The organism is Nocardioides sp., assembly GCF_035503875.1.
GTDB lineage: Bacteria > Actinomycetota > Actinomycetes > Propionibacteriales > Nocardioidaceae > Nocardioides.
Window position 1 is genome coordinate 1 of sequence record NZ_DATJTA010000068.1, and the last position, 57,671, is coordinate 57,671.

A 57,671-nucleotide genomic window follows, 5' to 3' on the forward strand; every position below is an offset into this window, starting at 1 on the left:
CGGGTGGGGGGCGGTGGATGCCACCGTGGCATCCACCGCCCCCGGTCCGGAGAGCTCGTCCACAGGCCCGCGCGGACCCGTCCCGACTAGGCCTTGATCTTGAGCTTGACCTTGCCCTTGGCGACGTTCGGGCCGCCGCCGTAGCTGACGGTCAGCTTGTGCGTGCCCTTCTTCAGCTTCTTCAGCTTGATGACGGCCTTGCCCTTGCTCCTGGCCTTCAGCGTGGCCTTGCCGACCTTCTTCCGCCCGTCGAGTACGACGATGGAGCCGGTCGGCTTCTTCAGTCCCGCGACCTTGACCACGACCGTGAGCTTGCCCTTCTTGTAGCTCGCGACGAGCTTGGGCTTGGCCTTCGGGATGCTGACCGGCTTGCTGGTGTAGACGGCGGGCGCGTAGTAGCCGTCCTCGGACGGGTCGTCGATGGTGATCCGGTAGCTCAGCTTCCGGCCGCCGGCCGCGGCGGGGATCGTGTACTTCTCGTACATGCTGCCGTAGCTGTCGTCGTCCGCCGGCCGGCCGTCGATGAACCACTCGATGTTCACCGAGTCGCGCCACTCCGGGTACTGCTCGACGTTCGGGCTCCAGCGGCCGATCGTGGTCGAGATCTTCTGCCCGACCTGGAGTTTGCCGCTCAGCCGGGGCGCCGTGACCAGCACCCGCGGCAGCAGCAGCTGGACGTCCTCGATGACGCCCGCCTCGAACGTCACGCCCGGTGCGGAGATCGCGCCACCGGGGGCGACGGTCAGGATCGCGGGCTCGTCGTACTCGGCCTCGGAGTCGGCGTTGAGCAGCCAGGCGGTGACCTTGCCGGCCTTCTCGAAGCGCAGGGAGTACCGGCCGACCGGGACCTCGACGGCGTACCTGCCCTCGGCGTCGCTGCCGGCCGCCGCGACCTGGCTCGCCGTACCGGCGCGGAAGGCCCGGACGGTCGCGCCCGCGAGCGGCTCGCCCCGCTCGTCGCTCACGGTGCCGCGGAGCAGGTAGCGCCCGGTGCCCGCCTTCAGGCTGACGTCGGCGAGCCTGGCGACCGACTCGGTGCTGCCGTCGACGTACAGGCGGCCGCCGGTGGCGACCTTGATCACCGACGGGGCGTCGGCAGGGCCGTAGAACGTGCCGTCCCAGATCGTGCCGCCGACCGAGCGGCCGACGATCTCGACCTGGTAGAGGCCGACGAGCGCCGGGAGCGAGTAGCCGCCGTCGGCACCGGTGGTCGTCGAGATGGCCGGGAGGTCGGTGTCCTGCGGGATCGCCCTGACCGTGACGCCGGCGAGGGGCGCGCTGCCGCCGAGGACCTTGCCCGCCAGCGGGTGCGTGGCGGTGCTGCGCAGCGTGAACGCCTCGAGGGTGCGGTCCACGGGGTGCTCGGTCTCGCCCTGGATGGTGACGCCGGTCGGGCTCACGACGACCTGGGCCCGGGTCTCGAGCGAGTTGAGGTAGTAGCCGGTCGTCCAGCCTGTCCGGCCGAACTCGACCTCGTACACACCGGCCTTCAACTGGAGTGTGTACGCGCCCTCGCCGTCGGTGGTCGTGTCCGCGGTGGCCGCACTCGCGCTCCTGGCGATCGCCTTCACCGTGACGCCGGGGAGCGGGTCGCCGGCGGCGTCCTCGACCTCGCCCTTCAGCGGGTAGAGGGTGTCCTGGGTCGCCTTCGGCATCGGGGTGGTCCCGAGGGCGCCGCCGGCCACCTGGGACTCGCCGGCGTAGACCTTGACGCCCTGGCGGACCGCGACCGGCGTGGACTGCGCCAGCTCGGTCGCGCCGCCGAGGTAGGTCTGGACGTGGGCTCCGGTGCCGTCGGTGAACCGCACGGTGTACTCGCCGATCCGCAGCCCGCTGATGGACCACGTGCCGGTGCCGGAGGTCGACGTGCTCGTGACCCGGCTGCCCGGGTCGAGGTCGCCCTCCGGGAAGACCTCCACGCTGACGCCGTTGAGGCCCGTGCCGTTGTCCCCCGAGGTGACCTTCCCCGAGACGGTCGCGCGCCCGGTGGTCTCGGCGAGCGTCACCGCGTCGAGCGGGCTCGGCGTGACGACGCCGCCCGGTGCGACGACGACCGGGACCGGGGTCTCGCCGGCGCCCGGGTAGCTCACGCCTGGAGCGAACCCGGAGGCAACGTAGTCGAGCCGGTAGGTCCCGGGCTTCAGCTTCAGCACGTAGCGGCCGTCGGTGCCCGTGCCCGCGGTCGCCAGGGTGCCCGACCCCTGCGGTACGGCGGTGACCGTGGCGCCAGTGATCGGGTCGTCGGCCTCGTCGAGCAGCACTCCGGCGACGTCGTACGTCGTCGTGTCGTCGGCCTTCGCGATCGTGGTGGTGCCCAGGGCGCCGTTCGGGGCGGTGGGCGTGGTGTCGAGCCAGACCCGATCGCCCTGGGCGACCCTGACCGGCGTCGCGGTCGCGAGCTCGCTCCCGCCGACGTACGTCTGGATGTAGGTCGTGGCGTCGTTGGCGTTGTCGGTGAACCGGACGACGTACGTGCCGATCCGCAGGCCGCCGACGGACCAGGCGCCGGTGCCGGCGGTCGTGGCGGTGCCGGCGCGGGCCTCCTCGGTGAGGTCGCCGCCCGCGGGGAAGACCTCGACGGTGATCCCGCCGACGCCGTCGCTGTCGTGGGCGAGCACGCCGGAGATCGTCGCGTCGCCGGTGGCGTCGACGAGCGAGACCTGCTCCAGCTCCTCGACCGGACCTGCGCCGCCGACCCGGACCGTGCCGTCGAGGTCGACGACGACGTCGACCTCGCTCAGCCCGGTGCCGGGGTAGGTCGCGGGGGTGAAGCCGGCGAGCGCGAAGGTGACCCGGTAGGTCCCCGCCCGGAGCATCAGCCGGTAGCGGCCGTCGGCACCGGTGGTGGCGGTGCCGTCCGGCCCGCTGCCCTGGTGGTCGCCGGTGACCTCGACGCCGGCGATCGGCTCGTCGTTGGCGTCGACGACCTGGCCGACGACCGGGTGGGTCTTGGTCGCTGACGACTCGCTCATGACGACGGCCGGGGTGAGCGTGTTGCCGGGCACGAGCGTGCCGCCGACCCGGACCGTGCCGCCCTGGGCCATCTCGACCGGGGTGGCGGTGGCGCCGCCGACGAAGGTCCGGTCGTAGGTCTTGCCGTTCGACGTCCCGGTGAGCTCGACGACGTAGGAGCCGACCACGAGCCCGTTCGGGTCGGTCAGCGTCCAGGCGCCGCCGGCGCCCGCGGTGGTGGTCGCGACCGGGGCCGTCAGGTCGTCGTCGGCGTACGCCTTGACGGTGATGCCGGGCAGGCCGGTCGTGCCGTCGGTCACGGTGCCGCTCAGCGGGTACTCCGTGCTGCCCAGCACCTCGGTGTCGCCCAGGTCGCGTCCGACGATGCCGGTGCCGTTGACCGCGAGCGAGCCGTTCGGGGCCACGGTGACCAGCGCGGTGCCGGCCCCACCGTTGGTGAAGGTCGCGTCCTTCCAGTCGGCGCCGCCGGCCACGCTGATGGTGTAGTCGCCGGGCCGGAGCATCAGCCGGTAGCGGCCGTGCGCGCCGGGTACGCCGTCGGAGCCCGTCACGGTGTTGTCACCACCGGTGCCGGAGGCCGGCTGCGCCGTGACGGTGAGCCCGTCGACGTCGGCGCCGTTGACGTCGACGACCGAGCCGAGGACGGAGTGCAGGGTGTCGCCACCGGAGGTCGACATGGTGACCGTGGCCAGCTCCGCGACGGGCTCCCCGCCCACCCGCAGGGAGCCGCCCTGGAGGACCTGGACGTCCGCGAGCGTGGTCGAGGCGTACGTCGGCGCGGCCGGGTCGTCGTCGACGAACTCGAGGTCGTAGCCGCCCACCGGCAGGTTGAGCGTGTACGACCCGGCGCCGCCGGTCGTGGCGGTGTCGACGATCTCCGTCGGGTCGGTGGAGCTCTCCGGGAACGCGCGGACGGTGATGCCGGGGATCGCGGCGCCGCCGGCGGTCTGGACCTCGGCGGTCACGGCGTACGGGTCGCTGGCCAGGACGTGGTCGCCGAGCCGGTTGCCGGAGAGCGGCTCGGCCGGGGCGACGGTGAGGGTGCCCGCGTTGCCGACGGTGACGGTCGCGGTGGTCGCGCCGCCGTACGTCGAGGTGACCCAGCCGGTCCTGGCGAAGCTCAGCTGGTAGGTGCCGGGCTCCACCTCGACGCTGTAGAGGCCGCCGTCCTCGCCGACGGTCTCGGTCAGGTCGGTGCCGGAGTCAGTGCTGCCGCCCACGCCCGTCACGGTGACCTGCACGCCGTCGACCGGGTCGCCGTTCGCGTCCTCGACCCGCCCGGCGATCGGGAACTCCTGGCCCGCGGTCGGCTCGCTCAGCTGCACCGTCTCGAGGGCGGCGTCGTCCACCACCGTGACGGTCACGGTCTCGGTGCCGTCGTACCAGGTGGTGACGTAGGTCTGGGTCGGGTCGGTGTAGCGGAGGTCGTAGCGGCCCAGGGGCAGGTCGAGCGCGTACGCGCCGGCGCCGTCGGTGGTGGCCGAGGACACGGGCGACTCGTCGTCGCCCGCGACGAAGGCGTCCACGGCGATCCCGGACACCGGGGTGCTCCCGCTGCGCACCAGGCCGGTGAGCCGGTGCAGGTCGGTGCTGCTCAGCGTCACCTCGTCGAGCTCGTTGTCCTCGACGACCACGTCGTCGACCAGGACCCGACCCTCGGCGTCGACGACGACCTCGACCGGGGTGCCGCCGCCGTAGAAGGTCGTCTGGTGGGCCGCCTCGGCGAACTGGATCCGGTAGCTGCCCGCGGACGCGGGCAGGGTCAGCGCGTAGCCGCCACCCGCCTCGGTCGTGACCTCGTCGGCCTCCTCGGTCCACGCCGCGCCGGTCAGCGCGGTGACCGTCACCCCGTCCAGGCCGTCGCCGAGACCGTCGACCACGGTGCCGGTCACGGTGATCTCGGGAGCGGCGTACGCGGGCGCGGCGACCGTCAGGGCCGTCGCGGGGATCGCGAGGACGATCGCCAGCAACAGCAGGAGGGGGCGGAGGGCGCGGGGCGACGCGGGCATGGGTTCTCCAGGAGGGGGGAGGCACGGGCATGGGCCATGCTGGGGGCGTGGGCGAGCGCCCGAGACCATCCTCGGAGACTTGGACGGCGAGGTCTAGACCGTTGCCGAACCGGCTGGCGGAATGGTCCGGGGGCGGCACGCGCTACCGTGACTGGCCGTGAGCCCCCTGCGACGGGGGTCCGAGGACGTACGAGGAAAGAGCAGCAGTGGCACACAAGTTGGTGATCGTCGAGTCTCCGGCGAAGGCCCGCACGATCGGCGGGTACCTCGGCCAGGGGTACGTCGTCGAGTCCTCCATCGGCCACATCCGTGACCTTCCGCAGAGTGCGGCGGACACGCCGGCGAAGATCAAGGACAAGCCGTGGGGTCGACTCGGGGTCGACGTCGACAACGGCTTCGAGCCCTACTACGTCGTGCCGCGGGACAAGAAGTCCCACATCTCCAAGCTGAAGACCCTGCTCAAGGACGCCGACGAGCTCTACCTCGCCACCGATGAGGACCGTGAGGGCGAGGCGATCGCCTGGCACCTGCTCGACGAGCTGAAGCCGAAGAAGGGCGTCCCGGTCCACCGGATGGTCTTCCACGAGATCACCAAGCCGGCGATCCTCGCCGCGGTCGAGAGCCCGCGCCAGATCAACGACGACCTCGTCGAGGCCCAGGAGGCGCGCCGCATCCTCGACCGCCTCTACGGCTACGAGGTCTCACCGGTGCTGTGGAAGAAGGTCATGTCCGGCCTCTCCGCCGGCCGCGTGCAGTCCGTCGCGACCCGCCTCGTCGTCGACAAGGAGCGCGAGCGGATGGCGTTCCGCGTCGCGTCGTACTGGGACCTCGAGGGCACCTTCGACGCCGGCAGCAAGCACGAGCAGCGGATGTTCCCGGCCAAGCTGTACTCCGTCGACGCCGTGCGCGTGGCCCGCGGCTCCGACTTCGGCCAGGACGGGCAGCTCAAGGCCGGCGCGAACGTCGTCCACCTCGACCGCGCCCGCGCCGAGGCGCTCGCCGAGGGTCTCGCCGACACGACGTACGACGTCCGCTCGGTCGAGTCGAAGCCCTACAAGCGCTCGCCGTACGCGCCGTTCCGCACCACCACGCTGCAGCAGGAGGCCGGCCGCAAGCTCGGCATGAGCGCCTCCGTGGCGATGTCGGTGGCGCAGCGGCTGTACGAGAACGGCTTCATCACCTACATGCGTACCGACTCCACCACGCTGTCGGACGCAGCCGTGGGGGCGGCGCGCGCCCAGGTGCAGGAGCTGTACGGCGCCGAGTACCTCCCCGACAGCCCGCGCGTCTACGCCTCGAAGGTCAAGAACGCCCAGGAGGCGCACGAGGCGATCCGCCCGGCGGGCGACTCGTTCCGCACGCCGGCGCAGACCGGCCTGACCGGTGACCAGTTCCGGCTCTACGAGCTGATCTGGATGCGCACCGTCGCCTCGCAGATGAAGGACGCGGTCGGCCAGTCGGTCACGATCCGCCTCGGCGGTGCCGCGGCCAGCGGCGAGGACGTCGTGTTCTCGGCCAGCGGCCGCGTGATCACCTTCCACGGGTTCCTGAAGGCGTACGTCGAGGGCACCGACGACGCCGCCGACGCCAAGGACGACGCCCAGACCCGGCTGCCGAACCTCGACGAGGGCGACGCCGTCTCGGCCGCCACCGTGTCGGCCTCCGGCCACGAGACGAAGCCGCCGGCGCGCTACACCGAGGCCACGCTGATCAAGGAGCTCGAGGAGCGCGAGATCGGCCGCCCCTCGACGTACGCCTCGATCATCGGGACGATCCTCAACCGCGGCTACGTCTACAAGAAGGGCACGGCGCTGGTCCCGGCGTGGCTGGCCTTCTCGGTGACGCGGCTGCTCGAGGAGCACTTCCCGCGGCAGATCTCCTACGAGTTCACCGCGGAGATGGAGGACGTCCTCGACGAGATCGCCGCCGGCCGCAAGACGCGCTCGGAGGAGCTGGCGGAGTTCTACTTCGGCTCCGGAGACGTCGACGGGCTCAAGAAGCTGGTCGACGGCCTGGGCGACATCGACGCCCGCGAGCTGGCGACGTTCCCGATCGGCGGCCCCGACTCCGGCATCAACCTCCGCGTCGGGCGCTACGGCCCCTACCTCGAGGGCCCGGACGACGACGGCAACCCCACCGGCAAGCGGGCCAACGTGCCCGACGACCTGCCGCCCGACGAGCTGACCCTGGAGAAGGCGACCGAGCTGTTCGCCAACCCCGCGGGCGAGGAGATCGAGCTCGGCGTGCACCCGGACACCGGCCTGCACGTCGTCGCGAAGAACGGCCGCTTCGGGCCGTACGTCACCGAGGTGCTGCCCGACGACGCGCCCAAGTCCGCGAAGCCGCGGACCGGCTCGCTGTTCAAGTCGATGACGCTCGACACGGTCTCGCTCGAGGACGCCGTCAAGCTGCTGTCGCTGCCCCGCGTGGTCGGTGTCGCCGAGGACGGCGAGGAGATCACCGCCCAGAACGGCCGCTACGGGCCGTACCTCAAGAAGGGCACCGACTCGCGCTCGCTCACCGCCGAGGACCAGCTCCTGACGATCACCCTCGACGAGGCGCTGAAGATCTACGCCCAGCCCAAGCAGCGCGGGCGGGCCGCGGCCGCCGCGCCGCTGAAGGAGCTCGGCAACGACCCGGTCTCCGGGCAGCCCGTCGTGGTGAAGGCCGGGCGCTTCGGCGAGTACGTCACCGACGGCGAGTACAACGCCACCCTCCGCAAGGAGGACACCGTCGAGTCCATCACCATCGAGCGGGCCGCCGAGCTCCTCGAGGAGCGGCGCGCCAAGGGGCCGGCGAAGAAGGCGGCCAAGAAGGGCGCGAAGAAGACGGCCAAGAAGGCGACGACCAAGAAGGCCGCCGCCAAGAAGACGACGGCCAAGAAGACCACGACGAAGGCCGCGGCCAAGAAGAGCTGACCGGGCCGCCGGGGAGGATGCTCCCCGGCGACCCACGGTCGGCGGAGGACGACGTGCGCGCGGTGCCGCGAGTGGTGGCCGTTCTGGCCGTGATGGCATGGACGCTGGCCGCGTCGGTCGTCGGGACCGGCGTGTTCGAGTCCACCTACTGCTTCGGGACCAGCGGCGAGCCGTTCTGGCTCGACTGGGCCGGAGGACGCCGCGTGTGCGGCGTCGAGGGCCCGGCCCTCTACGAAGGCGCCATGTGGGGGTCGCTTCTCCTGGCCCTCGCGGTCCTGGTGCTGGCGCGGCGCCACACGGACCGGCGGTTCTGGGTGCGGTGCGTGATCGCCGCGCTGCTCCCGCTCGCGGCGTACGGCGTCCTGCGGGTCACGGTCGCCGTCGGTCGAGGCTCGTCAGTCCCCAGCCTCGTCCGCGAGCAGGTCGCGCAGCTCGGCCGCGGAGACGCCCGGGCTGGCCACGGCCAGCCACTTCTCGCCCGCCCGCCCGCCGTCCCGCAGGTAGAGCGCGCCGTCGCCGGAGCTGTCGTCGGTGCCGATCCACGCACTCCTCCTCGGCTCGCCGGGAAGGTCGATCGGCCGAGCGTCGTCGGGCAGTGCCTCCCGGCGGAAGACGTGGAGCGTCATCGGCCCCTGATCGGCCGGGCGTCGGTAGGCGATCGTGAACCCGGCGACCTCGAACCGCTCGGTGACCAGCTCGAGGGGCGGCTCCGTGGCCGGAGGTGCTGCGGAGGTCGTCGGAGCGGTCGGCGTACCGCTCGGCGGGTCGGCGACCGTGCCCACGCCGGCCTGGGGACCGGTGGCCACGACGGCGACCGCCGCGGTCGCCGCCACCGCGGGCAGCGCGAGCCAGCCGCGCGAGGCCCAGGCGGGGGTACGGCGCACGGTGGGCGCCAGGGCGTCGTACGTCAGGTCGTCAGTGGCGTCGCTGAAGGCAGCGCGCAGGTCGCGGGTCAGGTCATCGTCGGTCAGCATCGGCGTTCTCCAGCTTCGTGGGGGTGGGGACGAGGGCCGACCGGAGCCGGTCCAGCGCGCGGGCGGTCTGTGACTTGACGGTCCCCTCGGAGCAGCCGAGGGCCGCGGCGGTCTCGGCGACGCTGAGGTCGTCGAAGTAGCGCAGCACCAGCACCGCCCGCTGCCCGGCGGGCAGCTGTCGAGCGGCGCGGAGCAGCTGGTCGCGGTCGGCGACGCCGTCGGTCACCGGCACCGCCACATCGATCTCCAGCGCCGTCTCCCCGGGCCGTCGGCGCAGGTCGCGCCACCGGTCCTTGGCGAGGTTCACCAGGACCCTGCGGGTGTACGCCGCCGGCTCCTGCCGTGCCGTCGACCAGCGCCGGGCGGTCCGCAGCAGCGCGGTCTGCACCAGGTCCTCGGCGTGCCCGCGGTCGCCGGTCAGCAGGTACGCCGTGCGCAGCAGCCGGTCGGACGTCTCGCGCACGAACGCGTCGAACGCCAGCTGGTCGGCTCGGGTGATCACGTGGGGTTCCGTCTCGTCACGTCCCCCAGAACTCCGGGACACCCGGGCAGGTTGTCACGACCTCGACGATTTCCCGGCGCTTCGCCGTCCGTCGTGGCTAGCGTCGCCCCATGCGCCTTCGCTCCCTCGTTGCCGCGACCGCTCTGGCCGTCGCCCTCCCCGCCCTCACCGTGACCACCGCCTCCGCGTCGACCCCCACCCACCGGGCCGCCGCCAAGGTGACGCTGAAGGACCTGCCGGCCTCCGCCGAGGTCGGGCAGAAGCTCCAGGTCGCCGGGACGGCCAAGCTGGTCGGGAAGGGCAAGCGCGCGAAGCGGGTCAAGGTCACCGTGCAGCGCCGGTACGGCGCCGGTGGCTGGCAGAACGTCGCCACCACCCGGACCAGCAAGTCGGGCAGGTACGCCGTCAAGGTCGCGCTCACCCAGGGCGGCACGACCTCGTTCCGGGTGAAGCGTGCCGGCGGCGGGACGACGGCGGCCGACTCGCTCTCGGTCTACCAGTGGCTGAACCTGGTCGACGTGCCCTTCCTCGTCGGCGGCAACGTGGCCGAGGTGCGCCGGGTGGCGCGGATCGGCGGCCGCGCCTTCCCCGGGAGCATCCAGATCCCGAACGGCGGCGGCGGCCTGGCCCTGAAGCCGAACGGCCTGTGCACCGCCTTCGAGTTCTGGACCGGCTTCCTCGACAGCCAGCGGGCCGGACTGCCGGCCACGGCCCGGCAGAACGGCGGCCTCGGGGCGTACGGCGCGCCGACCCAGGCCCAGACGAGCTTCTCCACGCCGGTCGGCCCGGCGGTCCGGGTCTCGCTCAACGTGACCGGGCAGCGCTACGTCTTCGGCGAGATGATGGTCACCGACGCCCCGGGCGCTGACCTGGTCGTGGCCAGCCCCCGGGTGCGGTGCAACGCCACCACCATCCCCGAGATGGACTGGAACGAGCTCTCCCTCTGAGGCCGTCTTGGTCGGTGTCGGCGGCCCCCCGTAGGTTCAGTGCGTGAGCTTCCCGGGTGTGTACGCCGACACCGGCGTCTTCGTGTGCTTCGAGGGCGGCGACGGGTCGGGCAAGTCCACCCAGTCCCGGCGGCTGCGGGAGGCGCTGGAGGCGGAGGGACACCCCGTCCTGCTGACCTTCGAGCCGGGGGACACCCCGGTCGGCCGCACGTTGCGCGAGATCGTGCTCAGCCCCGAGACCGGCGAGCTCTCCGACCGCACGGAGACACTGGTCTACGCCGCCGACAAGGCCGAGCACGTCGACACCGTCGTCTGGCCGGCGCTGCGCCGCGGCGAGGTCGTGGTCACCGACCGCTACGTCGACTCCACGCTGGCCTACCAGGGTGCCGGCCGGGTGCTCGACCTCGCCGGGCTGGAGCAGGTCGCCCGGTGGGCCACCGGCGACCTGCGGCCGCACCTCACTGTCGTCCTCGACCTGGAGCCCGTCGCCGGGCTGGGCCGCTTCGAGGGCCGGGACCGGATCGAGGGCGAGTCGCTGGAGTTCCACCAGCGGGTCCGGGCGGCCTTCCTGCGGCTGGCGGCCGACGACCCCGACCACTACCTCGTGGTCGACGCCCGGCTGCCCGTCGAGGAGATCGCCGCGCAGGTGCTCGACCGGGTCCGGCCGCTGCTGGACCGCGCGGCGGTGGCCACGTGACCGTCTGGGACGACCTCGTCGGCCAGCACCGCGCCACCGAGGCCCTGCGGGAGGCCGCGGCCGGGCGGGGCATGAGCCACGCCTGGCTGTTCACGGGTCCGCCGGGATCGGGCCGTTCCAATGCCGCCGTCGCGTTCGCGGCCGCCCTGCAGTGCGAGGGGGGCGGGGAGCCAGGCTGTGGCACCTGCCATCCGTGCCACACCGTTCTCGCGGGCTCGCACGCCGACGTGAAGCGGGTCAGCACCGAGGGCCTCTCGCTCGGCGTCGACTTCATCCGCGACCTGGTCCGCGCCTCCGCGCTGACCCCGGTCGGCCGCGGTTGGCAGGTGATCGTCGTCGAGGACGCCGACCGGCTCACCGAGCGCGCGGTCAATGCGCTGCTGAAGGCGATCGAGGAGCCGGCCGAGCGCACGGTGTGGATGCTGTGCACGCCGACCGTCGAGGACGTGCTGCCCACGATCCGGTCCCGGTGCCGGCTGGTCACCCTCACGACGCCCACCGCCGCCGACGTCGCGGCGTTCCTGGTCCGGTCCGACGGCGTGCCCGACGCGCTGGCGTCGTACGCCGCCCGCGCCAGCCAGGGCCACATCGGCCGGGCGCGGGCGCTCGCGCGCGACGAGGGCACCCGCAACCGTCGTCGCGACGTCGTCTCGATCCCGGCCGGGCTCACGACCCTGGGGCGCTGCATGAAGGCCGCGCAGCGCCTGGCCGAGGTCACCAAGGAGGAGGCCGACCTCGTCACCGGCGACCTCGACGCGCGCGAGAAGGCCGACCTCGACGCGGCGTACGGCGTGGTCGAGCGCGGGCGCCGGCCGCGGGAGTACGCCCCCGCCCTGGCCGCCCTGCTCAAGGAGCAGAAGTCCCGGGCCAAGCGTCGTCACCTCGACGTCGTCGACCGGAGCCTGATGGACCTGGTGTCGGTCTACCGCGACGCGATCGCCCTGGCCACCGGCGCGCCCGGCGAGCTGGTGAACGCCGAGATCCGGGCCGACGTCGAGAAGGTCGTGGCCGCCTCCACCCCCGAGCTCAACCTGCGCCGGATCGGCTGGATCTTCGAGGCCCGTGAGCAGATGCTGGAGTTCAACGTGCAGCCCGCCCTCGCCCTGGAGTCGATGATGGTCGCGCTGCAGGCCCCCGACGGAGCCCACTGATGATGAGTCCGCGGGCGGTCCGGATCATCGTCCTGGTGCTCGTGGTGGTGCTCTGCCTCGGTGGGCTCAGCGCCGCCCTCGTCGGCCTGGCCAGCGACGACGGCCGCCGGAGCGACGCCCCGGTGCGGGCGAACCCGCCCACGCCGCCTCCGCCGGGCGCGACCGACGCCCCGGATCCGGCGCTCACGCCGTACTACTCCCAGCGGCTGAGCTGGGAGCCCTGCCGGGATCGCTACGACTGCTCGACGCTCACGGTGCCGCTCGACTACACGCAGCCGGGGGGCGAGACCATCGACCTGGCACTGCTGCGCGTCCCCGCCGGGGTCCCGGACGCGCGCGTGGGTTCCCTGGTCGTCAACCCGGGCGGGCCGGGCTCGCCCGGCACGGACTACGCGGCCTCGGGGCAGTTCGGGCCGCGGCTCACCGACCACTTCGACATCGTCGGGTTCGACCCCCGCGGCACCGGTCAGAGCTCCCCGGTCGACTGCCTGTCCGACGAGGAGCTGGACGCCTACCTCGCCGGCGACCCCTCGCCCGACGACGCCGCCGAGGCCGAGGCTGCTGTCGCGGCGACCAGCGCCCTGCTGCGCGGATGCACCGAGCTGTCCGGCGAGCTGGCCGCTCACCTCTCCACCGTCGAGGCGGCGCGCGACCTCGACGTCCTGCGCGCGGCCCTGGGCGAGCCCGGGCTGCTCTACCTGGGGGCGTCGTACGGCACCTTCCTGGGGGCGACGTACGCCGAGCTGTACCCCGCCAAGGTGGGCCGGCTGGTCCTCGACGGCGGGGTCGACCCGAGCCTCGACCAGCGCCAGCGGTCGCTGGGCCAGGCCGAGGGCTTCGAGACCGCGCTGCGCGCCTACGTCACCGACTGCGTCGACTCCGGCGACTGCTTCCTGGGCGACACCGTCCAGGACGGCCTCGACCGGATCGCGTCCTTCCTGGCGGAGGTCGACGCCGAGCCGCTGGAGCTCGAGGGCGGGCGCGAGCTCACCGAGGGGCTGGCGTTCCTCGGGCTCGTCACCCCGCTCTACGTGCGCGACTACTGGCCGCTGCTCGACCGCGGGCTCGAGTCCGCCTTCGACGGTGACGGCGCGGTGCTCGCGCTGCTCGCCGACGCGTACGCCTCGCGCTCGCCCGACGGCACCTACCTCGACAACAGCTCCGAGGCGATCGCCCCGATCAACTGCCTCGACGACCCGTCGTCGACGCCGGTCGACCAGGTCGAGGCGGCGCTGCCGGCCTTCGAGCAGGTGTCGCCCACGCTCGCGTCGCACTTCGTGTGGAGCCTCGTCGGCTGCGTCGGCTTCGAGCCGCGGGCGGCCGAGCCCCGGCCCACCATCCGGGCGGAGGGCGCGGCACCCATCGTCGTGGTCGGCACCACCCGCGACCCGGCCACGCCGTACGCCTGGTCGGTCGCGCTCGCCGAGCAGCTCGAGTCGGGCGTCCTGGTCAGCCGGGACGGCGACGGCCACACGGGCTACCGCTCCGACAACGCCTGCGTCGACGCCGCGGTCGAGGACTACCTCGTCGACGCGACGGTGCCGCAGGACGGGCTCAGCTGCTAGACCGGCTCCGCGATCGCCTGGATGCGCTTGGTCGCCAGGTCGATCATCAGCTGGGCGGCGGAGGAGAGGGTCGCGCCCCGGCGGTGCACGATGGCGAAGGTGTCGTACTGGCGCGGCCGGAGGCTGACCCATCTCGCCTCGGGCGCCAGGCGCGGGACGAGCTGCTTGGCCGCGCCCAGGGGTACGACGGAGTCGGCGTACCCCATCCCGACCAGCTCGACCGCAGTCTCGATGTCCTCGACCTCGATCCGGGTCTGCGGGTTGCGGCCGGTCTCGTGCAGCATCTGGCGCAGCGTGAGGCGGGTGCCGTCGACGGCGCGGTACGTCGTCTCGGGCATCACCAGCGACGCGAGTGATAGCCGGTGGGCCGTGACCGGGCTGGCGACGTGCGCGGGGTCGACGCTGAGGTAGACGAGCTCCTCGCGGGCCACCGGCGTGACGGTGAGGCCTTCGCTGGCCACCGTCGACAGCGCGAGCATGGCCGCCTCCAGGTGCCCGCGGCGCAGGTCCTCGGCGACCTCGGTGGAGTTCTGGCCGACCAGCTCGACCCGGACGCCGGGGTAGCGCGTGAGCACGTCGGCGATCAGCCCGGCGCCGGCGTACAGGCGGGCGATGCCGAACATCCCGAACCGGATGGTGCCGGTCTCCAGCGACTTCACCGCCTGCGCCGCCCGCCGGGTCTCCTCCGCGGCGGCCAGCGTGCGCTCGGCGTGCGGGCGCAGCGTGTCGGCCACGGTGGTGGGGACGACGCCGCGCCCGACGCGGCGGAAGAGCTGGACGCCGAGCGACTTCTCCAGGGTCCGGATCTGCTCGGACACGCTCGGCTGGGAGTAGCCGAGCTCCTCGGCGGCCCGGGTGAGCGAGCCGTGCTCGTAGGTCGCGAGGAAGCAGGTCAGTTGATGCAGCGAAAGCATAGGCAAAGCCTATGGCTTCCGCAGGAAAGCGAGGCTACCCCTATGAGTTAAGACGCCGGAGAATGGTGGTGTCACCCCACCCTGACCCCTGAAGGAGGTCCCTCGATGTTCGCCCACCGCTGCACGTCGTGCACCCAGCGCCAGCTGATCTTCCCGAGCCAGGTGACCTCGCTCGTGAACACCGACCACGGCATCATCGTCGCCTTCACCTGCTGGTGCGGCGCCGACCAGACCATGCTCACGGGCAAGAACGCCGGCACCCCCGCCGGCGAGCCGGCCGCCGTACCGACCGAGGTCCGCGAGGACGCCACGGTCGCTGCCTGAGCGCCGATTTCTCGCCCTCGATCCGGGATCCCTATACTTCTGCGGGTTGCCCGGCGTGCCGGGTGACGCGCCGCCTTAGCTCAGTCGGTAGAGCGAGTCACTCGTAATGACTAGGTCGTCAGTTCGATTCTGACAGGCGGCTCACCAGAAGGCCCCTGACCTGCAGCGATGCGGGTCAGGGGCCTTCGTCGTCTCCGGGAGGTCGGACGGGTCCCGGTTCACCCGCCGACTCCGGGGTGCTACGGTCGCTCGCGTCCACACGGGAGTCCGCGGCAGCGGGCTGAGAGGGAGCTGGAGCCGCTCCGACCGTCGTACCTGATCCGGGTCATGCCGGCGAAGGAAGTGCTTCGTGTCGCTCCCACGCATCTTCTGTCTGGTCTCGTCCAACGACGACCTCTCACTGCTCGGCGATCTTGCTGCCGCCGGTGTCGACGGCTTCCAGGTCCGCGACAAGTCGGCGACCGCGCGCGAGCTCGTCGAGCTCACCCGCGTCGTGATCGCCGCGGTCCGTCCGTTCGGCGCCGCGGTCGTCGTCAACGACCGCGTCGACGTCGCGCTGGCGGCCGGCGCCGACGGGGTGCACCTCGGCGCCGACGACCTCTCCGTCGCGCACGCGACGGAGATCGGCCCGCACCTGCTGGTGGGGGCCACCTGCCGCGACCGGGCGGACGTCGAGCGGGCCGCGGCGGCGGGGGCGGCGTACGCCGGCTTCGGGCCGGTCTTCGCGACGACCAGCAAGACCGGGCTGCCGGCAGCCCGCGGGCTGGCGGGGGTCAGCGCCGCTCGGGGGATCCTCCCGCTGGTGGCGATCGGCGGCATCACGCCCGGTCGCGCTCGTGCCGTGCGCGACGCGGGCGCGCACGGGGTGGCCGTCCTCGGGGCGATCTGGCGAGAGCCAGATCCACTGGCGATCGCGAAGGAGCTGGTCCGAGAGGCCGGCTGATGCGTGTCCACGTCCTCGGGGGCGGGATCGTCGGTCTCGCCTGCGCCGACGAGCTGGTCGCGCGCGGCCACGACGTGGTGGTCGTCGACCGTACGCCGGGCAGCGGCGCCTCGGCCGTCGCGGCCGGGATGCTCTCCCCGGCTGCCGAGACGTGGCACGGCGAGCCGGAGCTGCACCGTCTCGGCGTCGCGAGCCTGCGTCTGTGGCCTGAGTTCGCAGCCCGGCTAGGGGTGCCGCTGCACGAACGCGGCACGCTCCTGGTCGGACACGATGCGGGCGACGGCCAGGAGGTCGAGCGCCAGGCCGAGGTACTGGACCTCCTCGGTGTCGGGGTCGACCTGCTCGGGTCGCGGCAGGTCCGGGAGCTCGAGCCGGGGCTCGGCCGGGTCGCGCGCGGGTTCCGGGTGGCCGACAGCGCGGTCGACCCGCGGGCCGTCGTCGCCACGCTCCTCGCGCGACTGGGCCGGCACGTCGCCCCCGCCGCGCCGAGTGCGGTCGCGGACGCGGTGGTCGTGGCGACGGGCACGCGGCTTCCGGCTCCGTGGACCCCGCTCGTCCGTGGCGTCCGCGGTGAGGTCGTCCGGCTGCGGACCGACGACCCACCCGGGCACGTCGTACGCGGATGGGTCGCGGGCGAGCCGGTCTACCTCGTGCCCCGCGCCGCGGGAGAGCTGGTCGTGGGCGCGACCCTCGAGGAGCACGACGCGCCGCCCGTCCCGACCGCGGGGAACGTCCTGCGCCTGCTGCAGGCCGCGCGCACCCTTCTCCCGGCCCTCGACCGGGCCGAGGTCCTGGCGTGCGAGGCACGGGACCGGCCGGCGACCCGTGACCACCTGCCGCTCGTCGGACCGACGTACGACCCGCGCACCTGGCTGGCGGCCGGCCACTTCCGGCACGGCGTCCTGCTGGCTCCCCTCACCGCGCGACTGCTCGCCGACGCCGTCGAAGGGGCCGCGCCCGATCCGGCCCTGGACCCGCGACGGCTGCTCGACTCCCCAGCCCCGACCGGAGGAACGTCATGAGACTGACCCTGAACGGCGTCGCGCTCGACGCGGACGCCGCCACGCTGACGGACCTCGTCGGCCCGCTGCCGGACGGGCAGGCGGTCGCGGTGAACCACGAGGTGGTGCCACGCGCGGAGCACCAGGACCGGCTGCTGGTCGACGGCGACGTCGTCGAGGTCGTCACGGCGGTGGCGGGCGGATGAGCGACCTCGTGATCGCCGGCCGCACCTTGCCCTCGCGACTCCTCCTCGGCACCGGCGGACTGCCCCGTCCCGACCTGGTCGGACCGGTCCTCGAGGCCGCGGCACCCGCGCTCGTGACCGTCAGCATGCGGCGCAGGTCGAGCAGCGCCGACGGCAGCCTGCTCTCGGTCCTGCGCGAGCACGGGGTGAGGGTGCTGCCCAACACGGCGGGCTGCCTGTCGGCGCGCGAGGCGGTCCTGACCGCCGAGCTCGGGCGCGAGGCGCTCGGCACCGACTGGGTCAAGCTCGAGGTGATCGGCGACGAGACCAGCCTGCTGCCCGACGCCGTGGAGCTGGTGGACGCGGCGGCGGAGCTCGTCGCCCGGGGCTACACCGTGCTGCCCTACACGACCGACGACCCGGTGCTCGCCAGGCGGCTCGCCGACGTGGGCTGCGCGGCGGTGATGCCGCTCGGCTCACCGATCGGGTCCGGCCTGGGGATCCTCAACCCGCACGCCATCGAGTCGGTCGTGGCCGCGGTCGACGTACCCGTCGTGCTCGACGCCGGCGTCGGGACCGCGTCCGACGCGGCGCTTGCGATGGAGCTCGGCTGCGACGCGGTCCTGGCCGCCACGGCCGTCACCCGGGCGGCGGACCCGGTGGCCATGGCCGGGGCACTCCGGCTGGCGGTCGAGGCAGGGGCGGCCGCTCGCCGAGCCGGCCGGATCCCGCGCCGCGGCGTGGCACGGTCCGCCAGCCCACTCGCGGGACGGGTCACGTGATCCCCCGGTTGGTGCTCGTGACCGACCGCTCCCAGCTGCGGCTCGGCCGCAGCCTGGTCCGTACCGTCCGCGAGTGCGCGGACGCCGGCCTCGAGGCCGTGGTGGTGCGGGAGCACGATCTGGAGCCGCGCAGCCGACACGCTCTCGTGGCCGCTCTCGCCGGGGTCGGTGATCTGAGCGTGATCTCGTCGCGGATCCCGGACGAGGCGGCCGATGGTGTGCATCTCGCAGCTCGTCAGGCACCGGCCGCCGGCTGGTGGGGTCGCTCCTGTCATGGGCCGGACGAGGTCCGTCGAGCCGCGGAGCAGGGGGCCTCGTGGGTCACCCTGTCGCCGTACGCCGCCAGCGCCAGCAAGCCGCGCCGCGGTCCGGCCCTCCCGCCGGACGCCTTCGCCGGCCATCCGCTGCCCGTGCTCGCCCTGGCCGGGGTCGAGGTCGACAACGCGGCCGCGGCGGTCGGGAACGGTGCCCACGGCGTCGCCGTCATGGGCGCCGTGATGCGCAGCGACGACCCCGCCGCGGTCGTGAGGGCGCTCCTCCGGGAGCTCGCGTGACGACGCCGCCCGTCGTCCTCGCCGTCGGGGGGACCGACAGCGGCGGCGCCGCGGGACTGGCCGCCGACCTGGCCACGATCGGCCACCTCGGCTGCCACGCCGCCTGCGCCGTCACGGCCGTCACGGCGCAGGACACCACCGGCGTCCACGCGGTGCACCCCGTGCCGGCCGGGGTCGTCGCGGCGCAGCTCGAGGCGGTGCTCGGCGACCTCCCCGTCGCAGCGGTCAAGACCGGGATGCTCGGGTCGGCCGACGCCGTCCGGCTCGTCGCGGAGGTGGCGCGACAACTGCCGCTCGTCGTCGACCCGGTCCTGGCGGCCACCAGCGGAGCACTCCTCGGGGACGAGTCGGTGCGCCGCGGCTATCGCGACGTCCTGCTGCCCGCGGCGACGGTCGCCACCCCCAACCTCGCCGAGGCCCGCGCGCTCACCGGGCGCCGGGACGGTGACGCTCGCGACCTCTCCGCGCGGCTGGCCGATCTCGGCTGCTCGGTCATCGTCACCGGCGGGCCGGAGTGGCGGCCGGGTGAGCAGGCCGCCGACTGCACCGACTGGCTGTGCGCACCGGGCGGCGCGCCCACACCGCTGCACCACCCCGCCGTGGCCACGACCGCCGACCACGGCAGCGGGTGCACCTTCGCCAGCGCCCTCGCCGCACACCTCGCCCACGGCACCGGTCTCGTCACCGCGGCGCACCAGGCCGCGGCGTACGTCTCCGCACGCCTCGCCGACGGCCGCGACTGGCGGCTCGGTCGGGGCCGCGGTCCGGTCTCCCACCTCGCCCCCGGCTCGTTCGACACCCATCCCGTCCAGGAGGAACTCACGTGACCACCCAGCCCACGATCGACTCCGCGATCCACCCTGCCCACGAGCGAGTGCTCACCGGCCCGCTCGACGTACGCGTGACGAGGGTCAGCCTGACCAACGGCGAGACGTTCGACCGGTACTGCACCGCGGGACCGGGCTCCGACCCCGAGGTCGGCCTGCCCGCGCTGCGGGCCGGCTGGATCGAGCAGCGGGCCGACACGGAGGAGTACGCCGGCCGGGAGACCGCCCTCGCCGACAACGGCCGGTCGGCGGTGCGCCGCGGCACGGCCCGCGAGGAGTGGCAGGGCGAGCGCCGCGCACCTCGGCGGGCACGGCCGGGGAGGACCGTGACCCAGCTCCGCTACGCCCGGCAGGGCATCGTCACACCGGAGATGGAGTACGTCGCCGCACGGGAGGGCTGCGACCCCGAGCTCGTGCGCATCGAGGTGGCGGCAGGCAGGGCGATCATCCCGGCCAACGTGAACCACCCCGAGGCCGAGCCGATGATCATCGGACGCCGGTTCCTGGTGAAGATCAACGCCAACATCGGCAACTCGGCCGTGACCAGCAGCATCGCCGAGGAGGTCGACAAGCTCACCTGGGCCGTGACGTGGGGAGCCGACACGGTCATGGACCTCTCGACCGGTGAGGACATCCACACCACCCGCGAGTGGATCCTGCGCAACTCGCCCGTCCCGATCGGCACCGTGCCGCTCTACCAGGCGCTGGAGAAGGTCGACGGGGAGGCGGAGAGGCTGACCTGGGAGATCTTCCGCGACACCGTGATCGAGCAGTGCGAGCAGGGCGTCGACTACATGACCATCCACGCGGGCGTCCTGCTGCGCCACGTCCCGCTGACCGCGGAGCGGGTGACCGGGATCGTGTCGCGCGGTGGCTCGATCATGGCGGGCTGGTGCCTGGCGCACCACGAGGAGAACTTCCTCTTCACCCACTTCGACGAGCTCTGCGAGATCTTCGCGGCGTACGACGTGGCGTTCTCCCTCGGCGACGGGCTGCGACCCGGGTCGGTCGCGGACGCGAACGACGCCGCCCAGCTCGCCGAGCTGCGTACCCTCGCCGACCTCACCACGCGGGCCTGGGAGCACGACGTCCAGGTCATGGTCGAAGGCCCCGGGCACGTGCCGCTCGACCTCGTGGAGGAGAACGTCCGGCTCCAGCAGGAGTGGTGCCACGGCGCACCCTTCTACACGCTCGGACCGCTGGTCACCGACGTGGCGCCGGGCTACGACCACATCACCAGCGCCATCGGCGCCGCCGCGATCGCGATGCACGGAACCGCCATGCTCTGCTACGTCACCCCCAAGGAGCACCTCGGCCTCCCCGACCGCGACGACGTCAAGACCGGCGTCATCACCTACAAGCTCGCCGCCCACGCCGCCGACGTCGCCAAGGGCCACCCCCGGGCACGGGAATGGGACGACGCGCTGAGCCGCGCGCGCTTCGAGTTCCGCTGGCGCGACCAGTTCGCCCTCTCCCTCGACCCGCACACCGCCGAGTCGTTCCACGACGAGACGCTGCCCGCGGAGGGTGCGAAGACCGCGCACTTCTGCTCGATGTGCGGTCCGAAGTTCTGCTCGATGCGCATCAGCCAGGACGTGCGCGCCCGCTTCGCCGAGAAGTCCGCGGAGTTCCTCGAGCTGGGAGGAAGCGTGTACGTCGACCGGCCGGCCCGCTGACGACCCAGGCAGCGCGCGGGAGCTTGGTCGCGCCACCCGGGTGGTCATGCCGACCGTGCTCCCAGGGCGAGCGGGCGCAGCATGCGCGCGATCGCCTGACCGCCGCGGCAGTTCGATGCGATTCGGCCACGACCGCTCCGGAACGGCGAGACACGCCCTAGGCTGAGCGCCGGTCGGTCGACCGAAGTCCGGAATGTCGAGGGGAGCGCGGTGACCTCGCCGAGATCCGGTCGATCCCGGGAGCCCCACTGGCTCGCCCTGATCGCCTTGAGCGCGCTACTCGCTCTCGCCATCTCCTACGTCGGCCTCAACGACGAGCGCGCCCCCTGGGTATCGGACGAGCAGGAGAGTCGGCCTGCGGCATCGTCGACCCCGGGCGGACCGCAGGAGAGCACTCCGGCTGTGGTGGCCACCCCGTCGCCTCGGTCGCCGTCCACCGCGGAGCAGGAGAACCAGGTGGCGGAGTCCCCCGTCGCGACGCCTTCGTCGAGCGAGAAAGCCGTCTTCACCGCGGGCCCGACCTCGCCGCAGGGCAGCACCGACGACTCGAACGTCAGCACTCCGCAGCTCCGATTCTGGAACGTCCCGCCGCCGGATACCCAGGCCGCTGGTCACCTGCGCACGGAGGACGGCGGGCTCCACGGCACCTATGCCTGGGTCGACGAGCTGAGCGGCGACTGCCAGCCGTTGGAGATCTCGTGGTTCTTCACCGGTATCCCTTCCGGCGCCTACGACGTCGAGCTGTTCACGCCCGACGACGGGCGCGAGGCCTCGGTGCTCAGCATCACGGGGAACCTCTCGACGACGGTCGTGAACCAGGTCGACAAGAAGGGCGGATGGACCTATCTGTTCACGGTCCGTACTCGCGAAGGCTCGCAGGGGCAGACCGTGCTGAATGTCTCCGCACGCCAGGAGGAGCTCGCCGGGGGACGCCGGTGCCAGCCGACCGGTCGCGTCCTGCTGTTCGACACGGTGCGCATCACCCGCGCCAGCGGCGCCTGAACCGGGCGGGCTAGACGTCCCATCGGGGCAGGTCCCGGAGAAGACGTTCCGGCCACGCCCGCGACGATCCTCTGTGAGCATGCTGCCGTCAGGCCGCGGGGTGGTCGCTTCCTCGCCCATCGATGCGACGCGAGGATCGTGAGGTGCGCGTGTGAAGCTACCGACGTCCCGCTCGGGAGTCATGCGACGCCCGCCCCGTCGCGTTCGTCGGGAGGCGACCCCGAGCCCGGGGTCCCGCAACCGCCGGAGGCCTGGTGCCGATCGAGTGGACCTGAGCTGGTGGGGCGCCTGGCTGATGATCCCGGCGCTCGTGCAGCTGCTGCTCTGCGTGGGCTCGGCCTGGGTCGCCATCGAGATCTGGCGGGAGAACTTCCAGCAGCCCCAGCGGGCGCCGATGGTCGAGGCGGTGGACGCAGTCGTCGCCCAGTTCCCCGACCTGCCTGACGACCTCCGTGCCCAGTTCACCTTCACCGTCACCGACCCGAGATCCGCGACGCCGTCGACGATGGAGGTGCACGTCGGCGAGGTGCCCGCTCGGGATGTCGACGACCGGCTCCAGCAGAAGCCACAGCACTCGCAGACGGTCACGCTCACGTTCTCCGACGCCATGGCGGACGCCTTGAGTGACTGCCGGTACGACACCATCCGCCTGAAGGACGGCGAGCCGTTCGGAGAGTTCGAGTCGACCGTGCCGGGCGACGCTGTCGGAGATCTCGCTGCATCGATCGTCGGGTCCACCTTCACCAGCTACGTGCTCTACAACGGCGAACCGACTCGTTCCTTCGACGACGTGGTCCCCGCATGGCGCGACGCACACGGACCCCTGCGGAAGATCGACGTGCCCGTCGCGGTGCACCCCGATGGCTCGGCCGGTGCGCGACTGCACTGCGAGGTGGCCGACGAGTACCTGTGGTCCAAGCGGAGTGCGACGTACCTGCTCACGACCCCGAGGCTGATCCTCGCGTACCCCTCGGGATCGAGCCCCGACGGCAACGTGCGGGCCAACGTCGTCAACTCGACCCGGGTGGCGACGAACGACGCCTTCTACTACTTGAGAGGAAGGGAACAGATGCACCTGTTCCCTCATACGGCCGAGTTCCATGACACGAGCGCACACGGCGGTGGGGTGCCGATTCCCGAGGGGCCGGCGACCGCATTCGTCTGGGAGTCGAGTCTCGTCTTCGGGAGCGCCGACGCCGAGGAGCAGCGCGACCAGGCCCTGCTGCTGCTCGGTCTCCTGCTCGCGCTGGTGGCGCAGTTCGCCATCGGCACCGTCGCCGGGGCGTGGCTCTTCGGTGCGCGACGGCACCGGGAGCGCTCGGCACGGGGAAGCCGGACCTTCCGCCGTGCCCGAGGAGACGCCTAGCCGGCGTCTCCCAGAGAGCCGCCGGGCCAGCATGCGAAACACGACGTTGACCCCGGCATGTGGCGACCGTCACGATAGCGCGCATGAATCGTTTCATACTCGGATGGAAGATGTCATGAACGCGCAGCGGACGCGGCGCCCGACGAAGGTGGCGGGCCTCGGCGCCCTGGTGGTGAGCCTGTCGGCCGGGGCGCTGGTGGCGCTCCCGCCCGGCTCCGCCGTCGCGGCCCCCGGCACGGCGCCCGGTGAGCCGACGGGACTGGTCGTCGACGACGTCGCACGGCCGCTCAACGCGGACCTGACCCCGCGGTTCGGCTGGCTGCCGACCGACGCCGACGGCAACGAGGTCCAGACCGCCTACGAGGTCGAGGTGCGCGACTCCAACGGCGAGGTCGTGTGGGACAGCGACAAGGTCGCCTCGGCCCAGCAGGCGTACGTCGACTACGCCGGCTCGGCGCTCGAGCCGGGCGAGGCGTACGACTGGCGGGTCCGCACCTGGGACCGCACGGACCAGGCGTCGCCGTGGGCGGAGGCCACTTTCGAGACCGGCCTCGGTGACGAGGACTGGGGTGACGCGGAGTGGATCCGCCGGCCCCCGGGCAACCCCGACAACGCGACCGGGCCGCTCCAGATCGTCGACGGCAAGGGCCGGGTGACCGGCAACGCGAGCCAGCCGATCACCGTCGCGGCCACCGGCACCGACTGGACCGACTACGTGTTCTCCACCGACGTCACGGTCGTCTCCAACGCCGCGGCCGTCGTCTTCCGCGCCCCGAACGACCGCAACGGCTACATGTGGCAGCTCCACGACGCCGACAACATGCTGAAGACCCACCGGATGGTCAACGGCGCCTTTCCGACCGACGCCCGGCGCAACGTCCCGCTCGACGTGACCCCCGGTACGACGTACCGGCTCAGCATCAGGGTCGAGGGCCAGATCTTCACCACCAGCATCAACGGCACCCAGGTCGACACCTGGACCGACCCCGCGGCCGCCGGGTCCACCGCCGGGACGATCGGGTTCCGCCAGGCCACCGGGTCGCGGGGCGCCGAGGTCGCGGAGTTCGACAACGTGGAGGTCACCTCCCTCGACGGCGAGCAGGTGCTGTTCAGCGAGGCCTTCGACGGCGACCTCACCGGCTGGGCGGAGCCCACGCCCACCCGCGAGGTCGACGAGTACACGCTGGCCCGCCGTGAGGTCGACGTCCCCGCCGGCGAGATCGTCCGGGCGCGCACCTATCTCTCCGCCAGCCACATCGCCGAGCTCTACCTCGACGGTGAGCGCGCCGACCGGATGACGAACTACGGCTACCCCGGCGAGGGGTACTACCAGGCCGCCGACGTGACCGACCTGGTCACCGCGGGCGAGGAGCTCTCGCTCGGCGCGATGCTGCACTGGTTCAGCTCCGGCCAGGGTCGCGCGGCGGCCGAGCCCGGCCTGCTGATGCGCCTCATCGTCGAGTACGCCGACGGGCAGGAGTTCGTGGTCACCACCGACGGCTCCTGGAAGGTCCGTCGCGGGCCGTACGACCTGAAGGGGACCCGCAACGGCGAGGGCCTCTACATCGAGGCCCCGCGCGGCGACCAGGCCGCCGCGATCGGCGACTGGAAGGCGCAGGGGTACGACGACAGCGGCTGGGCCGACGCCGTCGTGATCGGCGAGCACCCGACGGCGCCGTTCACCACGCTCGCCGGCCAGCAGACCCGGCTCACCGAGACCGTCGTCCGGCCCGAGCGGATCCTCACCGCCGAGGACGGCACCCCCGTGGCCGACTTCGGGGTCGTCCTCCCCGCCCGCCCCGCCATCCACTTCGAGAACGGCGTCGCGGGACGCGAGATCCCGATCCGGGCCAGCTACGGCCTGGCCGAGAACGGCCGGGTCTCGACGGCCGGGATCGACACCCAGGGCACGAACATGACCTGGCCGTACACGCAGGCCGACGGCGCGCAGGACTTCGAGGCGTTCGGACACCTCGGCTTCCGCTACCTCGAGATCCCCGGGGCAGGGGAGGAGATCACCACCGAGGACGTGTCCGCGACCGTGGTCCACACCGAGGTGCCCGAGGACGGCGCCTCGACGTTCAGCAGCTCCGACGAGACCCTCGACGCGGTCTACGACCTGATGCAGCGCTCGCTGCTCTACTCGGTCCAGGAGACCTTCGTCGACACCCCGACGCGCGAGCAGGGTCAGTTCCTCCACGACACCGTCAACATCTCGCACGGGCTGATGACCTCGCACGGCGAGCGGGTCGCCTCGCGCCAGGCCATCCGGGAGTTCATGCTCAGCCAGGCGAGGTACTGGACCACCGGCAACGACGCCGGGCGCTACAACGCGGTCTACCCCAACGGTGATGGGAAGCGGGACATCCCCGACTTCACCCAGGTCGTGCCCAGCTGGATCTGGAACTACTACGAGGACACCGGCGATCGGGCCGTCCTGGAGGACACGTACGACGAGCTGGTCGCCACCGCCGGGTACGTCCGCCGCCACATCGCCACGACCGGCGCGACCGAGGGCCTCGTCACGCAGCTCACCGGTGGTTCGGGCCAGTACCTCTACGGCATCGTCGACTGGCCGGCGCACGGCCGCTTCGGCTACGACATGAGCGCCACGGCGCGCACCACCGTCAACGCGCTCGGCGTCGACGTGCTGCGCACGGTCGGTCGGATCGCCGAGGAGCTCGGCAAGCCCGCCGACGAGGTGGCCTCCTTCACCGAGGACGCCGACAAGCTGGCGGACGCGATCAACGCGAAGCTCCGGCGCGAGGACGGCGTGTACGTCGACGGCATCCTCGCCGACGGCACGCAGTCGCCCCACGCCGGACAGCACTCGACGTCGTACGCCGTCACCTTCGGCATCGCGCCGGCCGCGGACCTGCCGGCGCTCGGCGAGTACCTGGCCTCGATGGGCATGAAGCAGGGGCCGATGACCGCGCACGTGCTGCTGCGCGCGCTGGCCGGGTCCGGCAACGGGGAGGGCCTGCTGCGCCTCCTCACCAACGAGGACGACTTCGGCTGGGCCGGCTGGCTGGCCGGCGGCGGCACCTTCACGCCGGAGTCGTGGGAGCTCAGCGGGTCGGCGAACAGCGCCTCGCACGGCTGGGGCTCGGAAGGCCTCGTCGACATCCACGAGTCCGTGCTCGGCCTCGAGGTCACCGAGGCGGGGGCCGGCACGGTTCGGTTCTCCCTGCCCGACACCGGCCTCACCGAGGCGTCGGGGTCGCAGCTGACCCAGCGGGGCCGGGTCACCTCGACCTGGAGCCGTACCGAGGGCGGTGTCAGCCTGAAGGCCGGCCTCCCGGTCAACGTCTCCGGGACCGTCGAGGTACCCGAGGCGCCGGACGGGTCGACGTACGAGGTCCGGGCGCCGAGCGGCGCCACGGCCGAGCTGGTCGGCACCGAGGACGGCGTGACGACGTACCGGATCGGCTCCGGGGAGTGGACCTTCACCCAGGTGAAGGACGTGCCCGCGCCCGAGGCGCCGGTGTCGGTCGTCGAGCCGCAGATCACGGGACGACCGGTCGTGGGCGGACGGCTCCGGGCCAGTGCCGGTACGTGGCGCCCGGCCGCCGTGACCACCCGTGTCCAGTGGCTGCGTGACGGTCGGGCGATCCCTGGCGCCACGGCCTGGACCTACCGGCCGACAGCCGCCGACGTCCGGTCCCGCCTGCAGGCGGTGGTCACCGCCACGGCCGGTGGAGTCAGCTCCACCGCGACCTCCGCGTCGGCGGGCCGGGTCGCGAAGGCCGCCAGCCGGGTCCGGGTGCGCACGCCCGGCGTGGTCCGGAAGGGCCGCCTGGCCCGGATCGCCGTCCGGGTCAGCGCCACCGGCGTGAAGGCCGACGGCTGGGTCCGGATCCGCAACGCCGGGGTGAACCGCCGGGTCCGCCTCGACGACGGCCGGGCCACCCTCGCCGTCCGGGCACGGGGCAACGGCCGGAGCGTCGTCAAGGTCGTCTACCTCGGCTCCGACTCCGTCGCCCGCGGCACCGCCCGGACGACGTACCGGGTGCGCCGCTGACGGCACCGATATCAACAGAAGGCCCCCGTCCTGCAGCTGCAGGACGGGGGCCTTCGTCGTCAGGTCAGCGGCGTCGCGGCTTCGTGACGGTGACCCTGATCGCCGTGCTGCTCGGCTCGTAGCGGGCGTCCCCGCCGTAGCGGAGCACGAGCCGCGCCTTGCCGGGCCTCGTCCGCTGGGGCAGCTTGACGCGGACCCGGGCCGTGCCGTGGGTGACGCGGGCGGTCCCGACCTGCTTGCCACGGTGGAGCACGCGGACCCTGCCGGTCGGCTGGCCACCGGCGGGCGAGCTGACCCACAGGCGCAGGACGAACCGCTTCCCGGCGGTCGGGCGGGCCGGGCTCTGGGCGAGCTTCTTGACCCGCGTGGCCTTCTTCGCGGGCGCGGGCGCGTTGGCCGGGGCGACCCGCTGGCGGGAGTCCGGGATCAGCCGGACCGGCCCGAGCAGCCCGGTGGCCTGCGTCGTCGCGCCGAGCATGGTCCCGATCCCCAGGGCGGTCGCCTTGTTGCGCAGCGTCGATCGGAACTCCACGCGCAGCTCGTTGCTCCCCGGGGTCAGCAGCCGGGTGATGTCGACCTGGGAGATCGCCGTCACCTCGGGGGTCGCGAGCCGACCGTTGACGTAGACCTTGACCGACCCGCCCTCGACCTTGCCGAGGTCGAGGCGGACGCCGCGGTCCGGCGCCGTCCACGCCGCCGGCAGCTCGACCCTCGAGGTGTACGTCGCCACGCCGGCGACGTCCTTCAGCTGGCCGATCGAGCGCCAGTCGGCCAGCTCGACGTCGGTGAGCTCGTGCGTGGGCTGGTCGGGCTCCGGGCCGGTGGCCTCGACGCTCACGTCCCAGGTCGAGGCGCGGATCGGTGCGGGCAGAGCGGGCGTGGTGAGCCGGGAGGTGCGGCCGTCGCTGTAGGTGACGGTCCGCGTGCCGGCGGTGGTGCCGGTGACCGTGAAGGCGCCGCCGGCGAAGTCGACGTCGGCTCCCCCCGCGGACGTCACGTGCAACCGGTCGTCGACCGTGTTCTTGGGGAACCCGAGCACGGTGTTCTCGCCGGGGGCCAGGGTCACCGGCACGACGATCCGGTCGCCCGCCTTCCGGTACTGCGCGAGCGCGGTGCTGGAGCCGGTCCACAGGTCGAGCTCACGGGGGCTGCCGGTCGCCTCGAACGCGATGTCGGTGGACACCGGCCTCGTCGTCGGGTTGTAGACGTAGTACAGGTCGGACGAGGTGGTCTCTCGACGCTGGCTGTAGAGCTGGTCGCCGGTCGACCAGGACGTGCTTGGCCGGACGCCGAGCCGGTCCAGCGCGGCGCCGACCCCCGCGTCGGAGGCGACCTGACGCACGGACGGTGCGGCCAGGATCCGGCGCACCGCGGCCGTGACGCGTGCGTTCGCGGCCTCCGGGTCGGCGCCGTACGTCGCGGCCCGGCTGGGCGCGTCGCCGACGATCACCACCGCCAGGCCGGCCTCGGCCTGGGCGGCGACGGCCTCGGCGGCCGCGGGGTCGATCGACCGCTGGTCGATGACGAGCGCGCGGTAGGCAGGTCCGTCGGGGTAGAGGACGCCGTTCCTGCCGGCCTCCGGCTCGGCGAGGCCGGCGGAGTCGACGTACTGCAGCTGGTAGCCGCGGGTCTCGACGGAGAGCCCGTCGAACAGCCCGGGCACCGGCGTACCCGCGCCGAGGCTCGGGGTGGCGGCGGAGGTCAGGAAGCCGTCGTACAGCACGGCGACGTCGCTGCGCGGGGTGCCGGACTGCAGCACGTAGGTGCCGCGCGCCCAGTAGTCGGCCAGCGGCTCCCAGTCCTCCCACTGGGGGAAGGTGTCGGCGTTCCACGACTCGGCGACGATGTCGCCGAAGCGCGAGGTGCCGGGCCACGCGGCGTCGGGGGTCTGGTAGGCGTAGCCGTGCACGATCGGGCGGCTGATGCCCATCGCCCACGAGGTGTCCATGAGCTGGCGGTACGAGCGCATGGTCGGCATGAAGGCCGGGATGGCCGCGCCGAGCTCGCTGCTGACCTGCGTCTGCCCGCCCTGGTGGGAGCCGCCGACCGCGGAGCGGTAGTGGTCGGCCATGAACCGCCACGCGCCCTCGTTGGCGCTCAGCACCTGCGCGGGGTCCCAGGTGCCGGCGTTGAGCGACTCGTCGTCCATCAGACCGCCGGCCCGGGCGAGCTCGCGTGCGGCGCGGGAGGTGTTGAGGGTCTCGCCGAAGGCCGCCTGGGTGCGGAACCGCATATCGGTCTCGTCGGCGAAGTCGATGAACGGCTGCAGGTGCTCGTCGGCATACAGGTCATCGAGGGTGCGCCAGTAGTCGTTGAGGACGCGCTGGCCGTCGCCGCCGGGCAGGGTGAAGTCGGCCGGCGGGAGGGTCGTGGGCTGACCGGTGTGCTTGAAGTCGAAGGCGTACTGGCTCATGCCCTGCATGAAGACCAGGGGGAGGTACGTCGTCAGGGCGTAGCCGCGCCGCTCCTCGAACTGGTCGAGCATGTCCCGGGTCCAGTACTGCGACGCGGTGTGGTTCTCCAGCGAGTCCTCGAAGTACGCCCCGCCGACGCCCGGGAGCGCCGCCTTGTTGGCGTCGCCGAGCTGGTGGTCCCCGACGTAGCCGGTCGCCGCGCGGGCGCTCTCGGCGTCGAAGAGGTTCGCGACCCCGGTCTTGCCGCCGCTCGAGGCACGCGACCAGAAGGCGAAGACGATCCAGTCGCCGTCGGGCGCGGTCCACTCGAGGCTCCCGTCCTCGACGTCGTCGGTCAGGTCGACCAGGGAGGTCGGGTCGAGCACGGTCGAGCGAGCCGGGGGCTCGTTGGCGGTCGTGACGACCGGGCCACGGGAGGTGACCCGCGCGGCGGTGACCGCGACCAGCGTGGCGCTCCGGTCGGTGACGCCGTCGAAGGCGGCCGGGACCGGGCCGCTGAACGTGTCGCCACCGGTGACGTCGGCGCGGCCGTACTGGAGCTCGAGCTCGGCCAGGCCGCTCGCCTCGTCGGTCGCCGGTGTGGAGACCGGCCAGGCCGCACCGAGGGTCATGTCGAGCTGGAAGTCGTTCTCCCGCGCCCACTCGACCGCCGCCGCGAGCGCGTCGCGCTGCGCGGGGGTGGCCCAGCTGCCGGCGTCGTACGCGATCTCGGCGCCGCCGAACCCGGCGCCCTTCATGTGCTCCAGGTCGGCGACCGTCTGCTCGGCCGTGAGGGGCGCGGCCCACCACCAGCGCATCATCGGGCGGAACTCCTGCGACGGCTCGGCGAACGCGGCGGCGTCGCCGAGCGGATCCGAGACTCCGGCCAGGGCGGTCGACGCGAGGGGTGCGACGGCCGAGGCGGCGGTGCCGGAGCCCAGACCTCCCGCTGTCACGCCGACCAGGGACATCGTGAGGACCGCGACCGCGCCCTGCAGGCGGGTACGCCGTCCCCAGAGCCTCCGATCGGGCCGAGGAACTGTGCTCATTCGTGCCGTCCGTTCTCGCAGCACGCCCCACGCCGGACGTGGAACGTTTCAAAGGATGTGACGGGCGTCATCCTCACTTAAGTGCTGACACTGCGTCAACGGATAGCGCGACGGCGCTGCCCTCCGGGTGGGGTGTCGGGCGGGATCAGCTGCTGGAGAGCGTCCGGCGCCAGACGGCGAGCATGGTGGCGAAGGTCTCCCGGGCGGCCTCGTCGCGCCCGTCGGTCCAGTCGTCCTGGATCTGGAGTCGCTGGATGACGCCGAGAATGGAGGTGGACAGAGCCCGCCAGGTCGCCTCGACCGGGAGGTCGGGGTCGATGGAGCCGTCGCGCTGCCCGGCCCGGATGAGCTCGTACAGGCCCGCGTCGCCCTCGGGGGACGGGGCCAGGGGGTGCTGCTCGCGGTCCGCCTCGCTCATCCGGTGCACGCGGAAGCTGAAGTCGTAGAAGCTCGTGAACCGCAGCATCGCGGGGTCCGCCGTGAAGACCTCGAAGGCGGCCTCCTGGATCTGGAGCAGTCGCTCGAGACCGTTGGCCGCCGGGCGCGTGGTGGCCACGTCGGCGATCCGGCTGCCGAGGACGGCGATCACCCGCCCCTGGGTGGCTGCGACGGCGGCCTCGAGGGTGACGAACTGCTTGTAGAACGTCTGTCGGCTGATCTCCGCCCGCTGGGCGATCTCGGCCACGGTCAACCGCGACGGATCCTCGGCGACGATGGCGATGATCGCCCGGGCGACGGCCGCCTCCTGCTGGTCGCGCAGCGTCTCCCACCGCGGCGATGGCGCGCGGACCCGTCTGCTCACCGGGCCAGGTTAGGGGGACGGCGGTCGCCGCGGCTCCGCGGCCGCCGGCGCCGTCGGCTCAGGTGCGGCGCCGGGTGCGCGGCAGGTGCCGGTCGGCGAAGCCGTCGTCGTGGGTCAGCTCCGTCGAGAGCGTGTCGATGAGCCGATCCATCGCGGCGGCCAGTGTGAGCAGCTCCTCGGGGGGCCAGTCGCGGAAGGTCTCGCGCAGGGTCTCGACGCGCGCCCGGCGTACCGCGTCGACGCGACGGCGTCCGGCGTCGGTGATGCTGACGACCACGGTGCGGTGGCTGTCGGGGTGCCGGTCGCGCAGGACGAGCCCGGCGTCGGCGAGGGGTGCGACGCGCCGGGTTGCGGTCGACGGGGTGAGGTCGAGCTGCTCGGCGATCTCGCCCATGGTCATCGCCTCGCCGTGGGCGAGTCGGGACAGCAGGAGGAACGTCGTGCGGTCGAGGACCGGCTCGCCCCCGGCCTCGCCGCGGTGGAAGCGGTGGAACTCGCCGAGCCGGATCAGCCAGGCGATGGACTCCTGGATGCGGAGGAGGTCGGCATCCACGGACGGTTCCGGCGCGCTGCTCATGGGGTCATCGTGCCCGAAGGTCTCGCGATGCAAGAAAGATTAGTAAGTCGACCCGTTCACTAGGTAATGTCACTTGCATCGTGCAAATGACGGCGCTGGAGGGACGAGACGTGACGGAGCAGATGGTGGCGGAGCCACGCGGGCTGGCCGAGAGGTTGGCCGGGGTGCTGGCCGAGGTGCGGAGCGGATCGGCCGAGCGCGAGCTCGCCGGCGAGCGGCCGCGGGACGTCCTGGACCGCCTGCGGGGGACCGGGTTCCTGACGCTGCGGGTGCCGCGGGAGCACGGGGGTGCCGGCGCGAGCCTGCGCGAGGTCTTCGAGGCGCTGGTCGAGGTCGCGCGGGCCGAGTCCAGCGTGGCCCAGGCGCTGCGCGCCCACCTCGCGTACGTCGAGGGGCTGCGGTTCGCGCCCGAGGGGCCGGCCCGCGCCGGTGCGTTCGACCTCATCGCCGGCGGGGCCGTCATCGGCAACGCGATCACCGAGCCGAGCGGCGCGGCCGCCGGCGACTTCGCGGGGCTGGCCACCACCTTCACCCCGGACGGTGACGGCTGGACGATCAGCGGCACCAAATTCTACTCGACCGGCACGCTCTACGCCGACCACGTGTGGGTGTGGGGCGTGACCGACGCCGGCGTCCCCGCGAGCGCGCTGATCCCGCTCGACCGTCCGGGCATCACGGTCGTCGACGACTGGGACGGCTTCGGCCAACGCGCCAGCGGCAGCGGCACGACCCACTTCGACCGGACGCCGGCCACCGCGGCCGAGGTGGTCGTCGCCGGCACCGAGGCGCCGCCGCGCCTGGCGATCGGCGCCTTCCTCCAGCTCTTCCTGACCGCGGTCGTGGTCGGCAACCTGGAGGCCGCGAGCGACGACGCCCGGGCGCTGCTGCGCGGGCGGACGCGGGGGATCACCCACGGCGCCGCCGACCTGCCGCGCCACGACCCCGTGCTGCTGCAGCAGGTGGGTGACATCGCCGCCAAAACCTACGCCGCGCGGGCGATCGTGCTGGACGCGGCGAGCCTGCTCGACGACGTCGACGCCCGGCTGCACGCCGGCGAGCTCGACGGGGCCGCCGCCCAGGAGGCCGGCCGCCGGGTCGCCGAGGCCAAGATCTCCGTCGACCGGCTGGCCCTGGAGGCCGCCACGGCGCTCTTCGAGGTGGGCGGCGCGTCCGCCACGCGCACCGGCGCCAACCTCGACCGGCACTGGCGCAACATCCGCACCCTCGCCTCGCACAACTCGACCCGCCTCAAGGCGCGCGTCATCGGCGACCACGTCGTCAACGGCACCGAGCTCCCCGACAACACCTACTTCTGACCCACCGGCATCCCAGGAGACACCCCGTGACCGAGACCACCCGCACCATCCCCGTCGCCGCGTTCGGCCCCGGCGCCCGCAGCGTCGACGTACCCGTCCTCGACTCGCACCTGCATCACGTCGAGCAGGGCGAGGGCGCGCCGATCGTCTTCCTGCACGGGAGCCCGACCAGCTCCTTCCTCTACCGCCACGTGTTCCGGGCGCTGGAGGGGCGCGGCCGGCTGCTGGCCGTCGACCTGATCGGCTTCGGCGACTCCGGCCGCCCCGCGGTCGACTACGAGCTCGCCGACCACGAGCGCTACCTCGACGCCTGGTTCGACGCGCTCGACCTGCGCGACGTGACGCTCGTGCTGCAGGACTACGGCGCCGCCTTCGGCGTCTCGTGGGCCGCCCGGCACCCCGACCGCGTGCGCGCCGTGCTGCTGGCCGAGCCGGTCATCCGCGACATCGAGTCGTCGGCGCTGCCCGAGGCGTTCGTCGGCGCCCAGCAGCTCATCCGTACGCCGGGCGACGGCGAGCGGTTCGTCGTCGAGGACAACGGCTTCATGACCCAGGTCTTCCCGGGCGCGTTCCTTCAGCCGCTGGCCGAGGAGGACCTCGCGGTCTACCAGGCGCCGTTCCCGACGGCGGAGTCCCGCGCCCACCTCATCCGCTTCCCGCGCAACCTGCCGATCGACGGCGTCCCGGCGTCCAGCGTCGCGTTCCTCGCCCGCAACGAGGACTGGCTGCGCTCGTCGGTCGACGTGCCCAAGACCCTGCTCACCTACGAGCCGGGCTTCCTGATGACGCCCGCGATCGAGGCGTGGGTCCGCGAGAACGTCGCGAGCATCGAGGTCCACCCCGGCGGCGCCGGCGTGCACTTCGTGCAGGAGGAGCAGCCGCAGGGTCTCGCCGACGCCGTCGTCGCCCTCCTCGCCCGGGCCGAGGCGGTCGCCCGATGACCGCGACCGCCACGAGCGCCGCCGTACGTCCGGGGTCCGCCGAGCTCGACGCCCTGCTCGCCCGCATCGCCGAGGGGTCCGCCGAGCGCGAGGCGACGGGTACGGCGCCCTTCGAGCAGATCGACTGGGTCAAGCAGGCCCGGCTCGGCGCCTTCCGGGTGCCCGTCGCGGAGGGCGGGGGAGGCGCCGGCGTACGCGACCTCTTCGACCTGGTGGTCCGGCTCAGCCGCGCCGACTCCAACGTCGGCCACCTGCTGCGCGCCCACTTCGGCACCGTCGAGGACATCCTGCTGTGGCCGGCCTCGCCGCGCCGTGACCGCTGGCTCGGCCGGGTCGTCGCGGGGGAGCTGTTCGGCAACGGCAACAACGAGCTCGGCGCCAAGCACGCCGGCGACTTCAGCAAGTCGACGACGTTCACGCCCGAGGGCGACGGCTTCGTCGTCAACGGCACCAAGTACTACTCGACCGGCACGCTGTACGCCGACCACACGTTCGTGACCGGCGTGACGGACGCCGGCCTGCCCGTGACCGCGCTGCTGACGCTCGGCACGGACGGCATCACCGTCGAGGACGACTGGGACGGCTTCGGCCAGTCGCTCACGGCGACGGGGACGACCCGCTTCGACGGGGCGCGGGTCGCGGCCGAGGACGTGACGCTGCCGCCGGAGGACCTCTCCTCGATCCCGCGCTGGCACCTCGGCCCCTTCTACCAGCACTACCTCAACGCGGTCGTGGCCGGGAACGTGCAGTCCGTGCTCGACGACGCGGTGACCCTGATCCGCGGTCGCGGGCGCAGCTTCACCCACGGCTCGGCCGACCTGCCCCAGGACGACCCGGTGCTGCAGGAGGTCGTCGGGGAGATCTCCGCGCTGGCCTCGGCGGCCGTCGCCGTCGTCGGCGAGACGGCCGACGTCCTGGCCCGGATCCCGGCGGGCGTCGTCGACGGCCGCACCGACGACGCGCTGGTGCACGAGGCGGCCCTGCGCTCCTCGCAGGCCCAGGTGGTGGTCCACGACCTCGGCCTGCGGGCCGCCACGCTGCTCTTCGAGGTCGGCGGGGCGTCCGCGGTCAAGCGGTCGGCCAACCTCGACCGGCACTGGCGCAACATCCGCACCGTCGTCTCCCACAACCCGGTGCGCTTCAAGAACCGCGCCGTCGGCGACCTGCTCGTCAACGGCGAGACGCTGCCCGACAACACCTACTTCTGAAAGGCGGTCGGCTCCGCGTGAGCGACGCACCCCGGCAGGTCCACCTCAACCTGTTCATCCTGGCCTCGGGTCACCACGAGGCGGCCTGGCGGCACCCGTCGTCGACGCCGGAGCGGATGTTCGACCCGGACTTCTACACCGACCTGGCCCGGACGGCCGAGGCCGCGGCGTTCGACGCCGTGTTCCTGGCCGACATCCCGAAGCTCGACGACAACATCGAGTACAACTCGGCCGGTCGGCTCGACCCGCTGCTGACCCTGGCGACGATCGCGGCGGCCACCGAGCGGATCGGGCTGATCGGCACGGCGTCGACGACGTACTCCCACCCGTGGCAGCTGGCCCGCTCGCTGGCGAGCCTCGACCACCTGTCCCGCGGGCGGGCGGCGTGGAACATCGTCACGACCGACTCGCCCGCGGCGGCGCGGAACTTCGGGCTCGACGGCAACCCGGACGCCGCGACCCGCTACGAGCGCGCCGAGGAGTACGTCGACGCGGTGCTGAAGCTCTGGGACAGCTGGGAGGACGACGCCATCCGGCTGGACCGCGCCGCGGGTCGCTACCTCGACCCGTCGCGCATCCACCACCCCGGCGTACGCACCTCCCACGTGCAGGTGGCGGGTGCCCTCACGACGCCGCGCCCTCCCCAGGGCTACCCGGTGCTCGTCCAGGCGGGTTCGTCGAACCACGGCCGGGCCTTCGCCGCCCGGTACGCCGAGGCGATCTTCACCGCCCAGCAGCGGATCGAGGACGCCCAGGCGTTCTACGCCGACGTCCGGGGTCGGGCCGCGGCACTCGGCCGCGACCCCGACCACGTGAAGATCCTGCCGGGGCTGAGCCCCGTCATCGGCGGGACGGAGGAGGAGGCGCTGCGCCTGCAGGCCGAGCTCAACGAGCTCACCGTGCCGGCCTTCGGGCTGATGCAGCTCAAGGACTTCGCGTACGTCGACCTCGACCACCTCGACCTCGACGAGCGGGTGCCGGAGGAGGCCTTCGCCGGAGCCGGCGACGTGACCGACAACGCGAAGAGCCGCACCCAGGTGTACGCCGACATCGTCCGCCGCGAGAAGCCGACCCTGCGCGAGCTGCTCCACAAGCTCGCCGGCGCCCGGGGGCACAAGGTGCTCGCCGGGACCCCCGAGCAGGTCGCCGACCACGTGGAGCGCTGGGTCACCCACGGCGCCGCCGACGGCTTCAACGTGATGCCGCCGTCCCTCCCGGCCGGGCTCGACGCCTTCGTCGAGACGGTCGTGCCGCTGCTGCGCGAGCGCGGGCTGTTCCGCGAGGGCTACACCGGCACGACCCTGCGCGACCACCTCGGTCTGCCGCGCCCGGTCAGCCAGTACGCGACCTGACCGGGCGGCAGGAGGAGGCTCAGACCGCCCCGGAGGTGGTGCGCTCCGGGGCCACCGGGCGCTCCGGCTCGGGAGCCGGAGCGTTCTCGGGGATCCGGCGCGGCCACCAGAACCGGTCGCCGAGGATCTGCGCCATGGCGGGCACCAGCAGGGTGCGGACCACCAGGGTGTCGAGCAGGACGCCGATGCAGATCACCGTCCCCAGCTGCGCGAGCACCACCAGCGGGAGGACGCCGAGCGCGGCGAAGACCGCGGCGAGCAGGATGCCGGCGCTGGTGATCACGCCGCCGGTCGCCGCGAGCGCCCGGATCATCCCCTGGCGCGGCCCCGCGATGCCCGTCTCCTCCCACGCCCGGGTGACCAGGAAGATGCTGTAGTCGACCCCCAGCGCCACGAGGAAGAGGAAGGCGAACAGCGCGACGGTGTTGTCGACGGCCGGGAAGTCGAAGATCCCCTGGAAGATCAGCCACGAGGCGCCCATGCTGGCGGCGTACGTGGTGACCACGGCGACGGCGAGGATCAGGCTGGCGACGACGGAGCGCAGCAGCAGGAGGAGCGCGATACTCACCAGGCCGAGGATCAGCGGCATGACGAGCTTCTGGTCGCGCTGGGCGCCCTCGGCCTGGTCGATCGCCTCGGCCTCGTTGCCGATCACGTAGGTGGTCTCGAAGTCGGCGAGCGCGCTGCGCAGGGCCTTCGTCGCCGCCTCGCTCTCGTCGCTGCCGGCCTGCGCGTCGAAGACGACCTCGATGCGGCTGGTCCCCTCGGTGGTGCTCAGCGGGCGGGCCGAGACCACCCGCTCGACCTCTGCAGCGGCACCGGCCACCTGCTCGGGGTCGGCCTGGGTCACGATCGTCGTCGGGTTGGTCAGGCCGGCCGGGAACGAGTCGCTGAGCCGGTCGGCCGCCGAGATCGCCTCGGGCTCGCTGACGAAGAGGTCGGTCTTGTCCAGGCCGGTGTTGATGCCGAGCGCGCCGGTGGCGAGGATGCCGAGGCCGACCACGGTGCTGACGGCGACCGTCTTCGGCCGGCGGCTGACCATCGTGCCGATCCGGCGCCACATCGACGGCGCGTCGACCAGCTGGGTCTCACCGACCTTCGGCTTCATCGGCCAGAAGATCCACCGGTCGAACGAGACCAGGCAGGCCGGGAGTACGACGAGCGCGAAGACGACGGCGACCACGATGCCCGCGGCGCAGGCGAGGCCGAGCCCGCGGGTCGACGGGGTCAGCGAGAGCAGCAGGGTGAGCAGGCCGACGATCACGGTGGTCGCGCTGGCGAGGACCGCCTCGGCCGTGCGCGGCAGGGCGCGGGCCATCGCCTCGCGCCGGTCGGCGTGGGCGCGCAGCTCGTCGCGGTAGCGCGAGATCAGCAGCAGCGCGTAGTTCGTGCCGGCACCGAAGACCAGGACCGAGAGGATCCCCTGCGTCGTACCGTCCCAGCCCAGGCCGGCCCAGTCGAGCAGGTACGTCGAGCCGACCGCCGCGATCCGGTCGGCGATGCCGACCACCAGCAGCGGGATGATCCACAGCACCGGGCTGCGGTAGGTGAGCACGAGCAGGATCGAGACGACCAGCATGGTCACCAGGAGCAGCCGCATGTCGGCGCCCTCGAAGACCTTGGAGATGTCGGCGCTCACGGCGGCGGGGCCGGTCACCTGGATCTCCGTGCCCGCCGGCGTCAGCTCGTCCAGGGCGTCCCGCAGGTCGTAGACGACCTCGTCGGGATCGGTGACGGTCCGATCCGGGATTGGTACGACGGCGACGGCCGCGGTTCCGTCCTCGCTCACGGTGAGCGGGCTCGCGCCGTTCGGGGCGATCGCGCCGAGCTCCACCAGCTCGGGGGCCAGCCGGTCCAGCTCCTGCTGGTCGAGCGCCTCGTCGCTGGTCACGGCGACGATCGCCGTACTCCCCTCCTTCTCCGGGAGGTCCTGGAGGAGCTGGGCGGCCAGCGAGGTCTGGGAGTCGTCGGGCAGGTTGTCCTGGGACTGGGTCTCGCGCTCCACCTCGCCCACCAGGCCGAGGAGGACCCCTCCGAGCAGCAGCGGAACCAGGGCGAAGAGCCACGCGGTCCGCCGCGAGACGATGAGGCGGGTCAGCGCGTGGAGGCGTCCCGGGTCGGGCTGGTCGGCGGCGGGCATGTTCGCTCCTGGGGTCGACAGGCGTAAGGTACGTAACGAGATTAGATATTAAGCAGGTGAGACAAAATTGAGCCAATCTCCAGAGCGCCGGAACCCCCAGCTGCTCAGTCTTGCGGTGGAGAAGGCCTGGCAGGTGCGGAGCAAGGTCGGGCGCCACGCCCAGCTCGGCCAGCACGAGCTCAGCGCGCTCCAGCTCCTCGCCGACCACGTGCTGGGTCCCGCCGAGCTCGCCCGGTTCCTGGGGGTCAGCACCGCCGCCGCGACCGGCATCGTGGACCGACTGGTCGCCCGCGACTTCGTCGAGCGGCACCCCCACGCCGACGACCGCCGGCGCACCGCGATCCATCTCACCGAGCACGGCCGGCTGTCCCTGCGCGAGCACCTGGCGCCGATGTTCACGGCGCTGCGCGGGCTGGAGGAGGGCTTCTCCGACGCCGAGTCCGCGGTCGTCGAGCGCTACCTGCGCCGGGCGATCGAGGCGTTCGAGCAGGTCACCGACCCCCAGTAGTTCGGCCCCACGCCGAGTCGGCAGAACTTGCGCGCCGAGTCGGCAGAAGTTGCGCGCCGAGTCGGCGGGTGGGTAGGGGAGGTGGGGCATCCCGCGGCGCGAGGAACTGTGCTCTCATGCGGAGGTGTCCTTGATGAAGGTCGTCCTGATCGCGGCTCTCGTGGTTCTCCTGCTCGTCATCGCGTGGGTGATCTGGGCGTCGGCCATCTCGCTGGAATGGGGTCAGTAGCCCGTGGTGCTGACCCATCGTCGAGTCGGCAGAAGTTGCGCGTCGAGTCGGCAGAACTTGCGCGTCGAGTCGGCGTGGTCGGCGGCGTCAGGTCGGGCAGGGAGCGTCTCGACGTGCGCCCCCTGCCCGATGCCTGGCGCGACCTCCGGGTCTGACTCCGGGGGCACGCACTCTCTCCGCGACGGGGACGCGGAGCCAGGCATGGGAGAGACGCACCCGGGGACCACGTCTTATGCGGCTTCCTACGCGGCGGTGAGGGCGTCCCTGCCGAAGGGGTGGTGGAAACGGGGAGTCAGGCGGAGGAGACGAGGCCCGCCCGGGCGTCCCTCAGGTCGTCCGTGACGTCGCGACACGGCTCGCAGGAGTGGAGGTGGGAGACGACGTGCTCCGGGAGCGGGGTGGCGGTGCGGGCGAGGAGGACGGCGACGTACTCCGCCCGGCACGCGGCGCAGGACGGGTCGGCGTTCGCCGGCAGGTGGCCGCGGACGTACGCGTCGCGCAGGCCCTGGCGAGCCCGGAAGGCGAGCGCCGCCACCGCGTTCGCGTTGATCCCGAGCAGACGCCCGACCTCGGAGAGCGGACGCTGCTCGACGCTCGTCCACCACAGCACCAGCTGCCAGCGCGACGGCAGGTCGCCGAGGGCGTCCGCGAGGAGCCGGGACTCCTGCTGCACGGCACTGTCGGGACGGGTGCGGTCCTCGGCGCGGCTGGCGGCGGCGTCCTTGTCGACGTCGTCGGTCACCACCACGCGGGCGTTCTTGCGGGCGAGGTCGGTGGCGGCGCTGCGTACCGCGGTGAACAGGTAGGCACGGAACGAGACCTGCGGCCCGCCGCCCCGGGCGATCTGCCTCAGCACCCGAGTGAAGGCCTCCGATACGACGTCGTCGACGTCGTCGATCCGGCACACCCCGCGCGCCACGCTGCGCGCGGCCGCGTGGTGCAGGCGGTAGAGCTCGTCGACCGCGTCCGGGTCGCCGTCGCGCGCGGCGGTGAGGAGGGCCTGGTCGCGTTCCGCCACCCGACGCAGGGGGTCGGGCGAGGCGGTCTCGACCAGCTGTCCCCGACGTCGTTCGGGTGAGCGGAACAGGGACAGCACGGCAGTACGATACCTGCCGTTGACGCCGCGACCGGGGGCCTGGGTACTACGTCAACCAAGTGATCGACGGTCGGCGGAGGGCGGACGCGATGGCGGTCTGGAGACGACGGGCGCCCCGTCGTGACGCTGCCCGCTCGGCGGGAACCGCCCGCTCCGACCTGCGGATCCAGCTCCCGCTGCTGTGGCCGGACGGCCCGGACGGCCGGCTCGACCCCGACGCGCTGCAGGCGCTGTCGCGGGAGTACGCCCGCACGGGGCGAGGCGTCGAGGAACTGCTCGCCGACCTCGACCAGCTCTGCTCGGTGCTGGGGATGAGGACGCCGAGCCGGATGATCGAGGACTCGTCGGTCGCGTGGGCCGACGCCTTCCTGGACACCGTCGGCGGCGTCGGACCGGAGTCCCCGGAGCCGCTGGCGGAGGTCGAGCGGCGCGTGATGCGCGCGGACAGTGACGAGTGGCGGGAGCTGGTGCCCAGCACCCGGCTGCTGACGATCACCTGGGAGCCCACGAAGCCTGACCGATCCGCCCTCGAACGGGTGATGGCGGAGGTCCGCCGTACCTTCCCCGGTGCGGCCGTCGCGGAGCAGTCCGTCGGGCAGGTGGTGGCTGCCGTCGACGGCGACGCCGACCTCGACCGTCGTACGGCGCTGCTGCGGACGCGGTGCGCCGAGCTCGTCCGGTCGTCCGCCCCCACCGTGCAGGTCGAGCCGGGTCCGGTCGACGCGGACCTCGCCAGGCGCCTGTTCCGCAGGGCCGGCTGAGCGCCAGGATGGACCCGGTCCAGGGACTGCTCGCGGACGTCACGGCGATGACCCGCCAGGCCGCGATCGACGGGCTGACCCTGGCCTCGGTCTACGCCGACGTCCGGCTGATCCTGGACCTCGATCCCGAGGACGAGCTGCCGGCCGAGCTGCTGCGGGCCTGCGCCGTCGCGTGGTCGCAGACGCACGCGGACCTCGACCGGCCGGACGACCTCCGGGTGCTCGCCTGGGACGAGCTCGAGGACAGGCTGTGGCTGCTCGCCGGCGCGGACGCCGAGCCGCCCGCCTGGGCCGTCCTCGCCGAGCTGCCCCCTCGCCGCGCCGGGAACGAGGGCCGCCTGCTGCTCCCCGACGACGTGCTCCGCGTGGCCGCGGGCCTGCTGGCGTCGCGGCTCGACCGGCCGATGGAACACGTGGCGCTGCTCGAGGGTCCGGGCGGTACGCCGTACGGGCTGGTCGCGCTCGTGCAGGGCGACCAGCACCGGGCCGAGCAGGCGCGGTCGTGGGTGGTCGGACTCGACACGGGGAGTCGGGGCGCGGTCGTGACCGTCCACCGGCTGGTCGACCACCCGGAGGGACTCCTGGCGGCGGTCCGCGAGGCCGTGGCTACGCTCGCGAGCGGCGACTGAGCTCCGCGGCGGCGGCGTCGACCAGGTCGCCGGCCTCGGCCACGGAGCCGGCGCGGGTCGCGACCAGGAGGCGGTCGGAGATCCCCACCTCGTCGCACCAGGCCGTGAGCGTGGGCTCGTCGAGGCCGCGTACGACGAGACCGATCTCCGAGCGTCCGGACCGTCCGACGGCGATCGCCTCGGGCCGGGACTCCCATGCGTCGGCGACGACCGACGCGGTGTCCGCCAGCTCCGTGGGGTCCGGCGTCGTCATCACCACGGCGACCGCGCTGTCGGTCGCCGCCGCGGAACCCTGGGCCGCCTCGCCCAGCGCCTGCCGGAACGCACGGGTGGACAGCAGGCCGGTCGCGGTGTCGTGGGCCGGGATCCGGCCCATCAGGGTCCGGCGTGCCCAGGGTGCGGGCGCCTCGGTCCCGGAGCGCGTCGAGCGACGCAGCAGGCAGACCCAGCCGTTCGGCGGCGTACCGTCGGAAGGCAGGCGCTGGACGTACCCGCCGAGCCGGACCTGGTCGCTCCCGACCCGCAGGGTCACGCTCAGCGCGTCGACATCGGCCAGGTCGGTGCCGAGCAGGTCGGCGGCCGCCGTGTCCGCCGGCGGCGGCTCGACGCCCCGCAGGTCGTAGAAGAGGCGGGCCGGAGCGTTGAGGTCGACCAGCCGCTGCTGGTCGTCGAAGACCAGGACGAGCGCCCCGAGGTCGTCGATGAGCGTTCCGCTCTCGGACCGGGGGCGGATGCCGTCGCCGACGCGCACGGTGGTGGCCACGACGACGACCAGCGTCACGGTCACGATGACGTCGGTGATGTTGAGGCGGAAGGCCTCCGCGATCAGGGTGACGACCGCGGCGACGAGGATGAGGCGGGCGACGCCCCGCGGCGCCGGCTCCCGGTCGCCGGCACGCCGGGCGACCTGGACGGCGATGGCCAGCAGGAGCGAGAAGCAGTAGACCGTGTTGACGACGAAGAGCGCCGAGCGGACGTCCAGGCCGCCGACCAGCCGGGCGGCCAGGATCATCGCGGGGGCGGCGATCCACATGGCCGTGAGGGCGCGGCTCGGTCGCCACTCGGGCCGCGTGAACCAGCCGGCCCAGAGCAGCAGGGCGCCCGTCGTGAACGCGATCGCGGGGAACCAGGGGATCTGGTGCCAGGGGTGGATGCCCTCGTGCTTCACCGACGTCACGCACAGCGCCCAGACCACGGTGCCGCCCGACGCCCATCCGAGGTACGGCGTCAGCACCCTGAGCCGCGGCGGCAGCATGAGGACGACGACCCAGGTGATCGCGGCGACGATCGCGGCGAGCAGGTGCACCCCCGTCACCACCGACACGCGGGCCATGGTGGCACAGCGGACCCCCATCGCCGAGTCGGCAGTAGTTGCGCGCCGAGTCGGCAGAACTTGCGCACAACCTGTCGGCAACTACTGCCGACCCGACGTGGCTCAGTCGGCGTGGCCGACGACCGCGACCGGCCGGTCGGCGTCGTTGAGGACCTGCCGGTTGACCGAGCCCAGCAGGACCCGGCGGACGAGCCCCTTCCCCTGCCGGCCGACGACGATCAGCTGCGCGTCGCCCGCGTGGCTCAGGATCGTCTCCGCCGGGCGCCCCTCGACGACGACCTCCTCGACGGTGACCGACGACCCGAGCTCGGTGCGTGCCGCCTCGTGTGCGCGGGCGACCGACCCGGCGACCTCCGCCTGGTTGTCGGCCCGGATCCGCTCCGCGAGCTCGTCGCCGTACCGCGACGGGCGCATCGGGACGTCGTACGCCGCGACCGCCCGGACCCAGGTGTCGCGTACGGCGGCCTCGGTGAGCGCGAAGCGCAGGGCGGCGGCGCCGGCCTCGGACTCGTCGACGCCCACGACGATCGGCCCGGACGCCGGCTGCTCGCCGCCGACCACCACGACGGGGCACGTGGACTGGATCGTCAGCCGGTTGCTCACCGAGCCGAGCAACGCGCTCGCGGCGTCGCCCAGCCCACGACGTCCGACCACGACCATGCTCGCGCGCTCCGACGCCTCCGTGAGCAGGGTGCCGGGATGGGCGCGCTCGGAGACGAGGGAGCAGCTGAGGTCGGGATCGACCTCGCGCACCCGCGTCGCGGCGGCGTCGAGGACCTGCCGGGAGAACTCGGCGTACCAGCCGACGGGCTCGGTGTCGGACAGACCGCGGTAGCCGTAGAACTCGAGGTCGGGCAGGTACGAGTACGCGCTGATCAGCTCGAGCGGCTCGCGCCCCAGGCGGGCGCGGGCCGCCGCCCACTCCAGGGCCTGCGCGCTCTGCGGTGAGCCGTCGACGCCGACGACGATGGGACCACTCATCGGATGTCCTTCCGTCGGCTGCGATTGTCGCGGACGGAACGGGCTCGCGACCACCGTGGCTGTCTGGGGCAGGATGACGGCACGAGACCCCGGCCCCGGAGGGATGCCATGAGCGAGGCGCTGCTCGACCTGAGGTCGGCCCCGGCGAGCCACGGCTGACGACGCGCCGCCCCGCTGGACATGCTCGCCATCGCCGTCGGCCTCGTCGTCCTGCTCCTCGGCGCCCACCTGCTGGTCCGCGGCGGCACCGGCCTCGCCGCCTGGCTGGGCATCCGCCCGATGGTCATCGGTCTCACCGTGGTCTCTCTGGGCACCAGCGTGCCCGAGCTCGCGGTCGGGATCGACGCAGCCGTCGGCGGCAGTCCGGGCCTCGCCATCGGCAACATCGTCGGCACGAACCTCGTCAACCTGCTGCTGATCCTCGGCCTCAGCGCGGTCCTGGCCCCGGTGGTGTTCGAGACCCAGACGCTCCGGTTCGACCTCCCCGCCATGACGGTCGCGGCCGTCGTCCTGGTCCTCGCCTCCCTCGACGGACGCCTGACCCGCGCCGACGGCCTGCTGCTCCTCGCGGGTGCCGTGGCGTACACCTGGGCGCTGGTGCTGATCAGCCGCCGGGGCGGGCCGCAGCCCGAGCCCGTCGACGCCCCGGTGGCGCGGCCGGTGCCGGACGCGCTGTCCCTGCTCGGCGGGATCGTGACGATCGTGGTGGGCGCGGAGCTGCTCGTGGACGGGGCCGTCAGGACGGCCGACTCCCTCGGTGCCAGCGAGACGGTCATCGGCCTCACCGTGGTGGCCATCGGTACGTCGGCCCCGGAGCTGGTCACGACGCTGGTCTCCACGTGGCGGGGCGATCGCGCCATCGCGCTCGGCAACCTGCTGGGCTCGAGCATCTACAACATCGCCTTCGTCCTGGGGCTCACGGTCGTGGTCGCGCCGGGCGGGCTGGCGGTCCCTCGCGAGGTGCTGGCCTCGGACCTGCTCCTGATGATGGTCGTCACGCTCGCGGCGATCCCGGTGTTCGCGTCCGGCCGGCGCCTGAGCCGGCTGGAGGGCGGGGCGTTCGTCGCGGTGTACCTCGGCTACCTGGCCTGGCTGCTGGTCACCCGGACCTGACGTACCTCCACCGCCGACTCGGCGTGCAAGTTCTGCCGACTCGGCGTGCAAGTTCTGCCGACTCGGCGTGCAAGTTCTGCCGACTCGGCGTGCAAGTTCTGCCGACTCGGCGTGCAAGTTCTGCCGACTCGGCGTGCAAGTTCTGCCGACTCGGCGGGGGGTGGCAATTGCGCGTCAAGCCCGGTTAAGACGGCGTCAAGATCGGGGATGGGGCGGTTCGCGAGGTGTTGGCTCGCAGCCATGAGCCTTGAAAGCGGACTGCTGACCTGCGCAGTCGTCGGCGTCGTGATCTACCTGCTCGCCGCCCTGATCTACCCGGAGCGTTTCTAGTGTCCGACACCGTCTCCGGCCTGCTGTCGATCGCCGCGATGGTGCTCGTCCTGGCGATCGTCTACCGCCCACTGGGCGACTACATGGCCCGCGTCTACGACAGCGCGAGGCACCTGCGCGTCGAGCGGGGCGTCTACCGCCTGACCGGCGTCAACCCGGACGTCGAGCAGAGCTCGCGGTCGTACGCCGTCAGCGTGGTCGCGTTCTCGGCGGTGGGCGTGGTCGTCCTGATGGCTCTGCAGCTGCTGCAGAGCCACCTGCCGATGAGCCGCGACCTGCCCGACGTGCCGTTCTGGATGTCGTTCAACACCGCGGCGTCGTTCGTCGCGAACACCAACTGGCAGTCGTACGCCGGCGAGTCGACGCTGGGCTTCACGGTCCAGATGGCCGGGCTCGCCGTCCAGAACTTCCTGTCCGCGGCGGTGGGGATGGCGGTCGCGGTCGCCCTGATCCGCGGCTTCGTCCGGGTCCGCGCCGGCACGCTGGGCAACTTCTGGGTCGACCTGACCCGGGGGACGCTGCGCATCCTGCTGCCCATCGCGTTCGTCGGCGCCCTGCTGCTGATCGCGGGCGGCGTCGTGCAGAGCTTCTCCGACACCGACGTCACGACCCTGGCCGGGCACGGGCAGGTGATCACCGGAGGCCCGGTCGCCAGCCAGGAGGTCATCAAGGAGCTGGGGACGAACGGCGGCGGGTTCTTCAACGCCAACTCCGCGCACCCCTTCGAGAACCCCAGTGGCTACACCAACCTGCTGGAGATCCTGCTGATCCTGCTGATCCCCGTCTGCCTGACCCGGACCCTGGGCACGATGCTCGGCAACCGGCGTCAGGGGCTGGCGATCCTCGGGGCGATGGGCGTGCTGTACGCGATCTCTCTCGCCGCCGTCGCCGCCGCCGAGGTCGGAGCCCGCTCCCAGGCCGCTCAGGCCGCGGGCGCGGCGATGGAGGGCAAGGAGACCCGCTTCGGTGAGTGGGCGACGGCGCTGTTCGCCGTCTCGACCACCGGCACCTCCACGGGCGCGGTCAACGCCAGCCACGATTCGCTGACCCCGACCGGCGGCGGAATGGTCCTGCTCAACATGATGTTCGGCGAGGTCACGCCGGGCGGCGTCGGCTCGGGGATCTACGGGATCCTGGTCCTGGCGATCGTCGCGGTCTTCATCGCCGGCCTGATGGTCGGCCGGACCCCGGAGTTCCTGGGCAAGAAGATCGGCGCGCGCCAGATGACGTACGTCGCGCTGTACATGCTCGTCACCCCCGCCCTCGTGCTCGTCGGCACCGGCCTGGCGATCTCGCTCGGCTCGACGCCGGACGCGATGGGCAACCCCGGCGGGCACGGGTTCGCCGAGGTCCTCTACGCCTACACCTCGGGCGCGAACAACAACGGCAGCGCCTTCGGCGGCATCACCGTCACCTCGGACTTCTTCCAGATCACGATCGGCCTGGCCATGCTCCTGGGCCGGCTGCTCCCGATCGTGCTGGTGCTGCTCCTGGCCGGCTCCCTGGCCGAGCAGCCCAAGGTCCCGACGACCGCTGGCACGCTGCCCACCCACAAGCCGCTGTTCGTGTCCCTGCTCGTCGGCGTGGTGATCGTCTTCACCGCCCTGACCTACTTCCCCGCCCTGTCCCTCGGACCTATTGCGGAGGCACTCGCATGAGCACCACCACGTCCCCCGCCCCCACGACGACGACCCCGCTGGTGCACCGACCAGCCGCCGGCATGAGCCTGCGCGTGCTGCTCGCCCAGGGCCTGCAGCAGCTCCCGGAGGCGCTGCGCAAGCTCGACCCCCGCCACCTGTGGCGCTCGCCGGTCATGTTCCTGGTCTGGCTCGGCTCGGTCGGAACCACGGTCGCCGCGATCCTCGATCCCAGCACCTTCGCCGTCGCGCTCGCCGTCTGGCTCTGGCTGACCGTCCTCTTCGGCAACCTCGCCGAGGCTGTCGCCGAGGGCCGCGGCAAGGCGCAGGCCGCCTCGCTGCGGGCCACCCGAAGCGACACCGTGGCCCGGCTGCTGGACCGCTCCGGTCGCGAGAGCGAGGTCCCCAGCACCCGGCTGAAGGTCGGCGACCGGGTCGTCGTCGAGGCGGGTCAGGTGATCCCCGGTGACGGCGACGTCGTCGAGGGCGTGGCCAGCGTGGACGAGTCGGCGATCACCGGCGAGTCCGCCCCGGTGATCCGGGAGGCGGGCGGGGACCGCAGCGCGGTCACGGGCGGCACGACGGTCCTCTCGGACCGCATCGTCGTCCGGATCACCGCCGCGGCGGGGGAGTCCTTCCTGGACCGGATGATCTCGCTGGTCGAGGGCACCTCGCGGCGCAAGACGCCCAACGAGATCGCCCTGTCGATCCTGCTGATCAGCCTCACGCTGGTCTTCGTCGCCTCGGTCGCGACCCTCCCCCCGATGGCCGAGTACGCCGGCGCGCCCCAGGAGCTCGTCGTGCTGATCGCGCTGCTGGTGTGCCTGATCCCCACGACGATCGGCGCGCTGCTCTCAGCGATCGGCATCGCCGGCATGGACCGGCTGGTCCGGGTCAACGTGCTGGCGATGTCGGGGCGCGCGGTCGAGGCCGCGGGCGACGTGTCGACGCTGCTCCTCGACAAGACCGGCACCATCACCTACGGCAACCGGCAGGCCGGCGCGTTCGTGGCGGCGCCCGGCACCGACGCTGACGACCTCCGCGACGCCGCGCGGCTTTCCAGCCTGGCCGACCAGACCCCCGAGGGCCGCTCGATCGTCGAGCTGGCGCTGCGCCAGGGCGCCGACGACCGTGACCTGCCCGTCGGGGCGACGTTCGTGGAGTTCACCGCGCAGACCCGGATGTCGGGGGTCGACCTCGCCGACGGCACCCGGATCCGCAAGGGCGCCGGCTCCTCCGTGGCCGGCTGGCTCGGGACGGAGCCCGACCCCGCGGTGACCGACACCGTCGACGACATCGCCCGCCAGGGCGGCACCCCGCTCGTCATCGCCCGCACGGACGCCGACGGCCGGGGGAGCGTGCTCGGCGTGGTCCACCTCAAGGACGTCGTGAAGGAGGGGATGACCGAGCGCTTCGCCGAGCTCCGCTCCATGGGCATCCGCACGGTGATGATCACCGGGGACAACGCCCTGACGGCCCGGGCGATCGCCGAGGAGGCGGGTGTCGACGACTTCCTCGCCGAGGCCACCCCCGAGGACAAGATGGCCTACATCCGCCGGGAGCAGGCCGGTGGCCGGCTCGTCGCGATGACCGGCGACGGCACCAACGACGCCCCCGCGCTCGCGGCCGCCGACGTCGGCGTCGCGATGAACAGCGGTACGGCGGCCGCCAAGGAGGCCGGCAACATGGTCGACCTCGACTCCGACCCGACGAAGCTCATCGACATCGTCGAGATCGGCAAGCAGCTGCTGATCACCCGGGGCGCCCTGACGACGTTCTCCATCGCCAACGACATCGCGAAGTACTTCGCGATCATCCCGGCGATGTTCGTGGCGGCGTACCCCTCGCTCGACGCGCTCAACGTCATGGGCCTGGCGACCCCGCAGTCCGCGATCCTCTCGGCGGTCATCTTCAACGCCCTCGTCATCGTGGCGCTGATCCCGCTCGCCCTGCGCGGCGTCCGGTTCCGCGCCGCGGCCGCCGGCGACGTCCTGCGCCGCAACCTGCTCGTCTTCGGCCTCGGCGGCGTGCTCGTCCCCTTCGCCGGGATCAAGCTCATCGACCTGCTCGTCTCCACCATCCCCGGGATCGGCTGACCACCATGCTCAACGACATCGCCCGACAGTCCCTCGCCGGACTGCGCATCCTGCTGACCTTCACCGTCATCCTCGGCATCGCCTACCCCGTCGCGGTCTGGGCGGCCGGGCAGGCGTTCGGAGACCGTGCCGACGGCCAGCCCGTCACCGTGGACGGCCAGGTCGTCGGCTCCCGGCTGCTCGGCCAGCACTTCGAGGGCGCGGAGTGGTTCCACTCGCGCCCTTCCGCCAACGACTACGACACCCTGGCCTCCGCCCCCAGCAACCTCGGCCCCTCGAACCCCGACCTGCTCGCGGTCATCGAGGAGCGCCGCGTCGAGGTCGCGCGCACGGAGGGGGTGGCCGAGGACGCCGTACCGCCGGACGCGCTCACCGCGTCCGGATCGGGCCTGGACCCCCACATCTCACCCGAGTACGCCGCCCTCCAGGCGCCGCGCGTCGCGGAGGCCAACGGCCTCGACCGGGGCCTCGTGGAGGACCTGATCGAGGAGCACACCGACGGTCGCTCCCTCGGGTTCCTCGGCGAGCCGGGGGTCAACGTGCTCACCCTGAACCTCGCCGTCCGGGAGGCGGGCGAGCGATGAGGGGAATGGGATAGAGACTGTGCCCATGGAGCGAGGAGTCCTGCGCGTCTACCTGGGCGCCGCCCCCGGGGTGGGGAAGACCTTCGCCATGCTCCAGGAGGGCCATCGCCGTGCCGAGCGGGGGACCGACGTCGTCGTCGGGTACGTCGAGACGCACGGGCGCGCGCGGACCGCCGAGGCGCTCGAAGGCCTCGAGGTGATCGGGCGCCGCACGCTCGAGCACCGCGGCACCCGGCACGAGGAGATGGACCTCGACGCGATCCTGACCCGCGCGCCGGCCGTGGTCCTGGTGGACGAGCTGGCCCACACCAACGTGCCGGGCAGCCGGTACGAGAAGCGCTGGCAGGACGTCCAGGCCCTGCGCGCCGCCGGCATCGAGGTCATCACGACCGTCAACATCCAGCACCTGGACTCGCTCAACGACGTCACCGAGGCCATCACCGGTGTCCGGCAGCGGGAGACCGTCCCCGACGACGTCGTCCGGTCGGCCGACCAGATCGAGCTCGTGGACATGAGCCCGCAGGCGCTGCGCCGGCGGATGGCGCACGGGAACGTCTACACCGCGGACAAGGTCGACGCGGCCCTCGGTCAGTACTTCCGCGAGGGCAACCTCACCGCCCTGCGCGAGCTGGCCCTGCTGTGGCTGGCCGACCGGGTCGACGAGGGCCTGGAGCGCTACCGCGACCAGCACGACATCGACTCCACCTGGGCGACCCGGGAACGCATCGTCGTCCCGGTCAGCGGCGGCCCCGAGTCCACGACGCTGATGCGGCGGGCCGCCCGGATCGCCTCGCGTGCCTCGGCGGGGGAGTGGCGGGCGCTGTACGTCGCCCGGACCGACGGGCTCACGGGCGTCTCGCCGGCCGTGCTCGCCAAGCTGCAGGAGAAGACCGAGCAGCTCGGCGGCACGTTCCACACCGTCGTCAGCGACGACGCGGCCGAGGGCATCCTGGACTTCGCCCGCGCAGAGAACGCCACCCAGGTCGTCGTCGGCGCCAGCCGGCGGGGCCGGGTCTCCGCGCTGCTCCGGCCGGGGATCGGCGAGCGGGTCGTCGCCGGCTCGGGTGACATCGACGTCCACATCGTCACCCACGACTACGCCCGCGGCACCAGGCGCGCCCCCGAGACGGCCCCCATCCTCGGCCGCCGGCGGCGGGTGCTCGGGTACCTCTTCGGCCTGCTCGGGCCGTCACTGGTGAGCCTGCTGCTGTGGGCGACCCACGACTGGCACGGCCTGACCACCGAGTCGATGGTGCTGATGGCGGTGGTCGTGGCGACGGCGCTGATCGGCGGGCTGCTGCCCGCCGTCCTCGCGGCGCTGGTCAGCGGGATCCTGCTCAACCTGCTCTTCGTCTCGCCGCGGTACGTGCTGACCATCGCCGAGCCCGAGAACGCCTTCGCGCTGCTGCTGTTCGTCCTGGTGGGGGTCGCCGTCGCCACCGTCGTCGACAACGCCGCCCGCCGGACCACGCAGGCGGTCAAGGCGCGCGCCGAGGCCGATGCGCTCACCGTCCTCGCCCACAGCCTGCTCAACGCCACGGACGACCCGGCCGGTCTGCTCTCGTCGGCGTGCGCGCTGTTCAACGCCCGCGGCGCGGCGATCCTGCGCCGCGACCCGGTCAGCGTGGTGGCGGGCTGGGGCATCGCGCCGACGTCGGTGGAGGAGGCCGACATGGTCGTCGACGTCGACGACGACACGGTCCTCGTGCTGGCCGGCGACAAGCTGCCCGCCTCGCAGCGCGGCCTCCTCCAGGCGTACGCCGCGTACGCCCGGGTCATGGACGAGCGCCGGGCCGCGACCGAGGCCGAGAACGAGCGCCTCCGCCTCGCCGAGATCGACCGGACCCGGACGGCGCTCCTCGCCGCGGTGTCGCACGACCTGCGCTCGCCGCTCTCGGCGGTCAAGGTGGCCGCCGACAGCCTCTCGGCGGACGACGTGACCTGGTCGGAGGCCGACCGGGCGGAGTTCGTCGACATCATCCGCGAGTCCACCGACCGGCTGATCGCGCTGGTCACCAACCTGCTCGACATGAGCCGCATCCACACCGGCTCGATCAGCGCGGCCGACGCGGAGGTCTCGCTGGCGCGCGCGGTGGACCTCAGCATCGAACCGCTCCCCGGGGGCGAGAGGATCCGGGTGCGGGTCGACGAGAACCTGATGGTGCTGGCCGACCCCGGCCTGCTCGACCGGGTGCTGGCCAACATCTGCGAGAACGCGCTGAAGTACACCCCCGAGGACGCCGCCATCACCATCGACGCCGCACCGGTCGGCCACGACCGGGTCGCGCTCCGGATCGCCGACACCGGCCCCGGCGTGCAGAACCGCGACCACGAGCGGCTCTTCGCGCCCTTCCAGCGGCTGGGCGACGTACCCGGCCGGGACGGGGTCGGGCTCGGGCTCGCCGTCGCCCGCGGCCTCACCGAGGCGATCGGCGGCACGATCAGCACCGAGGACACCCCCGGTGGGGGTCTCACCTTCGTCATCGAGCTGCGCCGAGCACCCGAGGAGGACCCGGCATGACCTTCGTCCTGATCGTGGACGACGATCCCGCGATCCGCCGTACCCTCACGGTCAACCTGCGGGCGCGCGGGTACGACGTCGAGTCGGCCGGCGACGGGCGCTCGGCCCTGCAGATCGTCGACGAGCGGATGCCGGACGCGATCCTGCTCGACCTCGGCCTGCCGGACATGGACGGCGTCGCGGTCCTCACCAGGCTGCGGACCTTCACCGCCGTACCCGTGATCGTCGTGTCGGCCCGCACCGAGTCCGACGACAAGGTCGAGGCGCTCGACCTGGGCGCCGACGACTACGTCAACAAGCCGTTCTCGCTGGAGGAGCTCCTCGCCCGGGTCCGAGTGGTCACCCGCCGTACGGCGACCGACGCCGAACCGGTGTCCGTCGAGATCGACGGCCTCGTGCTCGACCTCACCGACTCGCGCGCCACGCGGGACGGCGAGGACGTCCACCTCACCCCGACCGAGTGGCGGATCGTGGACCACCTGGTCCGCCGTCGCGGTCGGCTGGTGCGCCAGGCCGAGCTGCTCCGCGCGGTGTGGGGACCCAGCTACGAGCGGCAGAGCAACTACCTGCGGGTCCATCTCTCGGCCATCCGCCAGAAGCTCGAGGCCGACCCGGGTCACCCGGTCCTCTTCGTCACCGAGCCGGGCATGGGCTACCGGTTCGCGCCCACCCGCGGCCGGTAGTCCTCAGCCGAGCAGACCGAGCTGGTAGCCGCGGCGTACGGCGTCGTGGCGGTCGCCGACGCCGAGCTTGCGGTACAGCGAGGAGGCCTGGGTCTTCACGGTGTTGCGGGAGACGAACAGCTCCCGCGCGGCCTGGTCGAGGGAGAGGCCGCGGGCGAGGGCGCCGAGCACCGTCGCCTCGCGCGGGGTGAGGTCGGGCAGGTCGTGCACCTCCGTGTGGGAGGTGCGGACCCCGGCCTCGTCCAGCATCGCGACGATCTCGCCGAGACCGGGTACGGCGGGGCGGTGCGCGTCCAGGACCCGGCGCGGCACGCGGGAGAAGGGCAGCAGGAGCCGCTCGCGCTGGGCGACCCGGACGGCGTCGGCGAGCAGCGTGCGGGCCGGCGCGGGGTCGGGCTCGTCGTCGGAGCTCCACGCGGCGAGCACCAGGGCCTCGACCCGGATGGCGGCGAAGGGATGGCCGCTCGACAGGGCGGGTTGCAGGAGGAGCAGGGCCTCCTCGGCCCGGCCCGTGGAGAGCGCCAGCCGGGCGCGGGTGAGCGCCACGAAGGGGGAGCCGGCGTCCAGCTCGGACAGGACCCGGGTCGCCAGGGCGGTACGGCCCAGCGAGAGCCAGATCTCGGCCTCGGCGGCTCCGAGCAGCCCGGTCAGCCAGCCGCGGAGCGGCTGCGTCGCGAGACGCTCGCGCGCGTCGGCGAGCCGCGCGCCGGTCCGGGAGCGCCCGCCCCAGGCCAGGGCGTGCTGGGCCTCGACCCACAGCGTGAACGGCCACAGCTCGTGGTCGAGCGGGATCTCCTGGCTCAGGCCGCGCAGCTCGGCGTCGTCGGCGTCGAGCGCCTGGACCCGGTCGGCGGCCACGGCGATCCGGGCGGCGACGTCGACGGCGGAGGGCGCGCCGGTGTCGGGTCCGCGACCCGCCCGCCACCGCTCCTGCCAGTGCGCGGTGGCCTCGCGGTCGCCCTGGAGTACGGCGCAGAGGGCCAGCCGTCCCGCGGCGTCGGCCGCGATCGCGTCCCGGCCGTCGGCCCCGTCGACCGCCACGCGCAGATCGGTGATCGCGGCGGTCGTCTCCCCGCTGAGCAGCCAGACCGTCCCGGTCTGCCAGCCCGCGCGGCGCAGCACGGTGGTGGCGGGTCCCGTCCCGGCCGTGCGGAGCACCCCGGCGAGGGCGTCGGCGCGACGAGCGAGCGGCACCGCCGCGGCCAGGTCGCCGCGGCCGACCTCGCGGCGGACGAGGAGGGCGAGCAGGTCCAGGGTCCGGGCGACGCTCTCGTGGTCACGGGCGGGATCGTCGTCGGACGTGTCCTCGACGGCCGGCAGCAGGTCCGCCGTCCAGGCCCGGAGAGCGGGGGACTCCGGGTCGGCCTCGTCGGGCGCGACGAGCTGGCGACCGATCTCGACGCGGGGGTGGTCGCGCACCTCGCTCGCGGGGATCCGCCCCAGGTCGCGGCGCAGCCCGGCGGGGTCCTCGGCGAGCAGCTCCCACAGGTGCTCGTCGACGATGTCCACCGCCAGCGGCCAGACGCGGCCCGCGACCGCCTGTCGGAGTGCCCGGCCGGGCTCGCCCGCGTCCAGCCAGTGCCGCGCGACGGTGGTGTGCAGGGGTGCCGGCGACCCGAGCTCGTCGGCGTCGTAGCAGCTGCGGAAGTAGTCCCGCATCACCGGGGGCAGCCGTACCAGCGGCTCCCCGGTGCTGATCAGCGGATCCAGGGTCCCGATGATCTCCAGGGGGATCCGGGCGTCGTCGTCCAGCGGTCCGGTGGCGGCGAGGACGGCGCCGTACGTCGGCTCCTCGACCAGCGCGGCGCGTCGTACGGCGGCCCAGGCGGCGGGCGGCAGCGTGGGCACCAGGTTGACGGCGAGGAACCAGGCGACGTGCCGCGGCGACCACCGGGTGACGGTGCGGCCGTCGCTGTCGGGGAGTGATTCGAGGCCGGTCCGGAGTAGGGCGGCCCAGCCGCCGGTCGCGGCGCGCACGTCCTCGGCGCCGGCCTCGTCCAGGTCGAGGTCGTGGAGGAGGGCGAGCCGCCGCACCTCGTCGGCGGTGAACTGGAAGTCCGCGGTGCCGATGATCCGGGTCTCGGCCTCCAGCAGGGCCTTGGCGACGGGGTCGAGCCGGCGGCGCAGGCAGGCCACGAGGTGGACGTCGTGGCAGTCGCGGACCACCTCGACCAGCCCGTCCCCGATCGCGCCGAGGATCGGCTCGGCGTTGTTCACGACCAGCGCGAGCCGCCGGTCCAGCCCCTGCAGGCGCCGCCGCAGCAGCCGCAGCGTGACCGCCGGGTCGGCGTCCGGCTCGAGGCCGGCGTGCCGGGCCAGGGCGGTCACGACGTCCGCCGGCTCGTCCACCTCGCCGTCCACCCAGATGACGTCGTGTCCCTCGTCGACCGCGTGCGTCGCCCACCGGGTCGCCAGCACCGCCTTGCCGGCCCCCGACGGGGCGAGCAGGACCGTGATCGGCGACCACCGGTCGAGCAGCGCCATCAGCTGCGGGCGCGCCAGGAAGTCCGGGTTGACCCGGGGCAGGTGAGTCATCGGGACTCATCATGACCCGCCGTGGCGTGAGTATCCCCCGAACGGGTGGGACGGGGGCGGGTTGTCCGGCGGCTGCAATTGCGGCCGTAGGGCGGGGTGGCGGGGGCTGGGGATGTCGTACGGCCGCAATTGCAGCGGTGGTGCAGGCCGGCCGGGAGCGGGCGCCGTACGGCCGCAATTGCGGCCGTGGTGCGGATCGGTCGGGCTCAAACCTGTCCAACGGCCGCAATTGCGCCGCTCGTGCAGACCCACCGGCCCCGGGCATGTCCAACGGCCGCAATTGCGGCCTCCGGGCAGGCCGTCCACCACCCGCCCGGATCACCTCTCTGGTCTAGACCGTCTCGGCCCGGCCGTAATCACCTCGCACCCGAACCGTCTGGTCGTCGGCAAGCCGTATCGGCTCCGGCACACACACGGATGGGGACATGAGGAACTTGCGACACAGAGGCCTGACGAGGTTGCTGACGGCAGCCGTCATGGTGGCCGCTCTCGGGACGACGGGCGTGGCTGCGGCCGTGACCGAGCAACCGACCTCCGAGACCACGTCGGCGCCGGGTGCGCCGTCCACCGACCCGACCCAGCCGGAGCCGACCGAGCCGGCACCGAGCCAGCAGTCGGACGAGCCGACGGGGGACGCGCCGACCAAGGACGCCACGGACGAGCCGACCAAGGACGACCGCGAGGAGAAGGGCGCCCGGGGCGACGACGTCCGCAAGCCCCCCGTCGCGGCTGCGGCCGCGCCCGCCCAGTCGCAGGTCGGCATCACGAAGGAGAGCAGCCTCGACGGCGGCTCGGTGACGCCGGGCGCGCAGTTCACCTACATCCTCACCGCGCGCTGCTCGGGCCTGACCGCCGGCTGCGTGAACCAGACCGTCACCGACGTGCTGCCCGCGGGCCTCGACGTGACCTCGCTGCCGCCGACGACCGAGACCCGCATCGTGGACTACGACGCCGCGACGCGCACCCTCACCGTGCGCTTCGTCGAGCCGCTCCAGGAGCCGGTCGGCTCGGTCGGCCTCAACGACGGCGCGACCCGGGTCTTCGAGCTCGGCATGCGCCTGCCGGCGAACAGCCCGCTGCCGAACGGTGCGGAGATCACCAACACCGCCACGACGGTCGCCGACAACGCGCCCGAGGCCTCGGACGACAACGTGCTGCCGGTCTCGGTGCCGCGCGAGGTGCGGCCGGTCGCCACGAAGAACTGGGCCGACGGCTCGGCGATCGCCGGGACCGGTGAGGCCACCACGGTCACCCTCGGGGTCCGCAACGCCTCGTCCGGGGCGGTCAGCGTCGGCGAGCTGCGGGTCACCGACGTCACGCCTGCGACGTACGAGAACTTCGACCTGACCGGCGTCGAGCTGGTCGCCTTCCCGGCCGGTGCCGACCGCGCCCGGCTGCTGGTGTGCACCGCCGCCGAGTCCGACTGCGCCGACGCGGCCGACTGGACCGCCGGTCCCGTCGCGTCCGCGACCGGGCCGCTCGCCCTGCCCGCCGGCATCGACGCCGAGGACGTCACCGGCGTCCGG

At 73.1% G+C, this 57,671-nt stretch carries 43 protein-coding genes, 1 tRNA gene and 1 riboswitch (1 of these 45 running past the window's edge); of the genes, 32 read left to right on the forward strand and 12 right to left on the reverse strand.

Annotated features, from left to right (window positions below; translation table 11 throughout):
• Positions 1-86: 86 nt before the first annotated feature.
• Positions 87-4,982 carry a carboxypeptidase-like regulatory domain-containing protein gene (locus VMF51_RS16135; protein WP_325475477.1) on the reverse strand — a complete coding sequence of 1,632 codons (4,896 nt, stop codon included), beginning with the start codon at positions 4,980-4,982 and terminating at the stop codon, positions 87-89.
• Positions 4,983-5,188: 206 nt separating this feature from the next.
• On the opposite strand from VMF51_RS16135, the gene topA reads away from it, so the two are divergent.
• Positions 5,189-7,900 carry a type I DNA topoisomerase gene (topA, locus tag VMF51_RS16140; RefSeq protein WP_325475478.1) on the forward strand — a complete coding sequence of 904 codons (2,712 nt, stop codon included), beginning with the start codon at positions 5,189-5,191 and terminating at the stop codon, positions 7,898-7,900.
• Positions 7,901-8,295: 395 nt separating this feature from the next.
• On the opposite strand, the gene VMF51_RS16145 is transcribed toward topA, so the two are convergent.
• Together VMF51_RS16145 and VMF51_RS16150 are read right to left on the reverse strand one after the other, a co-directional pair.
• Positions 8,296-8,874, reverse strand: coding sequence for a hypothetical protein (locus tag VMF51_RS16145; protein WP_325475479.1), 579 nt, complete (start codon positions 8,872-8,874; stop codon positions 8,296-8,298).
• A complete protein-coding gene (locus VMF51_RS16150) occupies positions 8,858-9,376 on the reverse strand; it encodes a SigE family RNA polymerase sigma factor (protein ID WP_325475480.1) in 519 nt (172 codons plus the stop codon). The genes VMF51_RS16145 and VMF51_RS16150 overlap by 17 nt, the downstream gene beginning before the upstream one ends.
• Before the next feature lie 110 nt (positions 9,377-9,486).
• On the opposite strand from VMF51_RS16150, the gene VMF51_RS16155 reads away from it, so the two are divergent.
• The 4 genes from VMF51_RS16155 to VMF51_RS16170 are packed head-to-tail and all read left to right on the forward strand — an operon-like array spanning position 9,487 to position 13,736.
• Positions 9,487-10,323, forward strand: a complete 837-nt coding sequence (locus VMF51_RS16155; protein ID WP_325475481.1) for a hypothetical protein — start codon at positions 9,487-9,489, stop codon at positions 10,321-10,323.
• A 43-nt stretch (positions 10,324-10,366) separates the two neighbouring features.
• On the forward strand, positions 10,367-11,020 hold the full coding sequence (gene tmk, locus VMF51_RS16160; protein ID WP_325475482.1) for a dTMP kinase: 654 nt from the start codon (positions 10,367-10,369) through the stop codon (positions 11,018-11,020).
• The gene (locus VMF51_RS16165; protein ID WP_325475483.1) at positions 11,017-12,171 is read left to right on the forward strand and encodes a DNA polymerase III subunit delta'; all 1,155 of its coding nucleotides are present in this window, start codon (positions 11,017-11,019) and stop codon (positions 12,169-12,171) included. The genes tmk and VMF51_RS16165 overlap by 4 nt, the downstream gene beginning before the upstream one ends.
• Entirely contained in the window at positions 12,171-13,736 is a 1,566-nt protein-coding gene (locus tag VMF51_RS16170; protein WP_325475484.1) for an alpha/beta hydrolase, read from the forward strand. Before VMF51_RS16165 ends, VMF51_RS16170 begins: the two co-directional genes overlap by 1 nt.
• Here VMF51_RS16170 and VMF51_RS16175 read toward each other — a convergent pair.
• The gene (locus tag VMF51_RS16175; RefSeq protein WP_325475485.1) at positions 13,733-14,650 is read right to left on the reverse strand and encodes a LysR family transcriptional regulator; all 918 of its coding nucleotides are present in this window, start codon (positions 14,648-14,650) and stop codon (positions 13,733-13,735) included. The genes VMF51_RS16170 and VMF51_RS16175 overlap by 4 nt on opposite strands.
• Before the next feature lie 105 nt (positions 14,651-14,755).
• On the opposite strand from VMF51_RS16175, the gene VMF51_RS16180 reads away from it, so the two are divergent.
• The 12 genes from VMF51_RS16180 to VMF51_RS16235 all read left to right on the forward strand — a co-directional run bounded on the left by VMF51_RS16180 (position 14,756) and on the right by VMF51_RS16235 (position 27,331).
• On the forward strand, positions 14,756-14,974 hold the full coding sequence (locus VMF51_RS16180; protein ID WP_325475486.1) for a hypothetical protein: 219 nt from the start codon (positions 14,756-14,758) through the stop codon (positions 14,972-14,974).
• A gap of 69 nt (positions 14,975-15,043) precedes the next feature.
• Positions 15,044-15,116 (forward strand) — tRNA-Thr (locus VMF51_RS16185).
• A gap of 107 nt (positions 15,117-15,223) precedes the next feature.
• Positions 15,224-15,333, forward strand: a riboswitch (TPP riboswitch).
• Entirely contained in the window at positions 15,324-15,917 is a 594-nt protein-coding gene (gene thiE / locus VMF51_RS16190; RefSeq protein WP_325475487.1) for a thiamine phosphate synthase, read from the forward strand. It overlaps the preceding riboswitch by 10 nt.
• Positions 15,917-16,939 carry an FAD-dependent oxidoreductase gene (locus VMF51_RS16195; RefSeq protein ID WP_325475488.1) on the forward strand — a complete coding sequence of 341 codons (1,023 nt, stop codon included), beginning with the start codon at positions 15,917-15,919 and terminating at the stop codon, positions 16,937-16,939. Before thiE ends, VMF51_RS16195 begins: the two co-directional genes overlap by 1 nt.
• On the forward strand, positions 16,936-17,124 hold the full coding sequence (gene thiS / locus VMF51_RS16200; protein ID WP_325475489.1) for a sulfur carrier protein ThiS: 189 nt from the start codon (positions 16,936-16,938) through the stop codon (positions 17,122-17,124). Before VMF51_RS16195 ends, thiS begins: the two co-directional genes overlap by 4 nt.
• Complete coding sequence (locus VMF51_RS16205; protein ID WP_325475490.1) at positions 17,121-17,885, forward strand: thiazole synthase; 765 nt, start codon at positions 17,121-17,123, stop codon at positions 17,883-17,885. The genes thiS and VMF51_RS16205 overlap by 4 nt, the downstream gene beginning before the upstream one ends.
• Before the next feature lie 17 nt (positions 17,886-17,902).
• Positions 17,903-18,439 (forward strand): thiamine phosphate synthase, encoded by a 537-nt coding sequence (locus VMF51_RS16210; protein ID WP_325475491.1) that lies wholly within the window; start codon positions 17,903-17,905, stop codon positions 18,437-18,439.
• Positions 18,436-19,266, forward strand: a complete 831-nt coding sequence (gene thiD / locus VMF51_RS16215) for a bifunctional hydroxymethylpyrimidine kinase/phosphomethylpyrimidine kinase (protein ID WP_325475492.1) — start codon at positions 18,436-18,438, stop codon at positions 19,264-19,266. Before VMF51_RS16210 ends, thiD begins: the two co-directional genes overlap by 4 nt.
• Entirely contained in the window at positions 19,263-20,942 is a 1,680-nt protein-coding gene (gene thiC / locus VMF51_RS16220) for a phosphomethylpyrimidine synthase ThiC (protein WP_325475493.1), read from the forward strand. The genes thiD and thiC overlap by 4 nt, the downstream gene beginning before the upstream one ends.
• 456 nt (positions 20,943-21,398) lie before the next feature.
• The gene (locus VMF51_RS16225) at positions 21,399-21,944 is read left to right on the forward strand and encodes a hypothetical protein (RefSeq protein WP_325475494.1); all 546 of its coding nucleotides are present in this window, start codon (positions 21,399-21,401) and stop codon (positions 21,942-21,944) included.
• A 265-nt stretch (positions 21,945-22,209) separates the two neighbouring features.
• Positions 22,210-23,310, forward strand: coding sequence for a hypothetical protein (locus VMF51_RS16230; RefSeq protein ID WP_325475495.1), 1,101 nt, complete (start codon positions 22,210-22,212; stop codon positions 23,308-23,310).
• Between the two features lie 115 nt (positions 23,311-23,425).
• Positions 23,426-27,331: a family 78 glycoside hydrolase catalytic domain gene (locus VMF51_RS16235; RefSeq protein WP_325475496.1), complete on the forward strand. Its 3,906-nt coding sequence runs from the start codon at positions 23,426-23,428 to the stop codon at positions 27,329-27,331.
• 64 nt (positions 27,332-27,395) lie between these two features.
• On the opposite strand, the gene VMF51_RS16240 is transcribed toward VMF51_RS16235, so the two are convergent.
• The 3 genes from VMF51_RS16240 to VMF51_RS16250 all read right to left on the reverse strand — a co-directional run bounded on the left by VMF51_RS16240 (position 27,396) and on the right by VMF51_RS16250 (position 32,152).
• Complete coding sequence (locus tag VMF51_RS16240; RefSeq protein ID WP_325475497.1) at positions 27,396-30,773, reverse strand: glycosyl hydrolase; 3,378 nt, start codon at positions 30,771-30,773, stop codon at positions 27,396-27,398.
• A 145-nt stretch (positions 30,774-30,918) separates the two neighbouring features.
• The gene (locus tag VMF51_RS16245; RefSeq protein WP_325475498.1) at positions 30,919-31,575 is read right to left on the reverse strand and encodes a TetR/AcrR family transcriptional regulator; all 657 of its coding nucleotides are present in this window, start codon (positions 31,573-31,575) and stop codon (positions 30,919-30,921) included.
• Positions 31,576-31,633: 58 nt separating this feature from the next.
• Positions 31,634-32,152 carry a MarR family winged helix-turn-helix transcriptional regulator gene (locus VMF51_RS16250; protein ID WP_325475499.1) on the reverse strand — a complete coding sequence of 173 codons (519 nt, stop codon included), beginning with the start codon at positions 32,150-32,152 and terminating at the stop codon, positions 31,634-31,636.
• 110 nt (positions 32,153-32,262) lie between these two features.
• Here VMF51_RS16250 and VMF51_RS16255 point away from each other — a divergent pair, with 110 nt between their 5' ends.
• Genes VMF51_RS16255 through VMF51_RS16270 form a run of 4 tightly spaced genes read left to right on the forward strand, consistent with a single transcriptional unit; the run spans position 32,263 to position 36,969 of the window.
• On the forward strand, positions 32,263-33,468 hold the full coding sequence (locus VMF51_RS16255; RefSeq protein ID WP_325475500.1) for an acyl-CoA dehydrogenase family protein: 1,206 nt from the start codon (positions 32,263-32,265) through the stop codon (positions 33,466-33,468).
• 26 nt (positions 33,469-33,494) lie between these two features.
• The gene (locus VMF51_RS16260) at positions 33,495-34,409 is read left to right on the forward strand and encodes a haloalkane dehalogenase (RefSeq protein ID WP_325475501.1); all 915 of its coding nucleotides are present in this window, start codon (positions 33,495-33,497) and stop codon (positions 34,407-34,409) included.
• The gene (locus tag VMF51_RS16265; protein WP_325475502.1) at positions 34,406-35,617 is read left to right on the forward strand and encodes a hypothetical protein; all 1,212 of its coding nucleotides are present in this window, start codon (positions 34,406-34,408) and stop codon (positions 35,615-35,617) included. Before VMF51_RS16260 ends, VMF51_RS16265 begins: the two co-directional genes overlap by 4 nt.
• 17 nt (positions 35,618-35,634) lie before the next feature.
• Positions 35,635-36,969 carry an LLM class flavin-dependent oxidoreductase gene (locus VMF51_RS16270; RefSeq protein WP_325475503.1) on the forward strand — a complete coding sequence of 445 codons (1,335 nt, stop codon included), beginning with the start codon at positions 35,635-35,637 and terminating at the stop codon, positions 36,967-36,969.
• Between the two features lie 19 nt (positions 36,970-36,988).
• On the opposite strand, the gene VMF51_RS16275 is transcribed toward VMF51_RS16270, so the two are convergent.
• The gene (locus VMF51_RS16275; protein ID WP_325475504.1) at positions 36,989-39,109 is read right to left on the reverse strand and encodes an MMPL family transporter; all 2,121 of its coding nucleotides are present in this window, start codon (positions 39,107-39,109) and stop codon (positions 36,989-36,991) included.
• Positions 39,110-39,176: 67 nt separating this feature from the next.
• Here VMF51_RS16275 and VMF51_RS16280 point away from each other — a divergent pair, with 67 nt between their 5' ends.
• Entirely contained in the window at positions 39,177-39,617 is a 441-nt protein-coding gene (locus VMF51_RS16280) for a MarR family winged helix-turn-helix transcriptional regulator (protein WP_325475505.1), read from the forward strand.
• 521 nt (positions 39,618-40,138) lie between these two features.
• Here VMF51_RS16280 and VMF51_RS16285 read toward each other — a convergent pair.
• Positions 40,139-40,942, reverse strand: a complete 804-nt coding sequence (locus VMF51_RS16285; RefSeq protein ID WP_325475506.1) for a sigma-70 family RNA polymerase sigma factor — start codon at positions 40,940-40,942, stop codon at positions 40,139-40,141.
• 89 nt (positions 40,943-41,031) lie between these two features.
• Here VMF51_RS16285 and VMF51_RS16290 point away from each other — a divergent pair, with 89 nt between their 5' ends.
• Together VMF51_RS16290 and VMF51_RS16295 are read left to right on the forward strand one after the other, a co-directional pair.
• On the forward strand, positions 41,032-41,703 hold the full coding sequence (locus VMF51_RS16290; RefSeq protein WP_325475507.1) for a hypothetical protein: 672 nt from the start codon (positions 41,032-41,034) through the stop codon (positions 41,701-41,703).
• Between the two features lie 8 nt (positions 41,704-41,711).
• A complete protein-coding gene (locus tag VMF51_RS16295) occupies positions 41,712-42,332 on the forward strand; it encodes a hypothetical protein (RefSeq protein WP_325475508.1) in 621 nt (206 codons plus the stop codon).
• Here VMF51_RS16295 and VMF51_RS16300 read toward each other — a convergent pair.
• Complete coding sequence (locus VMF51_RS16300) at positions 42,310-43,656, reverse strand: hypothetical protein (protein ID WP_325475509.1); 1,347 nt, start codon at positions 43,654-43,656, stop codon at positions 42,310-42,312. The two genes, VMF51_RS16295 and VMF51_RS16300, sit on opposite strands and share 23 nt — an antisense overlap.
• A gap of 111 nt (positions 43,657-43,767) precedes the next feature.
• The gene (locus VMF51_RS16305) at positions 43,768-44,646 is read right to left on the reverse strand and encodes a universal stress protein (protein WP_325475510.1); all 879 of its coding nucleotides are present in this window, start codon (positions 44,644-44,646) and stop codon (positions 43,768-43,770) included.
• 180 nt (positions 44,647-44,826) lie between these two features.
• Between VMF51_RS16305 and VMF51_RS16310 the strand changes: the two genes are divergently transcribed.
• From VMF51_RS16310 to VMF51_RS16340, 7 genes are all read left to right on the forward strand, one after another.
• Entirely contained in the window at positions 44,827-45,759 is a 933-nt protein-coding gene (locus VMF51_RS16310) for a calcium/sodium antiporter (protein WP_325475511.1), read from the forward strand.
• A 240-nt stretch (positions 45,760-45,999) separates the two neighbouring features.
• Complete coding sequence (locus tag VMF51_RS16315; protein ID WP_325475512.1) at positions 46,000-46,089, forward strand: potassium-transporting ATPase subunit F; 90 nt, start codon at positions 46,000-46,002, stop codon at positions 46,087-46,089.
• Entirely contained in the window at positions 46,089-47,747 is a 1,659-nt protein-coding gene (gene kdpA, locus VMF51_RS16320) for a potassium-transporting ATPase subunit KdpA (RefSeq protein ID WP_414689478.1), read from the forward strand. Before VMF51_RS16315 ends, kdpA begins: the two co-directional genes overlap by 1 nt.
• Positions 47,748-47,809: 62 nt before the next feature.
• Complete coding sequence (gene kdpB, locus VMF51_RS16325; protein ID WP_325475527.1) at positions 47,810-49,822, forward strand: potassium-transporting ATPase subunit KdpB; 2,013 nt, start codon at positions 47,810-47,812, stop codon at positions 49,820-49,822.
• A 5-nt stretch (positions 49,823-49,827) separates the two neighbouring features.
• Positions 49,828-50,406: a potassium-transporting ATPase subunit KdpC gene (gene kdpC, locus VMF51_RS16330; RefSeq protein WP_325475513.1), complete on the forward strand. Its 579-nt coding sequence runs from the start codon at positions 49,828-49,830 to the stop codon at positions 50,404-50,406.
• 25 nt (positions 50,407-50,431) lie between these two features.
• Positions 50,432-52,927, forward strand: a complete 2,496-nt coding sequence (locus tag VMF51_RS16335) for an ATP-binding protein (RefSeq protein WP_325475514.1) — start codon at positions 50,432-50,434, stop codon at positions 52,925-52,927.
• Complete coding sequence (locus VMF51_RS16340) at positions 52,924-53,610, forward strand: response regulator (protein ID WP_325475515.1); 687 nt, start codon at positions 52,924-52,926, stop codon at positions 53,608-53,610. The genes VMF51_RS16335 and VMF51_RS16340 overlap by 4 nt, the downstream gene beginning before the upstream one ends.
• Before the next feature lie 3 nt (positions 53,611-53,613).
• Here VMF51_RS16340 and VMF51_RS16345 read toward each other — a convergent pair whose 3' ends face one another.
• The gene (locus VMF51_RS16345; RefSeq protein ID WP_325475516.1) at positions 53,614-56,145 is read right to left on the reverse strand and encodes a LuxR C-terminal-related transcriptional regulator; all 2,532 of its coding nucleotides are present in this window, start codon (positions 56,143-56,145) and stop codon (positions 53,614-53,616) included.
• A gap of 515 nt (positions 56,146-56,660) precedes the next feature.
• Here VMF51_RS16345 and VMF51_RS16350 point away from each other — a divergent pair.
• Positions 56,661-57,671, forward strand: partial view of a DUF5979 domain-containing protein gene (locus VMF51_RS16350; RefSeq protein WP_325475517.1) — the beginning only. It continues 5,145 nt past the right edge of the window; only the first 1,011 of its 6,156 coding nucleotides appear in the window; the start codon lies at positions 56,661-56,663; its stop codon lies beyond the right edge, outside the window.

Bases quoted from the DNA above. Each gene is read 5' to 3' on its own strand.
- VMF51_RS16135 (WP_325475477.1), bottom strand. From the start codon at position 4,982: ATGCCCGCGTCGCCCCGCGCCCTCCGCCCCCTCCTGCTGTTGCTGGCG.
- VMF51_RS16145 (WP_325475479.1), bottom strand. From the start codon at position 8,874: ATGCTGACCGACGATGACCTGACCCGCGACCTGCGCGCTGCCTTCAGC.
- VMF51_RS16155 (WP_325475481.1), top strand. From the start codon at position 9,487: ATGCGCCTTCGCTCCCTCGTTGCCGCGACCGCTCTGGCCGTCGCCCTC.
- VMF51_RS16170 (WP_325475484.1), top strand. From the start codon at position 12,171: ATGATGAGTCCGCGGGCGGTCCGGATCATCGTCCTGGTGCTCGTGGTG.
- VMF51_RS16175 (WP_325475485.1), bottom strand. From the start codon at position 14,650: ATGCTTTCGCTGCATCAACTGACCTGCTTCCTCGCGACCTACGAGCAC.
- VMF51_RS16180 (WP_325475486.1), top strand. From the start codon at position 14,756: ATGTTCGCCCACCGCTGCACGTCGTGCACCCAGCGCCAGCTGATCTTC.
- VMF51_RS16195 (WP_325475488.1), top strand. From the start codon at position 15,917: ATGCGTGTCCACGTCCTCGGGGGCGGGATCGTCGGTCTCGCCTGCGCC.
- thiS (WP_325475489.1), top strand. From the start codon at position 16,936: ATGAGACTGACCCTGAACGGCGTCGCGCTCGACGCGGACGCCGCCACG.
- VMF51_RS16205 (WP_325475490.1), top strand. From the start codon at position 17,121: ATGAGCGACCTCGTGATCGCCGGCCGCACCTTGCCCTCGCGACTCCTC.
- VMF51_RS16235 (WP_325475496.1), top strand. From the start codon at position 23,426: ATGAACGCGCAGCGGACGCGGCGCCCGACGAAGGTGGCGGGCCTCGGC.
- VMF51_RS16240 (WP_325475497.1), bottom strand. From the start codon at position 30,773: ATGAGCACAGTTCCTCGGCCCGATCGGAGGCTCTGGGGACGGCGTACC.
- VMF51_RS16250 (WP_325475499.1), bottom strand. From the start codon at position 32,152: ATGAGCAGCGCGCCGGAACCGTCCGTGGATGCCGACCTCCTCCGCATC.
- VMF51_RS16265 (WP_325475502.1), top strand. From the start codon at position 34,406: ATGACCGCGACCGCCACGAGCGCCGCCGTACGTCCGGGGTCCGCCGAG.
- VMF51_RS16275 (WP_325475504.1), bottom strand. From the start codon at position 39,109: ATGCCCGCCGCCGACCAGCCCGACCCGGGACGCCTCCACGCGCTGACC.
- VMF51_RS16290 (WP_325475507.1), top strand. From the start codon at position 41,032: ATGGCGGTCTGGAGACGACGGGCGCCCCGTCGTGACGCTGCCCGCTCG.
- VMF51_RS16295 (WP_325475508.1), top strand. From the start codon at position 41,712: ATGGACCCGGTCCAGGGACTGCTCGCGGACGTCACGGCGATGACCCGC.
- VMF51_RS16305 (WP_325475510.1), bottom strand. From the start codon at position 44,646: ATGAGTGGTCCCATCGTCGTCGGCGTCGACGGCTCACCGCAGAGCGCG.
- VMF51_RS16310 (WP_325475511.1), top strand. From the start codon at position 44,827: ATGCTCGCCATCGCCGTCGGCCTCGTCGTCCTGCTCCTCGGCGCCCAC.
- VMF51_RS16315 (WP_325475512.1), top strand. From the start codon at position 46,000: ATGAGCCTTGAAAGCGGACTGCTGACCTGCGCAGTCGTCGGCGTCGTG.
- kdpB (WP_325475527.1), top strand. From the start codon at position 47,810: ATGAGCCTGCGCGTGCTGCTCGCCCAGGGCCTGCAGCAGCTCCCGGAG.
- kdpC (WP_325475513.1), top strand. From the start codon at position 49,828: ATGCTCAACGACATCGCCCGACAGTCCCTCGCCGGACTGCGCATCCTG.
- VMF51_RS16335 (WP_325475514.1), top strand. From the start codon at position 50,432: ATGGAGCGAGGAGTCCTGCGCGTCTACCTGGGCGCCGCCCCCGGGGTG.
- VMF51_RS16340 (WP_325475515.1), top strand. From the start codon at position 52,924: ATGACCTTCGTCCTGATCGTGGACGACGATCCCGCGATCCGCCGTACC.
- VMF51_RS16345 (WP_325475516.1), bottom strand. From the start codon at position 56,145: ATGACTCACCTGCCCCGGGTCAACCCGGACTTCCTGGCGCGCCCGCAG.